This window comes from Xanthomarina sp., from assembly GCF_035306705.1.
Taxonomy (GTDB): Bacteria; Bacteroidota; Bacteroidia; order Flavobacteriales; family Flavobacteriaceae; genus Xanthomarina.
On the sequence record NZ_DATGNO010000073.1, the window covers coordinates 1 to 43,891 of the forward strand.

Here is a 43,891-nt window from a genome sequence, read left to right on the forward strand (position 1 = left end):
ATCTTCAAGAATCGCCATTAACGTTACACGATCAATTAATTTGTCGTCTTTGAATTCTGAAAACGATTCAATTAACGCAAGATTTTCCATATCTTTTCTGAATTAAAATTTTATCATAACTTTTGCTTCAACTATATCTTCGTAGGCTATTTCTGCCTTATTTTGTACTGTTACTTTCCCCTTACCTACTGGTTTTGGTTCTCTAGATTTCCACTGTACAATAATATGATTGTCTGTTGCGTCTATAAGATCTACTTCTATTTCTTTATCGTTAGTTTTTAACTCTAAAGTTCTTCCCACATTTTTCTTAAACTGTCTTTTATTTTTCAAAGGCGCTGTTGCTCCAGCTGAAGCAACTTCTAAAGAAAAATCTTGTTCTTCTCTATCCAAATTATGCTCTATGGCACGACTGATATACATGCAGTCTTCCACGGTTACTCCAGTATCTCCGTCAATTACAACTTTAATACTGTTATCCTCTGAAATTGAAAGGTCTATTAAAAACAAATGCTGTTTTTCTTCTAGGCCATCCTTTAATAAATTTTCGACAGTTGTTCTAAACATTTCTTGGTATAAAAAGAGGGGACTTCACGTCCCCTCATATCTCTTAATTCTTACAACGGTGCAAATATACAATTTTTTATTTAAAAACAATGCAAGTAAGACACTTTACTAATTAAATGAAATATTAACTTCCTCAGACACCATGTCGCCTTGATCATTTATACCGTTGATTATTAGCTTTAAAGCCGTGTAGCTTTCTTTAGGTATTTTGATAAGGTTGGAGCTATTGGGTTTTAACGTAAAATTAGGAATCCAATCAATGATACTATATTTTTCTCTGGAGTTTTGACTATTAAAAATTAAGTTATCTGCTTCAATTATGTCATTAGATTTAGTAAAACCAAAGGTTGTATTAGTGGAAAATAATTTTAAATCTTTTGGGTTTCCTTCATTTAAATCTGTATCCAGATAATCCTCTACTTTTTTCAATTCTACTAAGATAACTCCATTTGATCCTTGAAACCCATAACCTGCTCCAGATCTATTAAGTTTAACTGCTTTTACATCGTCTGCCATAATATCTGCCATCACAGATAAGCTTGACGGAATTCCATTAACAATAAGTAAAGCATCAATAGACCCATAAACTGTATTAAATCCTCTACTTTTAAAATATACATGGAAACCATCTGGATATTTTCTTAATGTTTTAAGTTCTGAAAATTGGTCTAGATAATCAAAAAGGGTACATCCATTACACTCTATTTTATCTTTTGTTTTTCTTCTTGTAAAGCCATTACCTAGTTCCCCTGGTTCGTCAATGATTCCAAAGTCAGGAAATTCGTTCACCACCTCTTCTTTTCTCTTTTTACCGGTTAGCACAACCTCATTTAATTCTTCTCCTTCAATCACAAAATTATACTGACTATTAGCAACAATTGGTTCATGCTTCAATGCTACTTGAGTTAAATCTAGTATAGAGTCTGCAGGGAAATCTAATTTTTGCTCTTCTACTTGAAAGTCTGCATCAACCATCATATTTACCGAGTTTAAAAGAGCCAATTCATATTTAGAAGGATGATATAACAGTAAATTATTAAACACAAATTTGTTGTTTTCTATATCGCTAAGCAAGGCGAAACCGTTTTCCTTAGAGGTTAATAAGACACTATAGCCAGATAAATTAGTAATATTTGTTTTCACTTCCCCAGAGATGGAAATCCCATTTTCCGCATTTCTTAATTGCACATTTTTACTAGCCTCCGAAACATCACTTACTAGATTTGCAGTTTGTAAAGCTAGATCAAATTCTAAGGAGTTGCTAGTAATGGAAACATAAGGCGAAATTAAAAATGCCTTGTATATTGTTTGTGAATTATTATTTACAATATTTTCCTTTGGCAAGATGGAAACACTAGTATTTGCCATTATATAGCTATTAAGCATTTTTAAATCGAGTGTAAGGGAGTCTTTGGTTTCATTAAACTTCTCTATACTTAATTCAATATTCTTCTTTTTATCGTAAAAGAAGTATCTACTTGACAAGGCCTCGTTTTGTTTGTTAAACAGCGAAATAACATTTACCCCATTATAAAGGCTTTCTGAATTTATACTTAACAAATAATTATTGACGTCTTTGTCAATTTTAAAAGGAATTACAGATTTACATACATTATCTCTGTGAATAACCGCTAGAATAGTTTCATTGTCATTTTTACCAGCCGTGTCATTATTTATTCTGACTGTAAAACTTATTTCCTTAGAGATTGGTTTACTGAAATCGTGATGTATAATAAACCCTTCCTTTTGAGCTATTGGAATGTTAATTTTATACGTGTTTTGATTGTGACGGATTTTAAAATAATATTCCCTATCTGGATAATAATCGAAATTAACAAAACCTAATCCCCTCTTATTTGAAGAAAATTCCCCAACAACTTCGTCATTAAAAGATTTTACTAATTCTCCTTTAGCTTCAAACGGCATTTCGTTTAAAGAAATTTTATAATATAAGTTGTTATTCGCTCTAGAAAGCAAGACATTACTCTCTGGATAAAACTCGACTTGAACCCCTTTACTCTCTTCAATTTGGATATCGTCTACTAATTCCTTTTCGGCAACAGTAATTATATTTTTATCGAGTAAATTTAGAACTTGAATTTGGCTGATATTTTTTCTATCAAAACTCGCATTATAGTTTGTGTCTAATACTAAATAATAAGAACCGGATTTCAAATCCTTTTCCAATTCTACACTTCCATTTACAAGACCATTTTCAACAAAAATCAATTGATGCCTAATTAATTTCCCGTTATAATCATAGATACTAAAATGAAGATTGGTTGTATTACTACTTGGCACATTTGTAAAATCGTCTACCACATAAGCCTTATACATTATATGTTCGCCAGCAAAATAAGTGGTTTTATTAGTATGCAAAAAGAATTTTTCTTTTGGGTGGTTTTTAAAAACCTTATTGGACTCTAGAAAATTAGTTGCCTCTTTTATTAAATCATCCTGAGAGAAGCCTAAAGAGCATATAAAACATATTGATAATACGTAGAGATATTTCATAAAAAAATTAGATTTTTACCATAAAATATTCAATTTACAAAAACAATTCACATGATGAGCACGTAAATATAGTTATTTTTTCATATTTTTAAGAAAACCTTTATTAACCAACTAAATGCCAATCATGAAAAAAATTCTCGTACCCACAGATTTCTCCAAAGAAGCAGAAAACGCTTTAAAAGTAGCTGCGCAATTAGCTAAAAGATATGATGGGGAAATATTTCTAATTCACTTATTAGAACTTCCATTAACTCAAATTGATGCTTTAAGCCAACAAAGTGAATTACCTGAAGCCATGTTTTTCATGAAATTGGCAAATAAAAAATTCAAAGATGTTTTGACAAGAGATTATTTAGAAGGTATCAAGGTACACGACACTGTGGATTTTAACCAAACATTTTCTGGAATTTCGAAAATTGCCAAGGAGAAAGGCGTCGATTTAATAGTCATGGGATCTCATGGAGCTAGCGGTTTTAAAGAAATGTTTATTGGTTCCAATACTGAAAAAGTGGTAAGAACATCGGATGTGCCTGTTCTAGTCATAAAAAATGAACACAAGAATTTTGCGCTTCACGATATTGTTTTTGCATCGGATTTTAAGATGGACAGCAAAGAAACATATAGACAAGCCTCGGAGTTAGCCAAAATTTTTCATGCCAAATTACATTTGTTAATGGTTAATACGGCCAGTAACTTTACAACTACTACCAAGGCAAATGCCCGGATCATGGATTTTATAGCCGGTTATGACTATAAAAATTACACCATTAATATTTTTAATGACGAAAATGTCGAGCAGGGAATTTTAAATTTCTCCCATATTATTAATGCCGATTTAATAGGAATAAGCACCCATGGCAGACAAGGAATTGCCCACTTTTTAAACGGCAGCATTAGTGAGGACTTGGTAAATCATTCGAAAAGACCAGTAATTACCTTTAAAATATAATATCTATTAGAAATAAAAAGAGCCTTTCAAACTAAACTGAAAGGCTCTTTTTATTTATTGGTAGATCAATATTACAGATAATTCATGTTCGGAAAGGTCTCGATCTGTTCTTAAAACTTATTAAAACAAAAAATCCCAATCAAATAAATGATTGGGATTTCAACTTAACTGTTGGCCTACTAGGGCTCGAACCTAGACTCTTCTGGACCAAAACCAGACGTGTTGCCAGTTACACCATAGGCCATAGTGCATTTGAGTTTGCAAATTTAAAACAAACTTTGATTTGCGCAAGCATTTTTCAAATAAAAATTTTTATTATTACTTAACGTTTCCTTAAAAACATTTCAGATAACATATTTATTGTTAAATTCGCCTCGTTAACCAACATAGAATCTATGAAACATTTTAGCTTTAAAAAATGGAATAACCTATTGGGTTGGGTTTCCTTTTTAATTGCATTAATAACATATAGCTTAACAGTAGAACCAACGGTAAGCTTTTGGGATGCTGGCGAGTACATTTTAACCTCTTCCAAATTACAGGTAGGTCATCCTCCTGGAGCGCCACTTTTTCAAATGTTTGGCGCCTTCTTTTCTATGTTTGCCATGGAGCCTAGCCAAATTGGTTTGGTAATGAATTTAATGAGCGCTGTTTCCAGTGCCTTTACTATTCTCTTTATGTTTTGGACTATTTCTTTATTGTTAACCAAATTGGTGAAAATGCATGGAGAATTTACCCAAAGTAAAAAAATGGCTGTCCTTGGAAGTGCTTTTGTAGGAAGTTTAGCTTTTGCTTTTACAGATTCGTTTTGGTTTAATGCCGTAGAAACTGAAGTTTATGCCATGGCCACTTTAATTATGGCCGTGTTATTTTATTTAGGCCTACGTTGGGAACAAGACATGGATAAACCTCGTGGTAATAAATGGCTTATTCTTATTTCATTTATTATCGGACTTTCGTTTGGGGTGCATTTTATGGGACTTTTAACCATTCCTGCCATTGGATTGATCTACTTTTTCAAAAATTATAAAACGGTTACTGTAAAGAATTTTATTATTGCCAATGTTGTTTCGGCCGCTATTTTATTGTTCATCTTTAAGTTGTTATTACCAAATGCCTTAAAATTCTTTAGTGCTTTCGAAATATTTTTTGTGAATTCTGTAGGCTTACCATTTAATTCTGGAACTGCTATTGCTGGACTTCTTGTTATTGCAGCTTTCTATTTCGGAATAAAATATACACATCAAAAAAATTACAAACATATAAATACAGGAATTCTGTGTTTGCTGTTTATTTTTATCGGGTTCTCTTCTTGGCTCATGTTACCAATTCGTGCCAACGCCAATGTGGTGGTTAACGAAAACAATCCATCAGATGCCAGAGAGCTTCTTGCCTATTACAATTTAGAACAATACCCAGAAACACACTTGTTTTATGGGCCTTTGTTTACTGATCAATATGCTGGCTTAGACGAAAACGAACCTTATATTGACGACAAACCCAATTACGAGAAAGATTATAAAACAGGAAAATATGTTATAATTAACGATTGGAAAAACGCCAAGCAAAACTACAATCACGAACATGCTTCCATTCTTCCACGTATGTGGAGTCAAGATAATGCCGTTAATTACATGCTTTTTTCTGGGTATTTGGATTTTAGATTAAAACCTGAATTCCAAATGGAAAACGAATTACGCACAACAGTTTTAGAATTTAAAAACGATGTCGAGAAAGGCTTGGTAGATTATGAAGATTACCATGCGTTTTTAAAGCAATTTGGTCAATATATTACGGTTACAAAACCCTCTCTAGGAAGCAATATCTCCTATTTGTTGGAATACCAGTTAGGCTATATGTACTGGAGATACTTTTTATGGAATTTTGTTGGAAAACAAGACGATATACAAGGTAGATATGACAATCATGGAAATTGGTTAAGTGGCATAAAACCTATAGATGAATGGCATTTAGGCTTTTCACAAGACCATTTACCTAGCGATGTGAAAAATAATAAAGGCAGAAACACCTATTATTTTTTACCTTTAATCCTTGGACTTTTTGGTATTTTCTTTTTGTTTAATAAAGACAAAAAAACCTTTTGGACCATGCTGGTGTTTTTCCTATTTACAGGAATAGCTATTCAGTTCTACACCAACGTAAGGCCGTTTGAGCCAAGAGAACGAGATTACTCGGTGGTTGGTTCCTTTTACGTGTTTGCCATCTGGATTGGGTTTGGGGTGTATGCCATTTTCGATATTTTAAGAAAATATACGGTGTCCAAATTTTTAGCTCCGGTAATTAGCCTCGTTTGTCTTGTTTTAGTTCCTGGCATTTTAGCTGCCAACAATTGGGACGACCACGACAGGTCTGGAAAATATACAGCTAGAGCCATGGCAAAAATGTACTTGGATTCCTGTGCTGAAAACGCTATTTTATTTACCATTGGCGATAACGATACGTTTGCCCTTTGGTATGCCCAAGAAATTGAAGGCTATAGAACCGACGTTCGTATTATAAATACTAGCTTATTCCAAACAGATTGGTATATAGACCAAATGAAACGTAAAGCTTATGAAAGCGACCCTATTCCATCGCAGTTAACACATGCTCAATACAAGTATGGAACCAGAGATTATATCATGAAAAGGGAAATCTCTAAGGACACTATGGATATTAAGGATTTTATGAACTTTGTTTCGAGTGATAATCCGAGAACCAAATTCAGATATATTTTAGAACAACAAGGAGAAGATGCCAACTTCTATCCATCGCAATTAGTAAACTCCAATTATTTTCCAGTTGAAAATATTCGCGTGCCAGTTAATAAGGAAAACGCCTTGAAATATGGTATTGTTAAGGAAAAAGATGCGGATAAAATGGTGGATTATTTAGATGTGAAAATTACGGATAATGCCATTTTTAAAAATCGTTTGTTAATGTTGGACATTATTGCCAATAACGATTGGAAGCGTCCTATCTACTTTACAGGTGGTGCTTTTGGAAACGAAGATTATATCTGGATGAAGGATTACCTACAACTAGATGGCATGTGCTACAAATTAGTACCAATAAAAACTCCAGTTAACAGAGCCAACCCGTTTGATATGGGTCGCGTGGACAGCGAGTTAATGTATGATAAAGTTGTTGCATGGAATTGGGGAAATAGTGGCAGCCCAGATATTTATCACGATGTGGAAACCCGAAAAAACTCCATTACCTATAGAGGAAATTTAGCGCGTTTGGCTGAACAACTTATCATAGAGAATAAATTAACAAAGGCCGAAGAAATAGCAGATATTGCTATGAAAAACATGCCTGTTGAATTTTTTGGATACTACACTTTATTGGAACCATACATTGGTATTTACTACGAAGTAGATTCTGAAGACAAAGCGGAAAAGCTTTTTATGGATGTTTCTAAAAAATATCAAGAAAACTTAATTTATTACAGCAAACTGAAGGTTGAGAACCAATACAAATTGCTTGAAGATATTTTAACTGATATAGAACGTTACAAAGGCATCTTGAATGTTTTACAAGAATACGATAAGGATTTTTATACAGAACAAGCCAAAGTGTTTACAAACTATTTAAACCTATTTAGTCATTTCTATGAAGGGGTTGAAACAGAATCTGGACCTCGACCTGAAATGGACAGAGTACAAGAACAGGAATTAGATAGTTTACTACTTGACTTAAACAACAATTAAACCATGGAATTTATTCCAGCCAAGCTCCCTCTGTTGATAATACGCTTATTTCCAAAATACATTTGGAATATGCCAACAGAGGAGCAGGTTATATATCTCACTTTTGATGATGGGCCAACACCCGAAATAACCCCTTGGACTTTAGATGTTTTAGATCAGTATCAAGCTAAAGCTACTTTTTTCTGTATTGGAAACAATGTAGAAAAGCATCCAGACATTTTTTTAAGGACCGTAGAAAATGGTCATGCCATTGGAAATCATTCCTACAGTCATCCAAAAGGCTGGAGATCTTCAGCAAAAGCCTATTTAAAGAATGTAAAACGAGCCCAAGACATCATTGACTTTCAACTTAAACAACCCACTCTTAACGAAAAGGCAGCCTTAAGCAAGTCAACAACAAAAAACCAACAATCAAAAATCAACAAGCTCTTTCGTCCGCCTTATGGACAAATAACAAAAAAACAAGGACAAGAATTAATGGCTTTGGGCTACAAAATTATTATGTGGAGTGTTTTAGCTATAGATTGGAGTGAAAAAACATCGAAAGAGAAAGCTCTAAAAAATGTGATTAAGAATGCTAAAAACGGAAGTATCGTGGTTTTTCACGACAGCGTAAAAGCTTCAGAAAACATGCAATATGCTTTACCTCGCGTATTGGAATATTTTAGTAAAAAAGGATATCGTTTTAAAGCATTAGATGCTGGCCTGATAACTAATTAAACGTATTCTTGGATAATCCCAATTAAGGTATTGGCATCCTTTTCGCCACTATGACGCCATTTCATTTCGCCATTCTTATAAATAATCAATGTAGGCAAGCCTTTTACTCTAAGAGCTTCAGCCAATTCCTTATTCTTATCCACATCAATTTTTATAACTTTGGCCTTATCTCCTAAAGCAGCAGCCACATCTCTTAATACAGGATGCATGGCTACAGATTGATCATTCCATTCGGTAAAGAAGTCGAGTAATACAGGAATATCTACGTCTATAAGTTCCCCAAATTTTGACATACTTTTAAAGTTTTAAGTCAAATGATTATATACAAACCTACGTATTTTTTTCATAATTTGTATAGATGGCTTATAAATAGTATGTTCAACCTCTGTTGAAATATAAAAATAGGACGTATTGGGTTTAGAAAATAGCAAAATTAATTAGGTAAGATCTTACCTTTTTTAAGTTCTATAACAGTAATTTCTGGCCAAATACCTACGCGACCTGGGTAACCTAGAAAACCAAATCCTCTGTTTACGTTAATATATTGATCCATTTCCTTATAAATTCCGGCCCAATATTTATAACGCCATTTTATCGGGCTCCATTTTACCCATCCTGGAATTTCTATGCCAAATTGCATGCCGTGGGTATGTCCACTTAAGGTTAACTGATATTTATAGTCGTCGTCTATAACCACGTCTTCCCAATGTGATGGATCATGGCTCATTAAAATTTTAAAGTCGTTTTTGTCAATTTTCTCTGCAGCCTTCTTTAAATCTCCGGCTTTAATAAACTGGCCTCTGCCCCAATTTTCAACACCCACCAATGCAATACGTTCCCCATCTTTTTCAATAAAACGACTGTCATTTAAAAGAAGATCGAAGCCTATATCTTTTTGGATTTGCTTTAATTCCTCTAGGTTGTTCTGCTTATCTTCTTCCGTATCCCAATCTACATAATCGCCATAATCATGATTTCCAAGTACGGCATATTTCCCATCTTTTGCTTTTAATTTTCCAAACACATCCATCCATGGAATCATTTCAGACGACCTATTGTTCACCAAATCACCTGTGAAGAATATCGCATCAGATTTCTGTTGGTTGACCAGATCTACAGCATATTCTATTTTCTCTCTATCATCAAAACTACCTGAATGAATGTCGCTTAATTGGGTGATTCTATAACCATCAAATGCAGCAGGTAAATCGTCGAAATACAACTTATATGATAAAACGCGGAAGTTATATTTTCCTTTATACATACCATACAACAACGAAGAAAATGGGATAGCAGCTAAACCAAGTGCCATCTGACTTACAAATTTTCTACGAGATGGAACATGGAAATTTCTTTTAGAAGGAGAAAACTTATGGTATAAACCCGCCATAAATCTAACAATATCTTCGCTGAATAAAATAGGTACAAGGACTAAACCAAAAGACATAAAAGCCAATAAAAGTCCGAAGGCTTGATTTTTAGGTGGAGACAGGACACGACCACTGGATGCCCCAACAAATTGAAACAAGAAGTTCCCTACTACTACGAAGCCAATTACTATAAAAGCAAAATAGAACCACCTGTTTTTAGTAAGGGTTTTTATTGCCTGATAGCCGTAAACCACAAAAAAAATATAAGCTATTATAAAAAGTATCCAACGCAATGTTTCTAAAATTTACACAAAGATAACAGAATAGATTCACAGTCATTAAGTTAATAAAAACTTTAACCATCTGTTAAGATTTGAATTAAGTTAAAGTAAAGCCTTTATTGTCAAGTATTTAGATTCCATTTTATATGAAACCATCCAAGTTTTATAAGACTGAAAGTGTATCTAAAACCATTTAATAGTTAAATCGACAAGTCTTTGTTTCCAATTAGTATAAGGCGGTGTTAATAAATCGACTGCGCCCAAGGTGTGTTGTTTCAAAACAGAACGCTGATTGATGAATTCCAAAAAACCAAAATAGCCATGGCTATTTCCAATTCCACTATTATTAGAGCCACCAAATGGTAAATTATGATTTAAAAATTGCAATAAATTATGGTTTACACAAGTGCTTCCCGCTCGCGTATTTTTAAGCACAAAATCAATTACCTTATTGTTTTTGCTGAAAATATAAAGTGCCAAAGGTTTTTCCCTGGAATTGACATAGGCAACAGCCTCCTCAATAGTTTCGTAGGTTATAAGTGGTAAAATAGGTCCGAAGATTTCCTCTTGCATTAATTTGGAGTCTTCTGGACTATTAAAAACCAAGGTTGGTTCTATAAAATTATCCGTGGCATTGTATGTTCCTCCTGAAGCTATGGTGCTTTTATTTGATTTGGCGTCTTCAATATGTGAAACCAAACGCTCAAAATGTTTCCGATTTACAATTCTGCAATATGATTCTGAATTTTCAGTGTTTTCTGAATAAAACTCTAAAACCTTCGCTTTGAATATTTCAATAAATTTCGACTTCAAATTCGATTTCAATAATACATAATCTGGAGCAATACAGGTTTGCCCGGCATTGGTGAATTTTCCATAAACAATTTTCTTAACCGTTTTTTCCAAATGTGAAGCGTCGTCTATAATGGTTGGCGATTTTCCTCCCAATTCCAAAGTCACAGAAGTTAAATGCTCTGAAGCTGCTTTCATGACGATCTTTCCAACAGCAGGAGACCCAGTAAAGAAAATATGATTGAAGGGGAGTTTCAATAATTCCTGCGAGACCTCAACCTCGCCTTCAACCAAGGCAATTTCGCTTTCTTCAAATAGTTCTGACACTATTTTCGCCATCAATTTGGACGTGTTTGGCGTCATTTCCGAAGGCTTTATAATTACCGTATTCCCAGCTGCAATAGCTGAAACCAAGGGCCCGAAAGTAAGATTAATTGGATAATTCCATGGTGAAATAATCAAGCACACCCCTTTGGGTTCGTTCATAATAAAAGAACTACTTCCTAGCAAAGCCAAGGGGGTATCTACCCATTGTTTTTTTAGCCAAGACTTTAAATTCTTCCTAACAAAATTAATTTCGTTTATTACTGGGTAAATTTCAGTGAGATCTGTTTCTAGATGGGGTTTTTTAAAATCCTCATAAAGTGCCTCCCTAATATCTTGTTTATACGTGTTTTCTATGGCGTGTTTTAAACGCTTCAACTTTTCAATTCGTTCATTATACGAGCTATTTCCAACAACAAACTGATTGGCTTTTTGCTTATCAAATAATTCAGAATATATATTCTTGGTATCAATCATTTTTATAGTTAATCTGCACTCATTAATTCTCCTCTAGACTCTTGTTCCTTAAACCTTTGAACCAATGCCAAAGCATCAGGAATAACATCGCTACACAAAATAATTAGCGAACCTTTTACGGCATTTTTAACAGCATAGGTAATGGCTTCTTTTTCTGAAGGAATGATCGTTGTTTTCTTATTCGGATTTACCATTTTAATTCCATCGTGAAGCATATTAATAAGATCTTCCTCAGTTCTTCCCCGAAGTCGCTTGTCCTGGCGAATAATAATCTCGTCAAACATTTCGGCAGCAATGCTTCCTATTTGGTTGGTATCTTCTTCACGTCTATCCCCTACTCCTGCTATAATTCCTACTTTAACTGTAGCGTCCAATTCGTCTGTAAACTTTTTAAGCGCCAACATTCCTGCTGGATTATGCGCATAATCTAAAAGGATGGTGAAATTTTCAAATTTAAACATATTCAATCTCCCAGGAGTTTGCGATGCCGATGGAATAAAGGTTTCTAGAGCTGCTTTCATATCTTCAATACTAAAACCTTGAATGTTTGCTGCTAAAATGGCTGGCAAGACATTTTGAATCATGAATTTTGCTTTCCCACCATAAGTTAACGGAATGTTTTCGGCTTTCATTATGCGCATTTTCCATTCCCCTCTACAAATAGTTACATACCCATTTTCGTAAACAGCTGTGATTCCTCCAATACGTTGAAGTGCTTTAATTCTAGGATTATTTTCGTCCATAGAGAACAAAGCCACATTGCACTCCACGGCACGTCTCATATCGTAAACTAGGTCATCATCCGCATTTAAAATAGCATAGCCACTAGGTAAAACTGTTTCTGGAATGACACCTTTTACTTTTGCCAATTGCTCGATGGTATGAATTCCTTTTAATCCTAAATGATCTGCGGCCACATTGGTGACAATACCGATATCGCATTTTTTAAATCCGAGTCCTGCTCGAAGAAGACCACCTCTGGCACTTTCAAGTACGGCAAAGTTTACGGTTGGATCTTTAAGTACAAATTCGGCACTTGCTGGTCCGGTGCAATCGCCTGTCATTAATAATCGGTTTTGGATATAGACCCCATCACTTGTTGTGTAACCTACTCGATAGCCATTCATTTTTGCCATGTGGGCAATTAGTCTGGTAGTTGTGGTTTTTCCATTGGTTCCTGTTACGGCAATAATAGGAATTCGTCCTGTATCTCCTTTCGGGAATAACTTATCAATAACGTGACCTGCAACATTTCTAGGCAAGCCTTTGGTTGGTGCCAAGTGCATTCTAAATCCGGGACCCGCATTAACTTCTAAAACGGCTCCACCTGTTTCTGATAAAGGTTTTGAAATATCTGTGGTGGCAATATCAATTCCACAAATATCTAAATCGATAATTTTTGAAATACGCTCTGCCATAGAAATATTGGATGGATGTACAATATCTGTTACATCCTCGGCAGTTCCACCTGTGCTTAGGTTTGCCGTATCTTTTAAAATAAGCATCTCCTCATTGGGAATTACAGAACCCAAGCTATAACCAGCATCTTTAATGATGGCTTCTGTAAGCTCGTTAACGGTAATCTGGGTGAGTACGTTTTCATGACCGTATCCACGTCTCGGATCTCTATTTACTTCGTCTATTAATTCTTGAACGGTCGACTTTCCATCTCCTATAACATGAGCTGGAGTTCGTTTAGCAGCGGCTACAAGTCTGTTATTAATTACCAAAAGACGGTAATCATCACCTTTAATAAATTTCTCTACAATAATGGCTCCATTACGAGAGCTTTCTTTAGCATGATGGAATGCTATCAAAGCGTCGTCGTAATTTTGAATATCGACTGTTATGCCACGGCCATGATTGCCATCGACTGGCTTGATAACCAATGGAAAGCCAACATGATTACAAGCGTCTTCCAAACTGCGTTCGCGACGAATTATATCGCCTTTTGGCACTTCTACCTCCGCTTGCTCCAATAAGAATTTTGTATCCTCTTTATCGCAGGCCAATTCCACACCAATACTACTGGTCTCACTAGTAACCGTAGCTTGAATACGTTTTTGATTGGCACCATAACCCAATTGGCACAGCGAATATTTATTTAAACGAATCCATGGAATACCACGAGATTCGGCTTCTTCCACAATAGAGCCTGTACTAGGACCTAATCGGGACTCTTCACGCAGTTCGCGCATATGTTGGATATCGTCTGTCAAATCATAAGGTTCGCCAGCAATTAAAGCTTTACAAATGTTAACAGAAACTTCAGCCGCATAACGTCCAACAGACTCCTCCATATAAGCAAAAACCACATTGTATACGCCTTCTTCTCCATAACCACGAGTTCTTCCGAAGCCTACATCCATCCCAGCCAAGGTCTGGATTTCCAAAGCAATGTGCTCGATAATATGCCCCATCCAAGTGCCTTCATCCACACGTTGAAAAAATCCACCAGGCTCTCCAACCGAACAGCGATGCTCGTACATTGTTGGGAACATGGCTTTTAATCTATCGTTAAACCCATCAATTTTATTAGATGGCAATGCTTCCATCTCCTCAAGATCGAGAACCATGACAATTAATTTATGACGTCTTATTGACCAATAGTTTGGTCCTCTCATTGCATTTATTTCTATTATTTTCATAAATTTTTTGGGTTTTACTAATTAATTTTGAGTTATCGTAAATATACAGAAATGTTTTATAAAAAAAATCGAGAACTATTGATTTGTTAAGGACTAAAAATCCTAGTCTTAAAACACCAATACTGACATTTTATTTAACAAATTAATAATCAATATTCTATAGGAAACATTTCTAGTAATGTTGTGTTTATAATCATTCTCCGCCATATATCGTTGTTCCGTTTTCCTGAAGCACATAGCCTTTCCAGCTTATAATTTTTGTCGGACCAGTTCCCTTCAGCGATTTTGGTCAAGACCAAGCCCTTATCTTTCATTGGAAAAAAGATTTCCACTTTGGTGTTGTCGTCGCTAAATTGAAGATATGCTCCAGTTCCTTGGGTTATCGCTCCATCTAACTAATAATAGGGTGAGTTTTATGCTTAGAGTAGTTAGATCTAAATATGATTGCTTTAACTCTGAATAGGATTTTCCATTATCAAATAAACATTATGCTCTTCATTGTTCACAATCTGTTTTGGACAATGGTGTTGTTGAGGAATAATTGATTGTATTTACATCTTGGAACATGGTTCCGTCTTCATTCAGTTCTCCATAACCTTCCACCAATTGGTTGTCCTCTAGCATAAAAGCGACCTGTCTTTTACTTTCTTTCCCTTCTGACTGGAATGTGTAGATTCCAACAAGTTTACCATCGTTAAACTCCCCAATAAACGTGCCGGTGTTTTTGTCTTTTTCGGCCAGTGCATAGGTTAAATTGCCCTCTATTGGGTTGTCAGATTTTTTAATGTCCAAGTTGATCATACTACCATTTTCATTGTACAGATAACAGCCTTTTTCAAGGGTTGGCTCCAATACAACTTCCTCTTCAAAGGATTCCTCTATAATAACTTCATCAGGTTTTTCTTCCTTGTTTTTACAGTTTAAAAAAGCCACTGCAACGAATAATAGCAAGATTAATTTTTTGTTAGAAGAAATTAGATACGAATGGTTAGAAATTGAATGTGACATAATTTTAGTGTTTTAGTGTTAATCAATTTTTTTAAATATAGTTAAAATCCCTGAAGGATTGGACAGGGTCAATCTGTTGTTTTCAATGGTATAGGTTGTACTACTTTGCAAAGCTTTTAAAAATTCAGCTTCTTTATTGTTAGGTTCGCAAAGCATTTTTGTAGTGGCCACGTTGGTAAACCTAAGCAATCCATTTTCAAAGAAAAGCCTGCCGTTCATTTGGTTGCAACCTGCAAAACCCATGAATTTATTTTCAGCGGAATAGATTTCAATGGAAGGAAATTCATTGCTAAAATCCTCTTGGGTTATCTTCTTGCCATTTAAAGTTTCGAGCACCCAGATATCGTGAAGACGATAATCTGTAATATAGTGGCCACAGCCTTCAAGTTTTTCAACTTCTGTTTCTGTAACTTTTTTATATTCTATAGTTACGGAATAGGGAGATACTTTTCCAGACATGGCATTGGTGCATTCTGTTTGCGAAATTTGAATGGTAATTTTGTTGGATTCTGTTTCAATATCATAACGTTTTACATTGAAACCCTGTGCCATAATGGGTTCGACATGTGGCACCTTAAGAGAATCTGATGGTGTTTTAAAAACCACGCGTTCTTCGTTAATTTCTAAATTCCAGAAAGGTTCCGTTCCACTTGCACTAAAGTAATTGGAGTTGGTATGAGCGAATTTAACTTTTGATATTTCGGAATTAATCACGTCTGATTGTTTCATGATTTCTGAATTGTTGTTTTGTATGTTTTCCTTTTTTTTATTGGAGTTATTACATGCAAAAACCATGAGAATGCCTGCTATAAGAGAAATATATTTGACTCTTATCATTTTTGTAATTTTTTGAAGCGCAACATTGTGACTTCATTAATCATCAGGTTCAGTTTTCCATTTGCATCAAAACTATATCCATTGATCTTTTTTATCATGGCCAGAAATTGTGGTTCGCCCTCACCACAATACATCATAGTTGACGGGCCTGGCTCGCCAAAGGAAATGGATTTGCCGTTCAAGGTGTATTTAGCAGAATACCCATTACAACTGTTATTTCCAGTTACTTCTGAAGTCGTTTTATTGAATGTGATTTCTGGTTTTTTATCGGGAAAAAGTCCTTCAAAAGCAATACGCGGTCCAGACATATATTCCAATTGCCACGTGATAGCATACAACTGGTCCTTGGTGGTTATTTCCTTTTGAGGAGCACATGCCGTAATAAAGCCAAGGCTAAGAACGAATAAGATGAATTGTATTTTCATAATATAAATTGTCTATGAAGTTTCCCTCTAAGGAAGGTTAAAAGTTAGCAATAAAATTGATAATTTGATTTTTTCACACAAATAAGTTTATTTTTGCAGGATAAAATTGATAGCACACTATGAGTCAATCTGAAATTAAAGGCACCCTAATCCCCATAGGTGGCAATGAAGATAAAGGAAAAAACGAAAGTGAAAAACACACTCTTGAGTTTATTCATGAAGGTATTTTATACCACGTAAAGGAACAAGCTGGTGGAAAAGATGCCCATATTGTAGTTATTCCTACAGCATCTAGCATTCCTGATGAAGTAGGAGAAAATTACCTATCTGCCTTTCGTGCGTTAGGCTGTAAGAATGTGACTGTTTTAGACATTAGAAACAGAGAGCAATCTGAAGAAAAAAGGTCCATAGATTTAATAAAAGAAGCTAATTGTATCATGTTTTCGGGTGGCGATCAATCGAAAATAACCAATAAAATTGGAGGCACCACCATTCATAAAATCATGTTAGATCGTTATCAAAACGAAGTTGGTTTTGTTATTGCTGGCACGAGTGCTGGCGCTATGGCCATGACCAAAGAAATGATTGCTGGAGGTAGCGCTACCGATGCTTTTTCAAAAGGTGCAGTTACCATGTACAAAGGTTTGGGATTTGTTCCTGAGCTAATTATAGATACCCATTTTATTCAACGTGGAAGATTTGGACGTGTGTCTGAAGCCGTAGCAAAATTCCCTAATCTTCTTGGTTTTGGATTGGCCGAAGACACCGGAATGATTATTAAGAACGGTAAATGTTTGGTGATAGGTTCTGGAATGGTAATTGTTTTTGATGGCAGTAAAATTACCCACAACAACGAAAAAGTTCTTGATGATGGTACACCTATGACGATTGCCAATTTAACAGTACATGTGCTTTCTAACGGGGATAGATATTATATTACTGAAAGAAGAGTTGGTGTATTGCCTATTGAGGCTGATTTTATTTAGAGACTTTCATTTTAGAGGTTATTACCCGGAGATTCGCAGAGTTTGCACTGAGATTCACGGAGATTTAATTTCCTTGATGAGGATTAACTTTGAGACACGAATTTCACTAACTAACACGAATTTATTAATGGGATTCTGTTCTTTATTACGAAGAGATTTCATGATGAATTAGTTTTCTTGATGAGACTCGCCTTGACATCCAAACAGCAAACAACTTAACGTCCTTACTTATAAATAGATATTTCCTCTCTCCCGTTTGAAGATTTAGAAGCCCGATACATCCCTTCGGTATTAAATGGCATGGCTATATTCCCTTTGGCATCTATAGCTACCAAGCCGCCATCTCCACCTAATTCAAGAATGCGTTTGTTTATAACTTCCTTTGAAGCATCAGTAACAGACATGCCTTTGTGCTCCATTAAGCAAGCGACATCATAAGCTACCACGCCACGAATAAAAAACTCGCCACTTCCGGTACACGAAATGGCACAGGTTTTATTATTGGCATAATTCCCGGCTCCAACCATGGGCGAATCGCCTACACGTCCCCATTTTTTATTGGTCATTCCTCCTGTTGAAGTAGCTGCAGCAATATTCCCGTTTTGATCGCAGGCTACGGCTCCAACCGTTCCAAATTTAGAATCTTTCTTTTTGGCATGATCTAACTGAAAACTATCTGTATCTTTTATTTCCAACCATTGTTTGTGTCTAAACTCATCATAGAAATATGAAGGGTCTTCTAATTTGTAATTTAGTTCTTTAGCAAATTGCATGGCGCCTTCTCCAGCCAAAAAAACATGTTCACTCTTTTCCATGACATCCCTGGCTAAACTCACCGGATTTTTAATCCCGGTAATTAGAGAAACAGCTCCTGCATTTAAGGTTTTTCCATCCATAATGCAGGCGTCCATTTCATGGGATTCTGTAGCTGTAAATACAGCGCCCTTTCCAGCATTAAACAAATGAGAATCCTCAAGAATTTTCACAGCTTCTTCAACGGCGTCGACAGCAGAACCTCCCTTTTCTAAAACCGAATACCCTTTATCCAAAGCTTTTTTTAAAGCTTGTTTGTATTGTGTTTCCAGTTCTGGAGTCATCATTCCTTTTACCAAAGTTCCAGCGCCACCATGAATGGCTATCGAAAATGTTTTCATTGCTAATATTTTGAGTTTCAAATATACGTTTTGCATTTGAAAACAAGCAGCTCTCTGTTTTAAAAAGACGAAAAATCACCTGTAATATCCACATGGACTATCAATGGACTATTTACGATAGTCCCATTTGTCCTAAAATAGTTCTATCGATTCTTAAAGACATATGGAATTTGTTATGCTAGACGTAAAGACGTTATTCGTCCAGAGGTCGGTTTAAAGTTTTCTCGCAAAGGCGCAAAGACGCCAAGTGGTAATTGGTGAACCTAAGGCGTTTCTATTGTAGGAAAAAACGCTTGCCTCCATACACTATCCATGGAGTATCTATGGAGTATCCATAAGGCAACTATGAATAAACCTTAAAGGAAATTTCCCTTAAGTAGCCATATGAATTACTAGAGAAGTCTGATTCAAAGTCAATCCTGTTTTTACTATGTATCTATATAAAAAAATAAAAGTGTAGCTGTCAAAAAACATATAGGTCTAATAACTTTTTCGTAGCTTTGAAATCCTTTCTAATTTTATACCATGTCTGAACAAAAACGTCTTTTTCTAGTCGATGCTTACGCCTTAATTTTTCGTGGCTATTATGCTTTTATAAAAAATCCAAGAATCAATTCCAAAGGCTTGGATACCTCTGCCATTATGGGTTTTATGAACTCCCTTTTAGATGTTATTAAGCGAGAACGACCAGATCATTTAGCTGTTTGTTTTGATAAAGGTGGCAGTGCAGACCGTGTTGAAATGTTTTCAGAATACAAAGCCAATCGTGATGCAACCCCTGAGGCCATTAAAATTGCTGTACCTTATATTCAAGATATTTTAAAAGCCATGCACATTCCTATTATGGTAAAAGAGGGTTTTGAAGCAGACGATGTTATTGGAACTCTGGCTAAAAAAGCAGAAATTGAAGGTTATAAAACTTTTATGGTAACACCAGATAAGGATTTTGCTCAATTGGTTTCGGAAAATATTTTTATGTACAGACCTAAATCTTTTGGCGGAGGCTACGAAGTTTGGGGTGTTCCAGAAGTACAAGATAAATTTGAAGTAGAGAGACCTGAACAAGTGATTGATTTTCTTGGTATGATGGGAGATTCCAGCGACAATATTCCGGGATTGCCAGGCGTTGGTGAAAAAACAGCCAAAAAGTTTATTAAAGCTTATGGCAGCATGGAGGGTTTATTGGAAAACACCCATGAGTTGAAAGGCAAGATGAAAGAGAATGTGGAAGCGTCCAAAGACTTAGGCATGCTTTCAAAAAAACTAGCAACTATTATGCTAGATGTTCCTGTGGAATTTAATGAAGCCGATTTTGAAATGTCTGAACCAGATATTGAAGCCGTTACCCATATTTTTCAGGAATTAGAGTTTAGACGTTTGATTGATAATTTCTTAAAGACTTTTCCTTCAGAAGCTGCCGTGGCATCCAATGGTTCGACGGAAACTTCAGGCGCAGACAAGCAAATAAAAGCCACTCCAAAAGAACAAGCATCCGCAGGTTTTGGACAATTCTCCTTATTTGGAGGCGATTCTTCATCTGAAACAACAACAGAACCAGTTTCAGAGTTTACAAGAAAAACGGCTGTAACCACGTCGCATTTCTATCAGAGTGTGGCACCAGGAATGGCAACCAAACTTTTCATTAAAAACTTAATGAACCAAAGCAGTGTTTGTTTTGATACGGAAACCACTAGTTTAAATTCGTTGGAAGCCGAGTTGGTTGGGATTGCTTTTTCATGGGAAATTGGAAAAGGATATTATATGCCTTTCCCAGAAGACAAAACCGAAGCGCAAGAACTTATTGAACAATTACGACCGTTTTTTGAAGCAGAAAACATTGAAAAAGTAGGTCAGAATTTAAAATACGACCTCAAAGTACTAAGAAAATATAACCTTAAAGTTGAAGGTAAATTATTTGACACCATGTTAGCACATTATCTTATTAATCCAGATATGCGACATAATATGGATGTGTTGGCAGAAACCTATTTGAATTACACACCTATTTCCATTACTGAACTCATTGGCAAGAAAGGGAAAAACCAACTTTCCATGAGAGATGTTTCGTTAGAAAAACAAACCGAATATGCAGTTGAAGATGCCGACATTACCTTACAATTAAAAGAACATTTCACCAAAGAACTAGGTGAAGCAAACACCCAAAAACTTTTTGATGAGATTGAAATTCCTTTGCTACGTGTACTAGCAGATATGGAATTGGAGGGCATCAATTTAGATTCTGAATTTTTAAATTCGCTTTCAGAACAGTTAGATAGTGATATAAAAACCTTAGAAAAAAATATTTATAAAGAAGCCGGTGAGGAATTCAATATTGCTTCCCCAAAACAATTGGGAGATATTTTATTCGATAAATTAAAACTGGTAGACAAACCCAAAAAGACCAAAACAGGTCAATATGCTACTTCCGAAGATATTTTATCTTACCTCGCTAAAGACCATGAAATTATTAAGCATATTTTGGAATATCGTGGTTTGGCAAAACTAAAAAGCACCTATATCGATGCACTTCCTCTTCAGGTAGAACCAACAACTGGGCGTGTGCATACAGATTATATGCAAACGGTTGCAGCTACAGGACGCTTGAGCAGCAACAATCCGAACTTGCAGAATATTCCTATTAGAACCGAGCGTGGCCGACAAGTTAGAAAAGCGTTTGTCCCAAGAAACGAAGATTACATTTTATTAGCTGCCGATTATTCTCAAATAGAATTACGCATTATTGCTGCTTTAAGTAAAGAAGAAACCATGATTGAAGCTTTTAATAATGGTGAAGACATTCATGCTTCCACAGCATCGAAAGTATTTAATGTGCCTTTAAATGAAGTTACTCGCGAACAAAGAAGCAACGCCAAAACCGTGAATTTTGGAATTATTTATGGCGTTTCGGCATTTGGACTGAGCAATCAAACCGACTTGTCCAGATCTGAAGCTAAAGAGTTGATTGACACCTATTACGAAACCTATCCGAAACTAAAAAGTTATATTGGTAAACAAGTCGATTTTGCACGCGATCATGGTTATGTGCAAACCGTTTTAGGACGTAGACGCTACTTAAAAGATATTAATTCTAGAAATGCTGTAGTTCGCGGAGCGGCAGAACGAAATGCTGTAAACGCACCTATTCAAGGAAGTGCTGCCGACATTATTAAAGTTGCCATGATTAACATTCATAACAAATTGGAAGCTGGAAATTTTAAAACCAAGATGCTTTTACAAGTACATGATGAATTGGTTTTTGACGTTTACAAATCTGAATTAGACACCATAAAACCTTTAATTAAATCTGAAATGGAATCGGCTTTCAAACTGGAAGTTCCTTTGCTTGTGGATTTAGACACTGGAGACAATTGGTTGGAGGCGCATTAATTTAAAGCTTGAGGATAAATTGAAGTTTCCTGTCCACGGCCAGCAAGAAATTAACATCTGAAATACTTCTATTAAAACTGCGATACATTTAAAAGAATTAACTTTTATTAGCATGTATGGCTAAGCTGTACCTTCATATTTCCTGTTTTGCTACCTCAAACAGAAGCGTAGGTAAATTCTCTTGAAATAGATTTGAATGTGCACTCATCGCATCTTAGACATCGCTCTATATATCCGCTCCATTATTTTTTAAACAATCCACTTTCTCTCCTATAATATTTCATTTTTCTATAAGAACGAACAATGAATACATTTACAAAGCCGCTGGTTTTCCACGTTATAATTGACTAAAAAACAAACAGGTAAGAGTTGAATCCCTCAAAATTAAACCATACGATCTACCCGCTTCTTCCTAGAGCACTTACAAGCCCTGAATCGAATGATAATATCGACAAATATGTCAGAAAACTTAAAGGTACTTAGGATTTATATTTAGGCTATAAAACAGCCTTTTTACATTTAATCAATTTCATTTTGTCTTCTTGGTAGGCCCATATATTCTTTCTTTATTTCCCAATTAATAACTAATAAATGCCGATTACTAACTCATATGCCCTAGATACTCAACGGCTATTGCTTTTGTTTTTCATTTAACCCACCTTCGCCTCACAGAGTAAGCACTGATGATTAACTAACCATAAATTTGAAACAACATACAATAATCCACTGTAGCGTAGTTCGGATTTTGGCTATTTATTTTTCAAACTTAAAGCAAAATAAATATAAAGACAAGTTTCAGTAACCTAGCTTGAGAAAAACAAGCAAAAAGGTCATGGAGTCCTACACCCCGTTAGCATGAATACAAGCGCTTAACCAATTATTATGATAAAAAACTTATTCAGTTGGATAGTCGTTTCATTGCTTATGACACAGTTTTTGCAAGCGCAGGATATTGGCACTTTAAAAGACCAAAAGCCGTTTACTTTTAATGGAAATATTGGAGGAGGTGCTAATGGCTATACCTCCAACGAAGAGTTTCCAACTCGAGATCCTTTTTCCTGGAATTTGTATGGTAATTTTACGCCTTCAGTATATGGCATTTCCCTTCCCTTCTCTTTTGCAATATCACAATTTTCTGAAAGTTATACCACGGCATTTACACAGTTTGGCATCAGTCCTTCTTATAAATGGATAAAACTACACCTTGGTTACCGGAACATTTCTTTTTCTCCTTTGGTGTTCGATGGACAAAGTTTTATGGGGACCGGCATAGAACTAACTCCTAAAAATTTATACTTCGGAGCTTTTTATGGTCGATTAAATAAGGCCATTAGTGAAGAGAATAACTCAGAACGTCCAATAGAACCACAATATAAACGTATCGGATATGGTGTAAAAGCAGGTATTGGTGGAGATCATACAAATTTTAGTTTACAATATTTTCATGCCAAGGATGATGAAAACTCTATAGAAAGAGCAAATGATAGTTTGACAACTGTATTACCTCAAGAAAACAGTGTTATGGGAACTTCATGGAAGTTTACATTAACTAAAGAACTATCCTTAACTGGAGATGCTGCCGTAAGTGTCCTAAGTCGAGACCTATCATATAATACCGTTGACAGCATTGGCAATAAACAGGTGCCCTCTTTTCTAAAAAAGCTTATTCCTATCAATTCCAGCTCGGTGATAAGTTGGTCAGGACAAGTCCAATTGGCCCTTATGTTGAATAATTTTAATGCCATTTTGGGGTATCGTCGCGTAGAACCCGATTTTAAATCATTAGGTGTGCCTTATGCCTTAGACGATATTGAAATGATTAGCGCCAACATAAATACCAGCTTTAATAAAGGAAAAATAAACCTCAACGCAGCTTTTAACAGTCAACATAATAATTTGCAAAACATGCTTAGTTCTCGATTAGTGACTCGTACGGGAAACCTTTCACTCAATACTTTCGTAAACCAGCATTTGAATATCAACATGAATATGACAGGTGTACGGATTTTACAGAAAGATGGTTTGTTAGAATTAAACGACTTACAACGATTGGATCAGACGATGATAACCGCTGTGCTAGCTCCATCATTAAACTTTTCGGATCTCGTACATCAACATACCATTAGCGGTAGTTTTACTTACACGAACCTAAACGATCAGAATCCCACTACTAAAGATCAAACCAACGGAAACAATGTATCTGCTTCCCTTAATTACGGTCTTTACTTTACCCAAAAATATTTTGATGTGAATTCCACCGTTCTGTACAGCGTTTATGAGCAGCAGAACAGTCAATACAAATCTTTAGGTTTTAATGTTGGCGGAAACGTACAATTGCTAAAAGCGCGCACTCTAAACTTACAAGGTAGCGTTGGATATTTTCTGAACAAAGCCTCAGACTCTGCTACAGGCAATAACTACACCTTTTCATTTAATGGTAGTTATCTGCTTTTCAATAGTCACTCTATTGGCATTTTTGCTAGCTACATGATTACACCGCCAGTAAACTTGAATCCACTAAATGACATAAATCACGTACCCTATGCCGTCAATAGTAAGATGTTGTCTGGCGGCATTACGTATGCTTATAATTTTTAAACTCATTTGACCATGAATCATATAGATAAATTATCAAGACTTTTAGTTGCCTTTGTTTTAATATTGGGCCTAACTCCCATTAATACTTATGCACAATATCCCATTCAAGTAAACACGAATGTACAGCAGCCGGTGCCTCCATATCTCCCACAGATTAAGGCAAATATTATGGGCAACAGAACAGGTCAACTGAATCAGGATATTAGTAGTCACCTAGCCGTTACTTTAGTTAATTCCGGTAACTCACAGAAGCGTGTCAAACTTTCTGGAACCATAGAGCGTTTATCTCCGGGACCTATGAGCATTACCTTAAGACCAGGTTACCAACCTTCCAATCCAGTCTTGATGAATCCGCAACAAATGATAAGGCTTAATCAACCCATGCTAGATGATGCTTTTGGAGGTTTTTCACAAAGTGATTTGATATTTAACAATACGAGTTTAAGCCAATTGAGTCAAGGAGGTTTTAATTATAAATTACCAGAAGGCACTTATCGTATTTGTGTTACGGCCTACGATTACGATAATCCAGGACAATCTGCTCCTCTCTCTGCCCCTGGAACAGGTTGTGCCGTCTTTATTATATGTTATAAGGCTGCAGCTCCGCAATTGATTATGCCTGTATCTACAATGATGCAATCCAATAGTGGTTTTCAGGATTTTACGCCTCATTCCTCTCAAATTCAATTTAGTTGGACCCCGCCTACCACTACTTGTGGCATGCCTCTTGGTGCTTTGAATTATGATTTAGAAATACGTAAAGTTTTTCCTGGACAAACCATAAGTGATGCGGTATACAACCCGCCAGTTTTCGACAAAAAAAACATACCTACCACCACTTTTATATTAGACACCTTGCGTTTTCCGAATGTGTTTAAGAATGGAGAGCGCTATACCCTACGAGTCAAAACCAATTTCAGGCCTATGCCAGGCAGTCCCTTGGAGATTGCCAATGATGGATATAGTCAGATAGCCGGATTAAATTATGTGCTTCCTAAAACTGAAGTCCTGCAACCCGCAGAACCCATAACTATACAGGAAAATGAAGACCCTAGTGAGTTTGCGACCAATCGGATTAACGGGCGTCTGTTATGGGCATTTAAAAAATCTGAAGTTGATTTCTCAAAAGAATCCGCTACCTCATATTCCTCTACAGCTCTAGCAGGAATGATCTCCAATACACAAATAACCTTGCCATCTATTGCCAATATAGCAACTACGCCTGTAGGTGTATATCTTGGTAATACAGCCATTCAATCGCAGAATTATGCCGCCTTGGCACAGACAGATCCTACATTGAATTTCTCTACGACCTTTAGTACCTTGGAAACTTATTTTCCACCTATGAATACCGTGGTCGCCTTACTACCAAATGAACCGGCCGAAAATGTTATTAGTACAAATGCGGCTTCCTCTTTGAGTTATAAATTCGAGAATTCTGGAAGTATTATGGCAGAAAAACGATTTCCTTTAAGCAATGTAACTGTTGTTTTAAAAGGAAAGAAGAAAGCAGCTTCTACATCGCAGTCACAAACAGCAACAACACCTTTTACCACCACCCCTGGATATATGCCATATACCATTCAAAACGACTTGCAGTACGCAGGATTACGCACGGTTAATGATTGGCCAGGACTTACAAATATTACATTGCCTAATATTTCTGGAAATGTTACAACCCAAGATAATTCTTACAGCTCAACAAATATCAATGATACATCTTTAAAAGTATTAGCGTCTGGAATTACGGATTCTGAAGGTAATTATACGCTGGATTTTATTCATCCAAGATTTTCAGGCTTTGATCAATATGAAGAACTTGTATTAACAGTTAGTGCTTCCGGATTTTACGATTACTCGTACAATATAGAAATGAGTGAAATAGATTCACTTCAAGATATCAATCTAGGAGAAAAAATACTTCTTGCAAATACCTACCGTTTTGCTGCAACCATAAATGCCCCATCTTTACAGGGAAGCGATGCCAACTTAGGTAAAACAAAAGTGCTTCTGTATCGCGAAGCTCAAGAAATAGAGGCAAATTCCTATTTACAACAAGAAGGTAACGTATCGCCTGAAGCCAAAGTAAGGAAAACCATCCAAGGAAAAGAATACCGATTGGTGGCTGTGGATAGCATAAGAAAAGGAGAGGCAAACGCACAGATATTTGACTTTGGTAAACTATTTTATCAAGGAAGTCTTCATGTGGTTGTAGAATCATCTGCCGAAAATTTAAAAAATTTACAAACAGATTTACGAGTAACTCCTCAAAACATTACAAAAAGCGATGTTATGCTAGTGAAAGCTGGTTATGATGCCGTTTTCACCGAGCCTGCTGTAAAAGGTCGTGTGGCCTTATATGCTGGAGAAAACACAGTATCTATAAAGGATGCCCTTGTAAAAGTAACTTATAATCCGGAGGATGTATTGTTTGGAGGACCACCACCACTTACAGATTCCGAAATAACAACCATAATAAATACTATTAGACCAGGACAAATAAATTTACCAGGACAAGGGGTTATAGATCCGTTAATTTATGGATCCATTCAAAGTCCTTTTGGAATTTCGTCTCCTGTAGAAGTAAGCGCTCCAGCTACATCTGGTACAGTTGGAATGGTTGGTAATATGGCAACAACACAATTCACTGTTATGCCAGCTATTTCCATTACAACTATTGCCACAATGCCCGCTAATATCGCAAATTTGATAATTCCTGAGCCGGTAGACAATGGTTATTATTCAACCAAGACCGATGAGTCGGGTAATTATTATATTGGAAACTTACCTACTCTGAAACCAAATGCCGAATTTACCATTCAATTGGTCTCAGTACCTCAAAAGTATAGTAATCTGGCTGTAAATCCCGAAAACAAAAAATTCAAGACCTCTATTTCTTCAGGTGTCATTGAATATAAAGAATTTAAAATAAGTGCTGAAGTAACGCCATTAGTAGGAAGAGTTGTAGATGCCGATGGGGAGCCATTGGCGGATGCCAAACTACATTTCGAAGGTAGCGATGCGTTTTTCGAGACTGGTAGCACAGGGGTTTTCCAAACAAGCTTCTATCCTGGAACCCATACTTTAATTGTTGAAAAACAAGGCTATGTAGAAAGACAAGGACAAGTCCATATTGAAGCAAATCATGTGAAGGTGGATTCGCCTTTAGTTTTAGAGTCTAGTACGGTGGAAACTTCAAATAATACTCAGGCGCCAACAAATAACGCACCTTTAAACAGTGGTAATGAAGTTGGCTTTTATCAAAGCATGTACCAAACATCTACCGTGCAAATGGCGATAGCTAATGGGAACTTAATGACACCTGCTTTATTTGGTCAAGCTACGGCTGGCATTAATCAAGTGGCAGTACCAGCTTCAGGATTTAACGCTATGTTAAACAACACCTTTACCAATACAGATTCTTATGCAGCAAGCACTCTGGATATGGGTGAAATAGGTTATCTAGACGTTAAAAGAGCTCGGGTAAAATTTATTGTAAAAGATGAAAGTGATGGGGATAAAGTACTTGATGGGGTAACCATCGGTCTTTTTGATACATCTGGAGTTACTGATGTAAGTGGTGAATGGTTATATGAAGGCTTTGGAGGACAAGTAGACGTGACACTTATTCCTCGAGAAGGTTCGGGATATCTTCCTTTAGAAGCATCAGTGGACCTTAGAGCCGATAATCAGCTTTTTGAAATGACTTTACTTTTGGAAAAAGGAGTCCGATTATATGGAACCGTAACGAGTAATAATACCGCTTTAGATAGTGTAAATATTTCTGTAGAAGGTAGAAAATACATAACAACATTATCAAAAGAAAACGGCGCTTATGAACTATATGTACCATCTGGAGAGCAAGAAATACGTGTGGCTAAAAGTGGTTATATGGTTCAAAAAGAAAACATCACGTTCCAAAAGAATACAGATGTTGAAAGAAACTTTAGTCTTGAAGATGGCGGCGGAAAAAATATCAGTCAGTTATTAGGTTTTGATATTGAATTAGAAAAAGCAGAGGCAGCAGCCGATGGAGCAGAAATATGGACAGGTAGTTTTGTGAATATTACACCGTATTTATCGGTTTTTGAACCAGACGGTCGCCTTTCTCTTCCCTTTGCAAATATTAAAGTCACCTTTGATGGAGACGGAAATGCTATTCCAGAAAACAATAAAGTTGTAACAGACAGAATGGCTTTACCACTTACGTTATTTGGTTATTTGCCTTTAAAATTTCAAAATGGAGGGCAGCAAATAGCTGTAATAAAAAATGCCAAAGGTTGGGGAAGTATCAGTGGTCAGTTGGAATTGGATGTGGATCGGATTTTGGGAGAATACAACATCACCTTTATAAAGGACCATTTACCAAAAATTATTACCAAAGATCAATCAACTCCTGGATCGGTTGAGATATTCTTAGGAGAAGGCGCTACAGGCATGCCAGGATTAGGAGCCGAAAACATGGAAAACATAGAAGGCGCAGTAACCAATGCAGCGCAGGGTGTAGTTAATGGTGTTTCTATACCGGATGGTGTAGATGATGCCGTGAATACCGCTCAAAACTATGTTGTAGATCTTGATAATCTGGAATTCCGATTAGCAGCAGAAGGAACACAACCTGTTAAGATTGAGTTATACGGGTTTACAGTGATACTGGATTTGGCTAAAACGACTGTTAGTCCAGATGGGCTTAAACTTGCCGGAGAAATTAAAACACCACAGTTTGGTCCTGTAAAATCTCTAGATCTAACATTAAAAACGCTAAAGTTAAACCGCACATTTGCAATAACAGAGATTGACATACCAACGGATGAGCTTCCAGAACTGGAAATAGGAGGATGGAAAGGCGCTTTAAGTTCGTTATTAATTAATGAAAGTGGATTAAAACTAGGTGGAGAAATCTCAGTAAAACTTCCGTATTCAGATTTGTCTTCCTTAGAGTTTTCTAATTTACGAATTACCAAAGATGGGGTTTATGGAGGTGAGTTTGAAGTGACTCAAAATGGTATCGACTTATTTGATGCTGCCTTAATAAAAGGCAATGGCGCCGACCTTAGTTTTGGACAAATTGGTAATAGTGGTGTTTATAGTTTATCTGGAGCTGTGGATATGCTGTTTAAAAAACTAATTTCCAAAGAGATTGAAATTCCACGCTTTCAAATTCAAACCGACGGAAACTTTTCTGTTCAAGCGCCTGTAAACTTCAGTTCAGACTTTGGTTTTGCTTCTTTTAATATAAACGATTTGGTTGTAAGTAATGCCACAGGTCAAATGCCTTATATTGAACTTTTGGGAGAACTTAATACCGAAATTCCTTTCCTTGACTTCAGTGCAAGTAATATTAAATTTCAAGCAACGGAAAGTGGTAGCGCTGAATTAATAATTGGCAAAATTGCTGCCAATCTCGATATTCCAGTAATTAATTGCGGATTAGAACTTGATCTAAGAGATAATGGTTTTGCAGGTGGCGGAAATTTAGAAATCCCTGGCACTTCTATAAGCGCAGATATTAATTTCCATTATTTCAAGGAAGCTAATGGTATAGATATGGGAGCCACATTTGTTGCTGGTGTGCCTATTCCTCTTGGTGCGGTAACCATAGCCAAAGTGGGAGGCGGTTTTGATTATAATACAGGAAATAATAAATTTAAAGTTACTATTACAGGAGAAGCCTCGATTACAGGTTTGTCGCAAGCTGTTAAATTGGCACCTATTAATCTTTCTGTAGAATCCGGACCAATAATCAAAGGAAATACGGAAGTTATCATAGGCGATAAGTTTGCATTAGCCAAATCTACTTTGGAATTAAATTTCCCTTCAAAATTATTTGTAGTTACTGTAGATGCCAAAATGAAGCCTATGGAAGGTTTGGGTGAAGCCCAGTTAAATGGGTTGATGCGTGTAAGTTGGAACAAGAACAATACCTATGCTTTTTTAGGGGTTAACACCCAAATTAAAGTAGCAGGGCTTCTAAATGCAAATGGACAGTTTGCAATAGGCGCCAATGTAAAAAATCCTAAACATGGCGATAATGATATTTCCCAATACTTTCGAAATATGGATGATGGTTTAGTTTCTACTAATTATGTTTTTTCTGGACTATATGCTTATGGCGGACTAGATATTGGGCCTCCTCGACCTAAAATTGGTGGCTCTTTCTGGATTGCGAGTTTTTCAGCAGATTACTATGCTCACGCAGATATATGCTTACTTTTCAACTTTGCACAAGGTGATTATTTATTAAGCTTTAACGGATCATTGAGTGCCTCAGCAAAAGCCTGTATTGACCTTTCTGTTTGGGAGGGTTGCATGTCTGCAGGTTTCGATGCTTGTTTTAGTTTAGCAGGAGGACGTACCCATCAAAAAGGATGGTTTTTCAAAGGAAATGTTGGAGCAGAACTAACCTTTAAGGTTGGAAGTTTAAATCCGAAGTGCAATGATTGGACAACAAGCTCTGGGTTCTGGTATTTAAATTTTGGAGCAAAAGGCTGTGTTAGTGCACATGCATCTATTGATTATGGTCAATCTTCTGGCCTAAAGCTCGATGGAGGTCTTGGTGGAAGTAATAGCGGCAATCTTTGTAGATAATTATAAAAAATAATCACATGAAAAATTATAAAAAATATTTTATCCAAATACTATTAGCATCATTTACTTTAACTCTAAGTATGGGTGCACATAGTCAGGAAAAACAAACCAAAATGTTGCTTCCCGGACCCGATGGAGTGCTTATGGCTATTGGTGAATTATTCAACTACAAACAGGAAAATAGAAAAAACAATTTACCTGCTCCTAATGAGATAATTACTATATATAAAAGTGGTTTAAAAGGGAAAAACGATCAAAAAATAGCCAGTATCTCGTTTCCTGCCTCTGGCGCTGAAATGGAAAAAGAATTGAGTCCGATGTTGAAAGCAGATATTCTAAAACAACTAAAAACAGATAATATGCAAAATGCATATGAGATTATAAGAGACTATGGAAGGGACACTTTAGGTATACTGATAATCTCACAAGAATTGCAGAAACATTTGGGCATCCTATATACGGATACCAACTGGAAACCAGGCGATCAGGTTACTTATCATTTTGATAGAACCAATGAATCGGGAACTCAAAAAAACATCTATTCCGAATCGTTGGATGGAAGCCTTCCTGAGTACTCAACCAAATTCAAACTTTCGAAGTATAACGTTTTTGAAGATAATGCATCTGCAGAATGGGAAGCTGAAGGGATTGAAAAGGAAGAAGTTCCTATGTATGCTCAACTCTATTCAAGAAAAAACAACGAAGAAAATTTCACTCTAAACGCACGCATTTTCACCAACCAAAAATCAACAAATAGTGCATCGGTTTATCATTCAGAAACGTTGGCTCCTAATGGTAATCTAGCTTGGTACATACGTACAATTGATGCAGCAGGAAACCTTGGAAAACCTTCAGACACCTTGTATGCTATAAATTTCGATAAGAATAAAATAGCACCCATTGAAAATCTACGCGTAACCGATACCTTAAATGGTTTGATGATGCATTGGGACCAGCTACCCTCTAAAGCTTATTACACAGCCATTCAAATATTAAAGTCCCGAAAATTGGGAGGAGATTATGTGGTTTTGGATACCATCCCTTCTTCAAAAAACACATTTATGGACAAGCAGGTTATTCCAGGCTCCGCCTATTTTTATAAGGTACGTCCATTATTATTCGACTTACCTGGAGTGCAACCTATGGTGTTTACTGAAGCGTCAGGATACAAAGGGGTTAGCGAAGATGTTTTACCTTCAACACCGCAAGGTTTACAAGCTGTTGTTAAAGAAAACCAGGTTGAGTTAACATGGATTCCCAATCCAGAACTAAATATTTTTGCTTATTACGTTTTAAGAGGCACGTCATTAAACAATTTGAAGGTTATTTCAGGACCGATTAAGCAACATTCTTATTCAGATAGCACATTTAGTAAATCCTATTCTGGTCAATATACCTACGCCATCCAAGTGTTAAATAATGGGCAGAAAATGAGTGATACCTCATCGGTTGTTTCTGTATCTCTTCGTCAGCCTATTGTATTACTTTCTCCTGGCGGCATTCAAGCTAAATATTTGCCAGATGGCGTGAGCTTAGAGTGGGAAAACACAAGAGTGAAAGATAATAGCATTATAGGTTATGTGCTATATCGAAGAGAAAAAGGCGAACAACAATACCAGTTGGCAAACAATAAACCGATTGAACTTCCTGCCTATTTAGATACAAACACAACATCAGGTAAAAATTATGAATATGCCGTAAGCTCTATAGATGCTTGGGGAAATCAAAGTATTCTTTCTCCTTTTGTAGGTGTTTCATCTAATACTAAAGAATATTTGAATCCTCCTGCTAATATTTCACTTAGAAACTTAAAAGCTGGGATAGAGATTTCATGGGCAAAACCTTATGATGCTGGTACACGACAATACGTTATTTACCGAAGCACCATAAATAAGGATCGTTTTGATAAAGTAGCAACCGTAAATCCATCTACACCTTATATTGACAAAAACGTTCAAGGAAACATCCTTTACAAATATGTTGTTTCCGTTAAGAGCGATGATACAGAAGGCCCTAAAAGTAGCGAACAGCTAATAAGAAGGCAATAAAATTGTAAAAGAGAGAATTATTTTGAAGTTTTAGTGTAGTCAAAGTCTGGGCTTCACCAGATACATTTCACTTAATTCTCTCTTTTATCTTTTTCAATTTTTGTGAGTTTTAGTAATAAGGGCTATCAACGACATCAGCACCCTCCAGCTGAAAATGAAAATATCCAAAAAAACGCCTACTAAAGCAATCACTCTTACATGGTCTTTAAAACTATTCTTAATTAAGGTTGTCTATTAAAAACAACAAAATTTCCCTAAATACATAGCTCAAGATCTTATTCAGATCAAGCATCTAGCTAAAAACCATTTGGAAAACAATCCATTTGCTTAAGGAATGCGATTTGTACATTAAACGCTATAATTAAAGTGAAAGCGGCAAAGATTATTTCAATTAATTAAATTATTTTCGCCTAAATCCTGAAAAAATCAAGATTTATATAATCCAAGCTATTAATTATTAAATTAAAATCACTAACCCACATGAAACAAACTTTACAATTTAACATTAAAAAAATATGTTTTGCATTTGCCTTGACATTTTGTTCACTTCAAATAAGTGCTCAAATAGTATGTGGAATGCCAGACATTACGCCAGAAGAAGCTAGAATTCTTCAAGAGGACCTTGAATTACTCAGGCGTGCAGACGTCTCTCCAACAGGCTTAATTACTGTGGCTTTTCAAGCACATATTGTAAGAACCAATGCTGGAACTGGCGGACCAAATGCTACGACCGTTATGAATAACATTATTGCCGCAAGAAACAAATACTTACCTTATGGTATTACACTAGATATATTACCAATTAACTATATAGATAACACCGATTTAATGGTGCTAGGTACTAGTGGCTCTCCTGGATCTGGTTATGTGGAAGGAGACAACATCCTGCAATTAAATAATGTGCCAAATGTGGTGAATGCTTATTTTGTAAACACAGCTTATGGATCTAGCGGAAATCCGGTTGGAGGTTATGCAAGATTCCCTTGGGCGTTACCAAATGACTATTTTGTTGTAGTAAATAATAGTGTTGCTGAAAATGGAGCAACTGTTGCTCATGAAATGGGCCATTATTTTGGACTATTGCATACGTTTGAAACTGCTTTTGCAGCAGAATTAGTAAATGGCTCCAATTGTTCTGCCGCAGGCGATTTACTATGCGATACGCCAGCTGATGGCTTTGGAACTTTCGGTGATGTCAATGGAAGTTCTTGTGCCTATAGTTCAGGTACAGATTCTAATGGAGATCCTTATGCTGCAGATGAAACACAGATTATGTCTTATAATCAACCTTTTTCATGTGTGTCCAATTTTTCTCCAGAAGCTGAATCCAGAATGCGATTTTATATGGGGAAAGACGATCCATCAAATACAAGAGCTTACTTATTCCAACCAACCATGGTATGTAATACTTATAATGCCGTATTAGGAGCTGGTGGTGATGTAACCATTACCGCAGCTAATATTGATGGAGGCACAACAGACCCTAATGGCGATACGTTGACGTTTTTGGTAAGCCCAGCCTTTTTCACCTGTTCGGATACCGGGGACCAAATAGTTACCTTAACTGCTACGGATCCTAATGGATTTTCAAATTCTTGCATCACTACAGTAACAGTATTAGATAATGTAGCACTTTCTGCCATCTGTGCAAGTCCTACAATTTCGTTGGACAACTCTGGATTAGCAACTATTACTCCGGCCAATATAGATGGAGGTTCTGCAGTAGGAAGCTGTGGTTTAGCTTCTGAATACATGACAAATGGTTTCACCAATGTCTCTTTAAGTTTAGCTAACGCTGCTCAGGTTTATGGCCCTGGTTATATGTTTGATGTGAAAGCAAAAGACCCTATAACAGTCAATTCTTTTAGTATTCGACCATTTAACACAGCAAATGTTGGTGGAAACGCAACATATGAGGTCTATTACAAATTAGGTTCGTGGTCTGGTTCTCAATTTAATGCTGCTTCATGGACCCTGCTAGCAAGTAGCACATTATCTGTAAGTGATTTTACTGTAACACCACTAAACCTTACACTAGGCATAGCAGTTGCTGGAGGAGAAACAGTTTCCTTTTACATCACCTCTACAGATGCTTCAGGCATGCTTTTCCAACAAGGTAATTTATCAGGTGCTTTATGGACAAGCAATTCCAATCTAGAAATATATGAGGGCGCATATAGTGCTTATCCATTTGCTGGAATTTCTTCTAATCCCTACATGTTTAATGGCCATATAGATTATAGTACGCCTCTTTTATTTGATGGAAATTTTGATTGCGCCGATATTGGATCACATACCATTACCTTAAATAGAAAGGACTATGCCGGTAACATTGAAAGTTGTGAATCTACAGTTACTATCGAGGACAATGAAAATCCAACAGTGTCCTGCTTAGCAGATTTTACTGTAAATAGCTCAGGGAATTTTACACTTCCGGATTATTACGTAGAAGGTTCTGTAACCGCTTTAGATAATTGCAGTGTAACCAGTGTTGTTCAAACACCTTCGCCAGGGACAAGTTTGGCACATGGTGTGCATGAAATTAGTTATTTGGTTACTGATGGTGTTGGAAACACAAATACCTGCATGTTTAATTTGGATGTGAATGACAATACTTTAAGTATGGCTTCCTATGAGTTAGATTTAAATAACATCTTATTAACACCTAACCCAACAACAGGCATCATTACTTTGTCTATTGATAATGAAGTGAAACTAATCTCTGCTCAATTAATAGATATAAACGGGCGAGTTTTAAAAACGGTTAATTTAGAACAGATGCAATCCAATAAAGATATTAACTTATCCCAATATGCTAGTGGTATTTATTTAATGCGAATTACTTCAGAAAAAGGAAGTATTACTAAACGAATAATCAAATACTAAAAGCCATTGATTTTTAAAAAGAGAGCAACATTTTAAGTTGCTCTCTTTTTTATAATTCTAATTTCAATAAAATCTTGCTCATTTAAAACTTACACTATTTTTAAGGCTCTATCCCAAATTCTGTACTTAATTTCTATACATAGTGTGTTTTCCCTTGTATATTTTCTAAACAAATATGGACTAATAACTCCTCCAGATACAACTCAAACATGATAATTATTTTATGAAATCTTATCTAAAGTTTTATCAACTTTATATATAAACAAAAACATAGAAGTCTTACTTTTAATTACCAGCTTCCTCCTCCTCCACCGCCAAATCCGCCACCAGAAGAACCTCCTCCCCCGGACGAACTGCTAGAGGGTGAACTTATCATTGTAGATTTAGCAGAAGAGATAGAACTTGAAAATGAATTGGAAAAATTATTCATGGTCATCGCTCCAGTTGTAGAGCTATACCAATTAGGTGGCTGCAAATTGAGTGCTTCAAACTTCTTGGCCCATTGATTAAACAAACCAAAGGCCAGGGCATAACTCATGGTGTTTTCGAAATAAGAAGGGCTTTCCTGCAAGAGCATTTTTAATTTGTTTTCTTCAGCAACTTTTATAAACTGTTTAAAACCTTTCAGATCGGAAAGCGCTCTATTTCCCTTGGCGTTTTTCTTTATTAAATGTACGCTCATTGTCAAAAGAAAAATACTAGTTGGAATGATAGCCAATGCTGCAAAAAGTCCCCAAGTAACAAGAAAAAGACCAAAAAGAAGCAAACCGATAATTACTATCCCAACCATAGTTCGTGTCTGCATTTTCTTTGCAATAGGGTCATAATAAATCTGAGCTTCATTCTTTAAAAGTTCTTTTGCTGAAGCCATTTTAATGTAAAAGGAATCTTTTAAGCTGCTTATCAACACTTCCTTTTCCATCAATTCCGAATCACTTCCGAAAAGTCCGTTAAATATTTCCTGTTCGTAAGTTGGCGCCTCTTTAGGCAATAGATTTAATCTGGTAAGTTTTGTATCCGACTTTCCAAACCAGCCTTTTTTAGGGATTTCCTCCATTTTTATAATGCCTCGAGAACCCCAATCTGGAATGAGTGAAATAAGATCTTCGGTATCCCCACTATCGTCTATTAAAAACCCAGCCATAGCAGGATCGATACCTTTTGGCGGAAAATAACTTATAGCTGCTACCGCCTTATCGTCTTTACCAAATTTATTCCAAATCCAATAAAAAGTAACGAGCATGACACCTAAAATTAAGGTCCAACCATAATCAGTCCAAAAAGACCAAAGCGGTTTAATTTCCTTTATAGAGTTTATTGGAAGATTCACCAAAACAGTGACGCTTTGCCCGGGGATCGAAAGAAAATCAGGACGACTTTTTGCCGTAAAAACACCATTTTGATAATTTATGTCAAACTCGGTGCTCATAACGGTTTCTCCACTGTCTCCGGAGTAAACAAAGAAATCGTCCAAAACTGTCTCTGTGTTTTCGGGAAGATGCACAGTGAAGTGCAAACCCTGAAAAACAGCGTTCCAACCCTGGGGTTTTATATTCCAATAAAACCTAATTTGTTCGTTTTCAAAAAGAAACGCATTATAAACCCGATATTTAATTTCATAATGTTGTGGTCCACTAACTGTGATATCCTTATCTCCTATTTTGATTTCGAGATTATCACTTATTTTTTGCACAAAATCAGGATCCGATTTAAACTTATGGCCAGGAACTTCAATCTTTCTAATTTTAATTTTACGATTTTCCTGATTTCCCTCGGCGGTCAATAAATCGTATTTCGTTTGAATGTCTCTATAAATTCCATGTTTTGGTGCCGTAAAATTAAGCTCGTAATTTTCAACCACATCAAAATAACCTTTTTCGCTAATGTATATATCAACGCTTGCGCTATTCACCTCAAAATCCTGCGAATATCCTTTTAGAAAAAACAGAATCGCAAAGATACATAGGGCATATCTCCTATTAACTAAAGAGTTGAAGATCGGGTTTCTTTCAGAATTCATATAAGCCATTTTAAAAAATCCAAATAGGCGTTATTCACTAACGTCTTAATTTACAAATCACCAGCTTAATTGAAGCTTACTTTTACATTTTCACGTTCAGCTTGATCGGCTTCAAAAAAGTCGAAATGCTGATACCCAAACACACCGGCAAACAAAACGCCAGGAAAGCTTTCACCATAGATGTTGTTTTCGCGAACGGTTCCATTGTAATAACGACGACTGCGCTCTAGATTTTCTTCAATTTCATTCAGCTTATTCTGTAAGTCCAAAAAGTTCGTGTTAGCCTTTAAATCTGGATAGGCTTCACTAAGAGCGAAAATGCTACGCAAGGTTTGTTGAAGTTGATTTTCGGCTTTTATTTGTCCATTTATATCGCCAGAAGGAACAGACATAGCTGTATTTCTTGCGGTGATAACAGCTTCAAATGTCGTTTTTTCGTGAGCAGCATACCCTTTTACGGTTTCCACAAGATTGGGAATAAGATCATATCGACGTTTTAAAGCGACATCAATATTGCTCCAAGCGTCTTTAACAACATTTTTGTTTTTTACAAAACGATTGAAAATGCTTATTAGTAAAAACGCTAGCACCACTACGATTCCAAAAAGAATTAGTACAATACTCATAATTTATTCAGTTTTTTTTCGTTAATTATTGAAATATATTAGGTTAAAATCTTCATTTTTTGATGACCTATTTGGTATAAAAATGAACAACTAAGATAATATATTTTATTCTTTACTGATGAGAAAATAGAATTTATGTGTCCTATCATCTATTGAACTATTAGTAAATACCTCTTAAAACGAGCAACCATGATGAAGAATATCAAAATACTATCGCTAATCGTTCTAAGTCTTCTCTCTTGTACTGATGACGAGGTTGTAAACGTACCTACAAATCCAGGTCAAAATTTGACCTATTTTTATGATCGAAAAGAAAACGAAAATCTACAAATTTATTCCTTCGATGGCGTACGGGAAACCAATCTAACAAATGATAATAACTACGATTATTGGTGGGTTAGAGTAAGTCCGGACAAAACAAGGTTTTTATGTTATAGATCGCCAAAAAACGCTGGTGTAAACTCGTACGCAACCGCCGAATTAATGATTTTTAACATAGACGGCAGTCATGGGCAAGTTATACTTCCACGTCATTCGTATGAATGGGAAATACAGGCCCACGCCAAATGGTCGCCAGATGGAACAAAAATTATGGGGATTGCAAAGTGTAAGGATCCAGAAATAAATGATATGGTTTCCAGAGGTCGTATTGTAGTTTTCAATACAGATGGAAGCGATCCTGTAATTGTTTCCAAATTTACTCATGAAGTTGCAGATCCAGCGTGGTCTCCTGATGGTACTAAAATGGTTTATGTTGGGCCATCGGACCTTAATGATGAAGGAAATCCTGAAAAGGCAGAAATCTATCAAGCCACATTAAACAGGGAAACGATGCGTCTGGAAAACCCCATCCGACTTACTTTTGATGATACCTACTGCTACGATCCTGCTTGGTCTCCAGACGGAGAATGGATTGCCTATAGCAAAGGGGCTTTTGTGAATTTAATTATTACGGTTAATCATGACATCTATAAATGTCGCCCAGACGGCACGGAAGACGTTTTAGTGCTTCATGATGGGAAAGTAAACGGTGTACCAAATTGGACCCCAGATGGCCAAAGATTGCTATTTCATGTCTTGGGATATTTTGACCCACCTCCATTCAGCCTTTTTAGTTGTAGTGCCAATGGTGGCGACAAACAACCCATTTTATCTAATCATGGAATTGAACGATCGACCGTAACAGCTGTTGCACTTTGAAATGAAAATTAGGTTTTATTTCCAAGTAATGGTTTCCATAATTTGCTTAATATCTTTTTCTAGATATTTTGCAGCTGGGTAAATGGAATCGTAATTAGGTTTGGTGTAAAAATATAAGGATCCTGTTAAAAAGTGTTTGATGCTATCGGTTACATAGAACTGGGATTGCGAGGCTGCATTACCACCAATTTCATATAACATACCGTAAACCTGTCTGTCCTCGTTAATATAAGGTTGCTCGATAATCTCATCGGCTTTTCTAGTATGTTCCTGAGTGAATTTCTGTGCATCGCGCAAAAAAGCCATTAAATTTTCTTGATTATTGTCGATGCTTTTATAGGTTAGATAAATAGATCCTTTTAGCCCCGAATATTGTAAGGTTACGCCGTAACTCTCAGTTGGTCCAGGCATGATTTTAGTTTCAACCTTACTAACTAAGTCGTTTTTCTTGAAAGTAAATGGAAGGTCTGCTTGAAGATATTTATAGCTTGCTTGAGGAAATTCCAATCTTAAATAAGCTTGAGGCTTTGGCACAGGATCTTGGCCACAAGACAGACATATTAAAAGAATACAGATAACTAAAAAACTATTTTTCATTTACTAAATATTATTACCAATAAGCATTCCATATCCAAAAGACTTATGGCAAGGTTACCTTAAGCCGTTTTATGCGTTTATTGTCTAAAGCTTCCACTGTAAACAAGTAGTTATCAAATGCTATTTTACTACCTGTTTTTGGGAAACCTCCAGAAATCTCCAAAACAAAACCAGCTAAGGTTTCGGCTTCTCCTTTTCCACTTTCAAAAAGCATTTCGTTCTCCAATCTAATAATTTTATAGAAATCCTTTAAGGGTGTTTTACCTTCAAATACATAATTTTTTTCGTCCAATATGGAATACACCAAATCTTCATCATCATATTCATCGCTAATATCGCCAACTATTTCCTCGATAATATCTTCCAACGAAATTAATCCAGAAGTCCCACCATATTCATCTACCACAACTGCAAGATGCACTTTTCTTTCTTGAAATGCCGCCATTAAGTCATCCAGCTTTTTATTTTCTGGAACAAAAAATGGTTCTCTTAATAAGGTTGTCCAATCAAATTGTTTTCTATCAATATAAGGCAAAAGGTCTTTAACATAAAGAATTCCTTTTATCTTATCTATGTTGTCTTCATATACAGGAATTCTAGAATAACCATGACTTATAACCTCTGGAATAATATCCATATATTTTTGATTGATATTTAAAGCAAAAATATCTATTCTAGGGCGCATGACCTGTTTGGTGTCGGTATTACCAAAAGACACAATTCCTTTCAGTATTTTTTGTTCTTCTCGTGTGGTATCCTGGTCGCTAGTTAATTCTAAGGCTTGAGAGAGTTGACCTACGCTTAAGTTGGATTTTTGTTTCCCCAATTTTCCATGGATTCCTAGGGTTATGCTGCGCATAGGCAAACTAATAGGTGAAAAAACAACATCTAAAACCCTTAACGGATAAGCCATTAGATTAGAAAATTTGATTTTATTTCTACTGGCATAAATTTTAGGTAAAATTTCGCCAAAAAGCAAAATTAGGAAGGTAATTATCACCACTTCCACAACAAATCTCAATATAGGGTTAAGAATGCCTACAAATAAAAAGTTGCCCATGTAGGCAAACAAGATCACAATTCCAATATTTATAAAATTATTGGCTACCAAGATAGTTGCCAGCAACTTTTTAGGCCTTTCCAATAAGCTGGAAATAATTTTAAATTTATTGGGATTATCCTTTAGTCCGTTTTCTATATCGGTTCTGTTTAAAGAAAAAAGAGCTACTTCTGCTCCAGAAATTAGTGCCGAGCACATAAGTAATATTATAAGCAATACAAAGCCAAAAACAATCGTAAAATCGATTGTTAACATGACTGCGTATAAACTCGTGGGTTCAGGGTCCAATGGTTATGTCTTTAATTATACAATAAATACTTAAAATGGAAGATCGTCTGGATCTTCTCTTTCTTGCTCTATTTGATTTTTGTTAGTGTCCGCAGGTTTTTGGGCTGGTTGATCGGCTCCTTGTTGACTTTCGCTTTCTTTTTTAGTGGTTAAAAAGGTAAAATCCGTACAATGAATTTCTGTAGAATATCTATCGTTACCCGAATCATCTTGCCATTTTCTGGTTTTTATTCTGCCTTCAATATACACCTTATCCCCTTTGGACAAGTATTTTTCGCAAATTTCCGCAGCTTTATTTCTTACTACAATATTATGCCATTCGGTATTGCTAATGCGTTCATTGGTTTGCTTGCTTACATAGGTTTCATTTGTTGCCAAAGGAAAACGTCCGACACAATTTCCGCCATCAAAATAATGCATTTTTACCTCATCTCCTAAGTGACCAATTAGCATCACTTTATTTAATGTTCCAGACATACTCTATTTATATGTTTATAAGCAGCAAAATTACGTAAATGCTTTTCATTTCCTTAAAATTAATAAAAAATTATGAGTTGGATTCATAAAGTATTAAAAATTGAAGGCTTCTATAAAGTTTTCAATTAAAACCGGGACAGCAAAATCTCTAATTTTCTCTATAGGAATTCCAGCATCAGGCAGTTGCTTAACGGTAATAACCCAAAATTTGGTATATAAGTGCTGATGCGATAATTTATGGATAATATTGGTTTCATTATATAAATACAACTTATAATCCAAGTCTTCTATAAGCGCATGATTTTCTAGTTCGATAAGAAAACTCTTTTCATCCTGGTCTTTTTTGGTTTCAATAAGGGGAAACTGATACAGGTTTTCCCAAATACCATTTCCTTCGCGTTTTTCAATTATGGTTTCACCAAAATCGGACACAAAAACCAAGAAATTGAAATACTTTTTGGCTGGCTTTTTAGCCTTTAATTTTACAGGTAAGCTAGCTACTGTGCCCTCCTTAAATGCAACGCAAGTGCTATTAAAAGGACAAACCGTGCAATCTGGACTTGATGGCGAACATTGGCTAGAGCCAAAATCCATTATGGCCTGGTTGTGCTCTGCAGGATTTTTTTTATCTAAAATATCTTGCGCCAAGGCTTTAAAGGTTTTAAATCCTGTTGTTGTATTAATTGGTGTGGCTATTCCAAAATATCTAGCTAGAAACCTATAGACATTCCCATCTAAAACAGCTGTGTTTTCGTTAAAACATATAGACGCAATGGCGCTTGCCGTATAATCTCCAATACCTTTTAATTTTAACAGCTCTTTATAAGTTTTAGGAAAAACACCATCTAATTCGGCTACAATGTATTTTGCCGTAGCATGTAAATTTCTGGCTCTAGAATAATAACCTAAACCTTGCCATAATTTTAAAATGGCGCTTTCGTTGGCATTTGCCAAGTGAAAAACAGTTGGATAATTGGACACAAAAGCCTCATAATAAGGCCATCCCTGTTTAATTTGAGTCTGTTGTAAAATTATTTCTGATAACCAGATATAATAAGGGTTTGTGGTGTTTCTCCAAGGGAAATCGCGCTTGTTATTTGAGTACCACGATATTAAAGTTTTTGTTATAGTCATTAATTATGTAACTTGAAAGCAAAAATAAAGGTTTATAACATTAAATTTAAATGAATTAGGTTTGAAATATTGAATTTTAAATTCCTATATTTGCATCCCTTTAAATAATTAATAGTAACTTAAATAGATTAAAAATGACTAAAGCTGATTTAGTAGCGAAAATTTCTGAAAAATTAGGAATCGAAAAAGGTGATGTTCAGGCAACTGTTGAAACATTTAT

Annotated in this window: 27 protein-coding genes and 1 tRNA gene; 11 read left to right on the top strand and 17 right to left on the bottom strand. The window is 35.9% G+C overall.

The genetic code is table 11. The annotated features are described in order from the left end of the window. Positions 1-102: 102 nt before the first annotated feature. Positions 103-564: a ribosome assembly cofactor RimP gene (rimP, locus tag VKY47_RS05940; protein ID WP_324311194.1), complete on the bottom strand. Its 462-nt coding sequence runs from the start codon at positions 562-564 to the stop codon at positions 103-105. Positions 565-672: 108 nt separating this feature from the next. Then, entirely contained in the window at positions 673-3,078 is a 2,406-nt protein-coding gene (locus VKY47_RS05945) for a hypothetical protein (protein ID WP_324311195.1), read from the bottom strand. 124 nt (positions 3,079-3,202) lie between these two features. Between VKY47_RS05945 and VKY47_RS05950 the strand changes: the two genes are divergently transcribed. Further along, complete coding sequence (locus tag VKY47_RS05950; protein WP_324311196.1) at positions 3,203-4,027, top strand: universal stress protein; 825 nt, start codon at positions 3,203-3,205, stop codon at positions 4,025-4,027. Between the two features lie 171 nt (positions 4,028-4,198). On the opposite strand, the gene VKY47_RS05955 is transcribed toward VKY47_RS05950, so the two are convergent. Then, positions 4,199-4,271 (bottom strand) — tRNA-Gln (locus VKY47_RS05955). A 151-nt stretch (positions 4,272-4,422) separates the two neighbouring features. Here VKY47_RS05955 and VKY47_RS05960 point away from each other — a divergent pair. Both VKY47_RS05960 and VKY47_RS05965 read left to right on the top strand, forming a co-directional pair. After that, a complete protein-coding gene (locus VKY47_RS05960) occupies positions 4,423-7,740 on the top strand; it encodes a DUF2723 domain-containing protein (protein WP_324311197.1) in 3,318 nt (1,105 codons plus the stop codon). Positions 7,741-7,743: 3 nt separating this feature from the next. Then, positions 7,744-8,460, top strand: coding sequence for a polysaccharide deacetylase family protein (locus tag VKY47_RS05965; RefSeq protein ID WP_324311198.1), 717 nt, complete (start codon positions 7,744-7,746; stop codon positions 8,458-8,460). On the opposite strand, the gene VKY47_RS05970 is transcribed toward VKY47_RS05965, so the two are convergent. The 7 genes from VKY47_RS05970 to VKY47_RS06000 form a co-directional block, all read right to left on the bottom strand. Then, entirely contained in the window at positions 8,457-8,753 is a 297-nt protein-coding gene (locus tag VKY47_RS05970) for a thioredoxin family protein (RefSeq protein ID WP_324311199.1), read from the bottom strand. The two genes, VKY47_RS05965 and VKY47_RS05970, sit on opposite strands and share 4 nt — an antisense overlap. Positions 8,754-8,893: 140 nt before the next feature. Next, positions 8,894-10,123 carry a metallophosphoesterase gene (locus VKY47_RS05975; protein ID WP_324311201.1) on the bottom strand — a complete coding sequence of 410 codons (1,230 nt, stop codon included), beginning with the start codon at positions 10,121-10,123 and terminating at the stop codon, positions 8,894-8,896. 171 nt (positions 10,124-10,294) lie between these two features. Then, complete coding sequence (locus tag VKY47_RS05980) at positions 10,295-11,704, bottom strand: aldehyde dehydrogenase family protein (RefSeq protein WP_324311202.1); 1,410 nt, start codon at positions 11,702-11,704, stop codon at positions 10,295-10,297. Positions 11,705-11,712: 8 nt separating this feature from the next. After that, positions 11,713-14,352, bottom strand: coding sequence for a cyanophycin synthetase (cphA, locus tag VKY47_RS05985; protein WP_324311204.1), 2,640 nt, complete (start codon positions 14,350-14,352; stop codon positions 11,713-11,715). A gap of 495 nt (positions 14,353-14,847) precedes the next feature. After that, complete coding sequence (locus tag VKY47_RS05990; RefSeq protein ID WP_324311206.1) at positions 14,848-15,360, bottom strand: hypothetical protein; 513 nt, start codon at positions 15,358-15,360, stop codon at positions 14,848-14,850. 18 nt (positions 15,361-15,378) lie between these two features. Next, positions 15,379-16,197 (bottom strand): META domain-containing protein, encoded by an 819-nt coding sequence (locus tag VKY47_RS05995; RefSeq protein WP_324311207.1) that lies wholly within the window; start codon positions 16,195-16,197, stop codon positions 15,379-15,381. After that, entirely contained in the window at positions 16,194-16,622 is a 429-nt protein-coding gene (locus VKY47_RS06000) for an META domain-containing protein (protein WP_324311209.1), read from the bottom strand. Before VKY47_RS06000 ends, VKY47_RS05995 begins: the two co-directional genes overlap by 4 nt. A 119-nt stretch (positions 16,623-16,741) precedes the next feature. On the opposite strand from VKY47_RS06000, the gene VKY47_RS06005 reads away from it, so the two are divergent. Next, positions 16,742-17,608, top strand: a complete 867-nt coding sequence (locus VKY47_RS06005; protein ID WP_324311211.1) for a cyanophycinase — start codon at positions 16,742-16,744, stop codon at positions 17,606-17,608. 224 nt (positions 17,609-17,832) lie between these two features. Here the strand turns inward: VKY47_RS06005 and VKY47_RS06010 are convergent, their stop codons facing one another. Further along, positions 17,833-18,762 (bottom strand): isoaspartyl peptidase/L-asparaginase family protein, encoded by a 930-nt coding sequence (locus tag VKY47_RS06010; RefSeq protein ID WP_324311213.1) that lies wholly within the window; start codon positions 18,760-18,762, stop codon positions 17,833-17,835. A gap of 525 nt (positions 18,763-19,287) precedes the next feature. Here VKY47_RS06010 and polA point away from each other — a divergent pair. The 5 genes from polA to VKY47_RS06035 all read left to right on the top strand — a co-directional run bounded on the left by polA (position 19,288) and on the right by VKY47_RS06035 (position 36,269). Beyond that, the gene (gene polA, locus VKY47_RS06015; RefSeq protein WP_324311215.1) at positions 19,288-22,149 is read left to right on the top strand and encodes a DNA polymerase I; all 2,862 of its coding nucleotides are present in this window, start codon (positions 19,288-19,290) and stop codon (positions 22,147-22,149) included. A gap of 882 nt (positions 22,150-23,031) precedes the next feature. Continuing rightward, on the top strand, positions 23,032-24,747 hold the full coding sequence (locus tag VKY47_RS06020; protein WP_324311217.1) for a hypothetical protein: 1,716 nt from the start codon (positions 23,032-23,034) through the stop codon (positions 24,745-24,747). A gap of 12 nt (positions 24,748-24,759) precedes the next feature. Beyond that, positions 24,760-31,335 carry a carboxypeptidase-like regulatory domain-containing protein gene (locus VKY47_RS06025; RefSeq protein WP_324311218.1) on the top strand — a complete coding sequence of 2,192 codons (6,576 nt, stop codon included), beginning with the start codon at positions 24,760-24,762 and terminating at the stop codon, positions 31,333-31,335. A 17-nt stretch (positions 31,336-31,352) separates the two neighbouring features. Then, entirely contained in the window at positions 31,353-33,383 is a 2,031-nt protein-coding gene (locus VKY47_RS06030) for a fibronectin type III domain-containing protein (RefSeq protein ID WP_324311221.1), read from the top strand. A gap of 480 nt (positions 33,384-33,863) precedes the next feature. Further along, on the top strand, positions 33,864-36,269 hold the full coding sequence (locus VKY47_RS06035) for a T9SS type A sorting domain-containing protein (RefSeq protein WP_324311223.1): 2,406 nt from the start codon (positions 33,864-33,866) through the stop codon (positions 36,267-36,269). A gap of 289 nt (positions 36,270-36,558) precedes the next feature. Here the strand turns inward: VKY47_RS06035 and VKY47_RS06040 are convergent, their stop codons facing one another. Together VKY47_RS06040 and VKY47_RS06045 are read right to left on the bottom strand one after the other, a co-directional pair. Next, the gene (locus VKY47_RS06040) at positions 36,559-38,289 is read right to left on the bottom strand and encodes a DUF2207 domain-containing protein (RefSeq protein ID WP_324311225.1); all 1,731 of its coding nucleotides are present in this window, start codon (positions 38,287-38,289) and stop codon (positions 36,559-36,561) included. Positions 38,290-38,354: 65 nt separating this feature from the next. Beyond that, a complete protein-coding gene (locus VKY47_RS06045; protein WP_324311227.1) occupies positions 38,355-38,915 on the bottom strand; it encodes a LemA family protein in 561 nt (186 codons plus the stop codon). A 189-nt stretch (positions 38,916-39,104) separates the two neighbouring features. On the opposite strand from VKY47_RS06045, the gene VKY47_RS06050 reads away from it, so the two are divergent. Continuing rightward, positions 39,105-40,115, top strand: coding sequence for a TolB family protein (locus tag VKY47_RS06050; RefSeq protein WP_324311228.1), 1,011 nt, complete (start codon positions 39,105-39,107; stop codon positions 40,113-40,115). A 15-nt stretch (positions 40,116-40,130) separates the two neighbouring features. On the opposite strand, the gene gldD is transcribed toward VKY47_RS06050, so the two are convergent. The 4 genes from gldD to mutY form a co-directional block, all read right to left on the bottom strand. Next, entirely contained in the window at positions 40,131-40,712 is a 582-nt protein-coding gene (gldD, locus tag VKY47_RS06055; RefSeq protein WP_324311230.1) for a gliding motility lipoprotein GldD, read from the bottom strand. Between the two features lie 43 nt (positions 40,713-40,755). Next, entirely contained in the window at positions 40,756-42,060 is a 1,305-nt protein-coding gene (locus VKY47_RS06060; RefSeq protein ID WP_324311232.1) for a gliding motility-associated protein GldE, read from the bottom strand. 30 nt (positions 42,061-42,090) lie between these two features. Then, complete coding sequence (locus VKY47_RS06065) at positions 42,091-42,537, bottom strand: single-stranded DNA-binding protein (RefSeq protein WP_324311234.1); 447 nt, start codon at positions 42,535-42,537, stop codon at positions 42,091-42,093. Between the two features lie 93 nt (positions 42,538-42,630). Then, positions 42,631-43,671 carry an A/G-specific adenine glycosylase gene (mutY, locus tag VKY47_RS06070; RefSeq protein ID WP_324311236.1) on the bottom strand — a complete coding sequence of 347 codons (1,041 nt, stop codon included), beginning with the start codon at positions 43,669-43,671 and terminating at the stop codon, positions 42,631-42,633. Positions 43,672-43,805: 134 nt separating this feature from the next. Here mutY and VKY47_RS06075 point away from each other — a divergent pair. Further along, positions 43,806-43,891: HU family DNA-binding protein (locus VKY47_RS06075; RefSeq protein WP_324311238.1), on the top strand; the 86-nt coding region annotated here is incomplete at its 3' end.

What these genes read in the sequence shown, in the direction of transcription:
- VKY47_RS05965 (WP_324311198.1), top strand. Translation starts at nt 7,744, where the DNA reads ATGGAATTTATTCCAGCCAAGCTCCCTCTGTTGATAATACGCTTATTT.
- VKY47_RS05970 (WP_324311199.1), bottom strand. Translation starts at nt 8,753, where the DNA reads ATGTCAAAATTTGGGGAACTTATAGACGTAGATATTCCTGTATTACTC.
- VKY47_RS05995 (WP_324311207.1), bottom strand. Translation starts at nt 16,197, where the DNA reads ATGATAAGAGTCAAATATATTTCTCTTATAGCAGGCATTCTCATGGTT.
- mutY (WP_324311236.1), bottom strand. Translation starts at nt 43,671, where the DNA reads ATGACTATAACAAAAACTTTAATATCGTGGTACTCAAATAACAAGCGC.
- VKY47_RS06025 (WP_324311218.1), top strand. Translation starts at nt 24,760, where the DNA reads ATGAATCATATAGATAAATTATCAAGACTTTTAGTTGCCTTTGTTTTA.
- VKY47_RS06005 (WP_324311211.1), top strand. Translation starts at nt 16,742, where the DNA reads ATGAGTCAATCTGAAATTAAAGGCACCCTAATCCCCATAGGTGGCAAT.
- VKY47_RS06065 (WP_324311234.1), bottom strand. Translation starts at nt 42,537, where the DNA reads ATGTCTGGAACATTAAATAAAGTGATGCTAATTGGTCACTTAGGAGAT.
- rimP (WP_324311194.1), bottom strand. Translation starts at nt 564, where the DNA reads ATGTTTAGAACAACTGTCGAAAATTTATTAAAGGATGGCCTAGAAGAA.
- VKY47_RS06040 (WP_324311225.1), bottom strand. Translation starts at nt 38,289, where the DNA reads ATGAATTCTGAAAGAAACCCGATCTTCAACTCTTTAGTTAATAGGAGA.
- VKY47_RS06045 (WP_324311227.1), bottom strand. Translation starts at nt 38,915, where the DNA reads ATGAGTATTGTACTAATTCTTTTTGGAATCGTAGTGGTGCTAGCGTTT.
- VKY47_RS06010 (WP_324311213.1), bottom strand. Translation starts at nt 18,762, where the DNA reads ATGAAAACATTTTCGATAGCCATTCATGGTGGCGCTGGAACTTTGGTA.
- VKY47_RS05990 (WP_324311206.1), bottom strand. Translation starts at nt 15,360, where the DNA reads ATGTCACATTCAATTTCTAACCATTCGTATCTAATTTCTTCTAACAAA.
- VKY47_RS06000 (WP_324311209.1), bottom strand. Translation starts at nt 16,622, where the DNA reads ATGAAAATACAATTCATCTTATTCGTTCTTAGCCTTGGCTTTATTACG.
- VKY47_RS06050 (WP_324311228.1), top strand. Translation starts at nt 39,105, where the DNA reads ATGATGAAGAATATCAAAATACTATCGCTAATCGTTCTAAGTCTTCTC.
- VKY47_RS06030 (WP_324311221.1), top strand. Translation starts at nt 31,353, where the DNA reads ATGAAAAATTATAAAAAATATTTTATCCAAATACTATTAGCATCATTT.
- VKY47_RS05960 (WP_324311197.1), top strand. Translation starts at nt 4,423, where the DNA reads ATGAAACATTTTAGCTTTAAAAAATGGAATAACCTATTGGGTTGGGTT.
- VKY47_RS06020 (WP_324311217.1), top strand. Translation starts at nt 23,032, where the DNA reads ATGATAAAAAACTTATTCAGTTGGATAGTCGTTTCATTGCTTATGACA.
- cphA (WP_324311204.1), bottom strand. Translation starts at nt 14,352, where the DNA reads ATGAAAATAATAGAAATAAATGCAATGAGAGGACCAAACTATTGGTCA.
- VKY47_RS05950 (WP_324311196.1), top strand. Translation starts at nt 3,203, where the DNA reads ATGAAAAAAATTCTCGTACCCACAGATTTCTCCAAAGAAGCAGAAAAC.
- gldD (WP_324311230.1), bottom strand. Translation starts at nt 40,712, where the DNA reads ATGAAAAATAGTTTTTTAGTTATCTGTATTCTTTTAATATGTCTGTCT.
- VKY47_RS06035 (WP_324311223.1), top strand. Translation starts at nt 33,864, where the DNA reads ATGAAACAAACTTTACAATTTAACATTAAAAAAATATGTTTTGCATTT.
- VKY47_RS05945 (WP_324311195.1), bottom strand. Translation starts at nt 3,078, where the DNA reads ATGAAATATCTCTACGTATTATCAATATGTTTTATATGCTCTTTAGGC.
- VKY47_RS05980 (WP_324311202.1), bottom strand. Translation starts at nt 11,704, where the DNA reads ATGATTGATACCAAGAATATATATTCTGAATTATTTGATAAGCAAAAA.
- polA (WP_324311215.1), top strand. Translation starts at nt 19,288, where the DNA reads ATGTCTGAACAAAAACGTCTTTTTCTAGTCGATGCTTACGCCTTAATT.